The organism is Massilia haematophila (genome assembly GCF_042647645.1).
GTDB lineage: Bacteria > Pseudomonadota > Gammaproteobacteria > Burkholderiales > Burkholderiaceae_D > Telluria > Telluria haematophila.
The window spans coordinates 1,635,316-1,692,986 of record NZ_JBHRVV010000001.1; the positions used below are offsets into that span (position 1 = coordinate 1,635,316).

At 66.9% G+C, this 57,671-nt stretch carries 39 protein-coding genes, 1 tRNA gene, 3 rRNA genes and 2 pseudogenes (1 of these 45 running past the window's edge); 28 read left to right on the forward strand and 17 right to left on the reverse strand.

What is annotated here, in order from left to right; genetic code table 11:
• Window positions 1-3 precede the first annotated feature (3 nt).
• The 7 genes from fdnG to ACFOPH_RS07390 all read left to right on the forward strand — a co-directional run bounded on the left by fdnG (window position 4) and on the right by ACFOPH_RS07390 (window position 9,268).
• The gene (gene fdnG, locus ACFOPH_RS07360; RefSeq protein WP_379734467.1) at window positions 4-3,075 is read left to right on the forward strand and encodes a formate dehydrogenase-N subunit alpha; all 3,072 of its coding nucleotides are present in this window, start codon (window positions 4-6) and stop codon (window positions 3,073-3,075) included.
• Between the two features lie 17 nt (window positions 3,076-3,092).
• Window positions 3,093-4,013: a formate dehydrogenase subunit beta gene (gene fdxH, locus ACFOPH_RS07365; protein ID WP_312553027.1), complete on the forward strand. Its 921-nt coding sequence runs from the start codon at window positions 3,093-3,095 to the stop codon at window positions 4,011-4,013.
• The gene (locus ACFOPH_RS07370) at window positions 4,003-4,674 is read left to right on the forward strand and encodes a formate dehydrogenase subunit gamma (RefSeq protein WP_312553024.1); all 672 of its coding nucleotides are present in this window, start codon (window positions 4,003-4,005) and stop codon (window positions 4,672-4,674) included. The genes fdxH and ACFOPH_RS07370 overlap by 11 nt, the downstream gene beginning before the upstream one ends.
• Window positions 4,675-4,749: 75 nt before the next feature.
• Window positions 4,750-5,781, forward strand: coding sequence for a formate dehydrogenase accessory protein FdhE (fdhE, locus tag ACFOPH_RS07375; protein WP_379734470.1), 1,032 nt, complete (start codon window positions 4,750-4,752; stop codon window positions 5,779-5,781).
• The gene (gene selA, locus ACFOPH_RS07380; RefSeq protein WP_379734472.1) at window positions 5,778-7,196 is read left to right on the forward strand and encodes an L-seryl-tRNA(Sec) selenium transferase; all 1,419 of its coding nucleotides are present in this window, start codon (window positions 5,778-5,780) and stop codon (window positions 7,194-7,196) included. The genes fdhE and selA overlap by 4 nt, the downstream gene beginning before the upstream one ends.
• The gene (selB, locus tag ACFOPH_RS07385; protein WP_379734474.1) at window positions 7,193-9,124 is read left to right on the forward strand and encodes a selenocysteine-specific translation elongation factor; all 1,932 of its coding nucleotides are present in this window, start codon (window positions 7,193-7,195) and stop codon (window positions 9,122-9,124) included. Before selA ends, selB begins: the two co-directional genes overlap by 4 nt.
• Before the next feature lie 48 nt (window positions 9,125-9,172).
• Window positions 9,173-9,268, forward strand: a tRNA-Sec gene (locus ACFOPH_RS07390).
• A 279-nt stretch (window positions 9,269-9,547) separates the two neighbouring features.
• Here the strand turns inward: ACFOPH_RS07390 and ACFOPH_RS07395 are convergent.
• The 4 genes from ACFOPH_RS07395 to ACFOPH_RS07410 form a co-directional block, all read right to left on the reverse strand.
• Entirely contained in the window at window positions 9,548-10,963 is a 1,416-nt protein-coding gene (locus ACFOPH_RS07395; RefSeq protein WP_379734476.1) for an OmpP1/FadL family transporter, read from the reverse strand.
• A gap of 109 nt (window positions 10,964-11,072) precedes the next feature.
• The gene (locus ACFOPH_RS07400) at window positions 11,073-11,678 is read right to left on the reverse strand and encodes a hypothetical protein (protein ID WP_379734478.1); all 606 of its coding nucleotides are present in this window, start codon (window positions 11,676-11,678) and stop codon (window positions 11,073-11,075) included.
• 8 nt (window positions 11,679-11,686) lie between these two features.
• Entirely contained in the window at window positions 11,687-13,528 is a 1,842-nt protein-coding gene (locus ACFOPH_RS07405) for an acyl-CoA dehydrogenase (protein ID WP_379734480.1), read from the reverse strand.
• Window positions 13,529-13,582: 54 nt separating this feature from the next.
• Window positions 13,583-14,473, reverse strand: coding sequence for a LysR family transcriptional regulator (locus tag ACFOPH_RS07410; protein WP_379734482.1), 891 nt, complete (start codon window positions 14,471-14,473; stop codon window positions 13,583-13,585).
• 110 nt (window positions 14,474-14,583) lie between these two features.
• Between ACFOPH_RS07410 and ACFOPH_RS07415 the strand changes: the two genes are divergently transcribed.
• The 5 genes from ACFOPH_RS07415 to maiA all read left to right on the forward strand — a co-directional run bounded on the left by ACFOPH_RS07415 (window position 14,584) and on the right by maiA (window position 19,773).
• On the forward strand, window positions 14,584-15,801 hold the full coding sequence (locus ACFOPH_RS07415; protein WP_379734484.1) for a 3-hydroxybenzoate 6-monooxygenase: 1,218 nt from the start codon (window positions 14,584-14,586) through the stop codon (window positions 15,799-15,801).
• A 14-nt stretch (window positions 15,802-15,815) separates the two neighbouring features.
• Window positions 15,816-16,865 (forward strand): gentisate 1,2-dioxygenase, encoded by a 1,050-nt coding sequence (gene gtdA, locus ACFOPH_RS07420; RefSeq protein ID WP_379734486.1) that lies wholly within the window; start codon window positions 15,816-15,818, stop codon window positions 16,863-16,865.
• A 21-nt stretch (window positions 16,866-16,886) separates the two neighbouring features.
• Window positions 16,887-17,597, forward strand: coding sequence for a fumarylacetoacetate hydrolase family protein (locus ACFOPH_RS07425; RefSeq protein WP_379734488.1), 711 nt, complete (start codon window positions 16,887-16,889; stop codon window positions 17,595-17,597).
• Between the two features lie 132 nt (window positions 17,598-17,729).
• Window positions 17,730-19,121: an MFS transporter gene (locus ACFOPH_RS07430; protein ID WP_379734490.1), complete on the forward strand. Its 1,392-nt coding sequence runs from the start codon at window positions 17,730-17,732 to the stop codon at window positions 19,119-19,121.
• Window positions 19,122-19,128: 7 nt separating this feature from the next.
• The gene (gene maiA, locus ACFOPH_RS07435; RefSeq protein ID WP_379734492.1) at window positions 19,129-19,773 is read left to right on the forward strand and encodes a maleylacetoacetate isomerase; all 645 of its coding nucleotides are present in this window, start codon (window positions 19,129-19,131) and stop codon (window positions 19,771-19,773) included.
• 71 nt (window positions 19,774-19,844) lie between these two features.
• Here maiA and ACFOPH_RS07440 read toward each other — a convergent pair whose 3' ends face one another.
• The 3 genes from ACFOPH_RS07440 to ACFOPH_RS07450 all read right to left on the reverse strand — a co-directional run bounded on the left by ACFOPH_RS07440 (window position 19,845) and on the right by ACFOPH_RS07450 (window position 22,023).
• Window positions 19,845-20,288 carry a hypothetical protein gene (locus ACFOPH_RS07440; RefSeq protein ID WP_312554242.1) on the reverse strand — a complete coding sequence of 148 codons (444 nt, stop codon included), beginning with the start codon at window positions 20,286-20,288 and terminating at the stop codon, window positions 19,845-19,847.
• 12 nt (window positions 20,289-20,300) lie between these two features.
• Window positions 20,301-21,023 (reverse strand): hypothetical protein, encoded by a 723-nt coding sequence (locus ACFOPH_RS07445; protein ID WP_379734494.1) that lies wholly within the window; start codon window positions 21,021-21,023, stop codon window positions 20,301-20,303.
• A gap of 202 nt (window positions 21,024-21,225) precedes the next feature.
• Entirely contained in the window at window positions 21,226-22,023 is a 798-nt protein-coding gene (locus tag ACFOPH_RS07450) for a hypothetical protein (protein ID WP_379734496.1), read from the reverse strand.
• Between the two features lie 161 nt (window positions 22,024-22,184).
• Between ACFOPH_RS07450 and ACFOPH_RS07455 the strand changes: the two genes are divergently transcribed.
• Window positions 22,185-22,523 carry a hypothetical protein gene (locus ACFOPH_RS07455; RefSeq protein ID WP_379734498.1) on the forward strand — a complete coding sequence of 113 codons (339 nt, stop codon included), beginning with the start codon at window positions 22,185-22,187 and terminating at the stop codon, window positions 22,521-22,523.
• Window positions 22,524-22,678: 155 nt separating this feature from the next.
• Window positions 22,679-24,259 (forward strand): TerC family protein, encoded by a 1,581-nt coding sequence (locus ACFOPH_RS07460; protein WP_379734500.1) that lies wholly within the window; start codon window positions 22,679-22,681, stop codon window positions 24,257-24,259.
• A gap of 86 nt (window positions 24,260-24,345) precedes the next feature.
• Here ACFOPH_RS07460 and ACFOPH_RS07465 read toward each other — a convergent pair whose 3' ends face one another.
• Complete coding sequence (locus ACFOPH_RS07465; RefSeq protein ID WP_379734502.1) at window positions 24,346-26,349, reverse strand: PKD domain-containing protein; 2,004 nt, start codon at window positions 26,347-26,349, stop codon at window positions 24,346-24,348.
• Window positions 26,350-26,678: 329 nt separating this feature from the next.
• Between ACFOPH_RS07465 and ACFOPH_RS07470 the strand changes: the two genes are divergently transcribed.
• The 3 genes from ACFOPH_RS07470 (at window position 26,679) to ACFOPH_RS07480 (ending at window position 29,885) form a co-directional block, all read left to right on the forward strand.
• Entirely contained in the window at window positions 26,679-27,731 is a 1,053-nt protein-coding gene (locus ACFOPH_RS07470) for a DUF5694 domain-containing protein (protein ID WP_379734504.1), read from the forward strand.
• Between the two features lie 9 nt (window positions 27,732-27,740).
• Window positions 27,741-28,142 (forward strand): hypothetical protein, encoded by a 402-nt coding sequence (locus ACFOPH_RS07475; protein ID WP_312551863.1) that lies wholly within the window; start codon window positions 27,741-27,743, stop codon window positions 28,140-28,142.
• Between the two features lie 69 nt (window positions 28,143-28,211).
• Window positions 28,212-29,885, forward strand: coding sequence for a mechanosensitive ion channel family protein (locus tag ACFOPH_RS07480; RefSeq protein ID WP_379734506.1), 1,674 nt, complete (start codon window positions 28,212-28,214; stop codon window positions 29,883-29,885).
• A gap of 73 nt (window positions 29,886-29,958) precedes the next feature.
• On the opposite strand, the gene ACFOPH_RS07485 is transcribed toward ACFOPH_RS07480, so the two are convergent.
• Window positions 29,959-31,008 (reverse strand): NAD(P)-dependent alcohol dehydrogenase, encoded by a 1,050-nt coding sequence (locus ACFOPH_RS07485; RefSeq protein ID WP_379734507.1) that lies wholly within the window; start codon window positions 31,006-31,008, stop codon window positions 29,959-29,961.
• Between the two features lie 242 nt (window positions 31,009-31,250).
• On the opposite strand from ACFOPH_RS07485, the gene ACFOPH_RS07490 reads away from it, so the two are divergent.
• Complete coding sequence (locus ACFOPH_RS07490) at window positions 31,251-32,144, forward strand: LysR family transcriptional regulator (RefSeq protein ID WP_379734508.1); 894 nt, start codon at window positions 31,251-31,253, stop codon at window positions 32,142-32,144.
• Window positions 32,145-32,269: 125 nt separating this feature from the next.
• The gene (gene zwf, locus ACFOPH_RS07495) at window positions 32,270-33,736 is read left to right on the forward strand and encodes a glucose-6-phosphate dehydrogenase (RefSeq protein WP_312551856.1); all 1,467 of its coding nucleotides are present in this window, start codon (window positions 32,270-32,272) and stop codon (window positions 33,734-33,736) included.
• Window positions 33,737-33,788: 52 nt separating this feature from the next.
• On the opposite strand, the gene ACFOPH_RS07500 is transcribed toward zwf, so the two are convergent.
• The 3 genes from ACFOPH_RS07500 to ACFOPH_RS07510 all read right to left on the reverse strand — a co-directional run bounded on the left by ACFOPH_RS07500 (window position 33,789) and on the right by ACFOPH_RS07510 (window position 37,965).
• On the reverse strand, window positions 33,789-34,097 hold the full coding sequence (locus ACFOPH_RS07500; RefSeq protein WP_312551854.1) for a DUF3144 domain-containing protein: 309 nt from the start codon (window positions 34,095-34,097) through the stop codon (window positions 33,789-33,791).
• Window positions 34,098-34,199: 102 nt separating this feature from the next.
• Window positions 34,200-36,050, reverse strand: coding sequence for an alpha/beta hydrolase family protein (locus ACFOPH_RS07505; RefSeq protein WP_379734510.1), 1,851 nt, complete (start codon window positions 36,048-36,050; stop codon window positions 34,200-34,202).
• A 208-nt stretch (window positions 36,051-36,258) separates the two neighbouring features.
• Window positions 36,259-37,965, reverse strand: a complete 1,707-nt coding sequence (locus ACFOPH_RS07510; RefSeq protein ID WP_379734512.1) for a hypothetical protein — start codon at window positions 37,963-37,965, stop codon at window positions 36,259-36,261.
• Window positions 37,966-38,190: 225 nt separating this feature from the next.
• Here ACFOPH_RS07510 and ACFOPH_RS07515 point away from each other — a divergent pair, with 225 nt between their 5' ends.
• Together ACFOPH_RS07515 and ACFOPH_RS07520 are read left to right on the forward strand one after the other, a co-directional pair.
• A complete protein-coding gene (locus tag ACFOPH_RS07515; protein WP_379737881.1) occupies window positions 38,191-38,940 on the forward strand; it encodes an alpha/beta fold hydrolase in 750 nt (249 codons plus the stop codon).
• A gap of 4 nt (window positions 38,941-38,944) precedes the next feature.
• Complete coding sequence (locus ACFOPH_RS07520; RefSeq protein ID WP_379734514.1) at window positions 38,945-40,534, forward strand: hybrid sensor histidine kinase/response regulator; 1,590 nt, start codon at window positions 38,945-38,947, stop codon at window positions 40,532-40,534.
• A 3-nt stretch (window positions 40,535-40,537) separates the two neighbouring features.
• Here the strand turns inward: ACFOPH_RS07520 and ACFOPH_RS07525 are convergent, their stop codons facing one another.
• Entirely contained in the window at window positions 40,538-42,319 is a 1,782-nt protein-coding gene (locus ACFOPH_RS07525) for a peptidoglycan D,D-transpeptidase FtsI family protein (RefSeq protein WP_379734516.1), read from the reverse strand.
• A gap of 4 nt (window positions 42,320-42,323) precedes the next feature.
• A complete protein-coding gene (locus ACFOPH_RS07530) occupies window positions 42,324-42,959 on the reverse strand; it encodes a trimeric intracellular cation channel family protein (RefSeq protein WP_312554053.1) in 636 nt (211 codons plus the stop codon).
• A gap of 136 nt (window positions 42,960-43,095) precedes the next feature.
• On the opposite strand from ACFOPH_RS07530, the gene ACFOPH_RS07535 reads away from it, so the two are divergent.
• Complete coding sequence (locus tag ACFOPH_RS07535) at window positions 43,096-43,995, forward strand: LysR family transcriptional regulator (RefSeq protein ID WP_379734518.1); 900 nt, start codon at window positions 43,096-43,098, stop codon at window positions 43,993-43,995.
• Window positions 43,996-44,526: 531 nt separating this feature from the next.
• Here the strand turns inward: ACFOPH_RS07535 and rrf are convergent.
• The 3 genes from rrf to ACFOPH_RS07550 form a co-directional block, all read right to left on the reverse strand.
• Window positions 44,527-44,639, reverse strand: a 5S ribosomal RNA gene (rrf, locus tag ACFOPH_RS07540).
• A gap of 116 nt (window positions 44,640-44,755) precedes the next feature.
• Window positions 44,756-47,631 (reverse strand): 23S ribosomal RNA (locus ACFOPH_RS07545).
• Window positions 47,632-47,906: 275 nt separating this feature from the next.
• Window positions 47,907-49,437, reverse strand: a 16S ribosomal RNA gene (locus ACFOPH_RS07550).
• Together the 16S, 23S and 5S rRNA genes form the textbook arrangement of a ribosomal RNA operon.
• Window positions 49,438-50,131: 694 nt before the next feature.
• Between ACFOPH_RS07550 and ACFOPH_RS07555 the strand changes: the two are divergent.
• From ACFOPH_RS07555 to ACFOPH_RS07580, 6 genes and pseudogenes are all read left to right on the forward strand, one after another.
• Window positions 50,132-51,206 (forward strand): annotated as a pseudogene (locus ACFOPH_RS07555) (HlyD family secretion protein).
• Complete coding sequence (rbbA, locus tag ACFOPH_RS07560; RefSeq protein WP_379734520.1) at window positions 51,203-53,962, forward strand: ribosome-associated ATPase/putative transporter RbbA; 2,760 nt, start codon at window positions 51,203-51,205, stop codon at window positions 53,960-53,962. Before ACFOPH_RS07555 ends, rbbA begins: the two are co-directional and overlap by 4 nt.
• Window position 53,963: 1 nt before the next feature.
• Window positions 53,964-55,091: an ABC transporter permease gene (locus ACFOPH_RS07565; RefSeq protein WP_379734522.1), complete on the forward strand. Its 1,128-nt coding sequence runs from the start codon at window positions 53,964-53,966 to the stop codon at window positions 55,089-55,091.
• Between the two features lie 235 nt (window positions 55,092-55,326).
• A complete protein-coding gene (locus tag ACFOPH_RS07570) occupies window positions 55,327-55,797 on the forward strand; it encodes a hypothetical protein (protein ID WP_379734524.1) in 471 nt (156 codons plus the stop codon).
• A gap of 15 nt (window positions 55,798-55,812) precedes the next feature.
• Window positions 55,813-56,403, forward strand: a pseudogene (locus ACFOPH_RS07575) (glycoside hydrolase family 3 N-terminal domain-containing protein); the annotation flags it as partial.
• 15 nt (window positions 56,404-56,418) lie between these two features.
• Window positions 56,419-57,671 carry the 5' portion of a glycoside hydrolase family 3 C-terminal domain-containing protein gene (locus tag ACFOPH_RS07580; protein ID WP_379737883.1) on the forward strand. The gene runs 385 nt beyond the window's last position, so only the first 1,253 of its 1,638 coding nucleotides appear in the window; the start codon lies at window positions 56,419-56,421; its stop codon lies off the right edge, out of view.

Sequence of the window (57,671 nt, forward strand, 5' to 3'; positions counted from 1 at the left end):
TTAATGAACCAGATGTCAAGGCGCCAGTTCCTGAAGGTTTCAGGCGCCACCATCGCGGGCTCCAGCCTGGCGGTGCTCGGCTTCGCTCCGGCTACGGCTCTCGCCGAAGTCCGGCAGTACAAGCTGGCACGCACGACCGAAACCCGCCAGACCTGCCCCTACTGCTCAGTCGGTTGCGGCATTTTGATGTACGGCCTGGGCGATGGCGCCAAAAACGCCGCCGCCTCGATCATCCACATCGAGGGTGATGCCGACCACCCGGTCAACCGCGGCACCCTGTGCCCGAAAGGCGCTTCGCTGGTGGACTTCATCCACAGCCCGAACCGCCTGCTGGAGCCGGAATACCGCGCTCCAGGCTCCAGCGAATGGACCAAGATTTCCTGGGACCAGGCGCTGGACCGCATCGCCAAGCTGATGAAGGCCGACCGCGACGCCAACTTCGTCGAGAAGACCGCCGACGGCAAGACCGTCAACCGCTGGCTCACCACCGGCATGCTGGCCGCTTCGGCCGGTAGCAATGAAGCAGGATACATTACCCACAAGACCGTCCGGTCTTTGGGCATGCTCACATTCGATAACCAGGCGCGTGTTTGACACGGTCCGACGGTGGCAGGTCTTGCCCCGACGTTTGGCCGTGGAGCGATGACGAATCACTGGGTCGACATCAAGAATGCCGATGTGATCCTCGTCATGGGCGGTAATGCCGCCGAAGCACACCCCTGTGGTTTCAAGTGGGTAACCGAAGCGAAGGCCCATAACAAGGCCAAGCTGGTCGTGGTCGATCCACGCTTTACCCGTACCGCATCCGTTGCAGACTATTACGTCGCGACGCGTACCGGCACGGACATCGTGTTCCTGGGCGCGATCGTCAACTATCTGCTGACGAACGACAAGATTCAACACGAGTACGTCCGCAATTACACGGACATGCCTTTCATCGTCCGCGAAGATTACGCGTTCAATGACGGCATCTATTCCGGCTACGACGAAGCCGCCGGCAAGTACGCCGACAAGTCGAGCTGGAACTACGAGATGGGCGAAGACGGCTATGCCAAGGTCGACCCGACCCTGGCGCACCCGCGTTGCGTCTACCAGCTGATGAAAAAGCACTACTCCCGCTACACGCCGGAAATGGTGCAGAAGATCTGCGGCGTCTCGCCCGAGCAGTTCAAGAAGGTTGCCGAGACCCTGGCCTCGACCGCCGTACCTGGCCGCGCCGCGACCATCCTGTACGCGCTCGGCTGGACCCACCACTCGACCGGCGCCCAGACCATTCGCCTCGGCGCCATGGTCCAGCTGCTGCTGGGTAACATCGGTATCGCCGGCGGCGGCATGAACGCACTGCGCGGCCACTCGAACATCCAGGGCCTGACCGACCTCGGCCTGATGTCGAACCTGCTGCCGGGCTACATGACCCTGCCGAACGAAGCCGAACAGGACTACGACGGCTACATCGCCGCCCGTGCGCCAAAGGCGATGCGTCCGAACCAGCTGAGCTACTGGAGCAACTACAAGAAGTTCCACGTCTCGTTCATGAAGACCTGGTGGGGCGACGCCGCCACCCAGGAAAACAACTTCGCCTACGACTACCTGCCGAAGCTGGACAAGCCGTACGACCTGCTGCAGGCCATCGAGCTGATGAACCAGGGCAAGATGACCGGTTACATCTGCCAGGGCTTCAACGTGATCGCCTCGGCCCCGAACAAGGCCAAGGTCCTGGCCGGCCTGTCGAAGCTGAAGTACCTGGTCGTCATGGATCCGCTGGAAACGGAAACCGCCGAATTCTGGAAGAACCACGGCGAGTTCCACGACGTCGATTCGAGCAAGATCCAGACCGAAGTGTTCCGCCTGCCGACCACCTGCTTCGCGGAGGAAGCCGGTTCGCTGGTCTCGTCTTCGCGCGTGCTGCAGTGGCACTGGCAAGGCGCCGAGCCGCCGGGCAAGGCCCGTTCGGACATCGAGATCATGTCGGAACTGTTCCTGCGCATGAAGAAGGCCTACCAGACCGAAGGCGGCAAGTTCCCGGACCCGATCCTGAACCTGACCTGGCCGTACGCCAAGCCGCACAGCCCGACGCCGGAAGAACTGGCGAAGGAATTCAACGGCAAGGCGCTGGCCGACGTGTTCGATCCGAAGGATCCGACCAAGGTCATCGTCAAGAAGGGCGAACAGCTGGCCAGCTTCGCGCAGCTGCGCGACGACGGCACGACCGCCTCGGGCTGCTGGATCTTCGCGGGCTCCTGGACGCAGGCCGGCAACCAGATGGGCCGCCGCGACAACAGCGACCCGACCGGTATCGGCAACACCCTGAACTGGGCCTGGGCATGGCCGGCGAACCGCCGCGTCCTGTACAACCGTGCTTCGGCCGACACCCAGGGCAAGCCGTTCGATCCGACCCGCGTGCTGGTGCGCTGGAACGGCGCGGCCTGGACCGGCGCCGACGTGCCTGACTTCAAGGTCGACGAGAATCCGGCCGGCGGCATGAACCCCTTCATCATGAACCCGGAAGGCGTCGCGCGCTTCTTTGCACGCGGCATGATGAACGAGGGTCCGTTCCCCGAGCACTACGAGCCGTTCGAGAATCCGGTTGGCAAGAACCTGATGCACCCGAACAACCCGCGTGCAACCAGCAACCCTGGCGCCCGCGTGTTCCCGAACGACCGCAAGGAAATGGGTACGGCTGCCGAGTTCCCGGTGGTGGCAACGACTTACCGCCTCACCGAGCACTTCCACTTCTGGACCAAGCATGCCCGCCTGAACGCGATCATCCAGCCGGAACAGTTCGTGGAAATCGGCGAAGGCCTGGCCAAGCAGATCGGCGTCGCCAGCGGCGACAAGGTGCGCGTGTCCAGCAAGCGTGGCCATATCGTGTCGAAAGTCATCGTGACCAAGCGCATCCGCGCCCTGCAGATCGACGGCAAGGAAACCCACACCGTGGGCATCCCGCTGCACTTCGGCTTCAAGGGCCTGACCAAGCCTGGCTACCTGACCAATACCCTGACCCCGGTCGTGGGTGACGGCAATTCGCAAACGCCGGAATTCAAGTCCTTCCTCGTGAAGGTCGAGAAGGCTTAAGACCGGAGAAATAAGACATGGCACTACAATCATTGGATATCAAACGCGTGTCGGCCACGACGACGCCCCCGCCCAGCGCCCGTTCGCCGGTCGGCGGCAGCGTCGCCAAGCTGATCGACGTCTCGAAATGCATCGGCTGCAAGGCCTGCCAGACGGCATGCATGGAATGGAACGACATCCGCGACGAAGTCGGCGTCAACTCGGGCGTCTATGACAACCCGATCGACCTGACCCCGAAGTCGTGGACCGTGATGCGCTTCTCCGAGCACGAGAAGGAAGACGGCAACCTCGAGTGGCTGATCCGCAAGGACGGCTGCATGCACTGCGAGGACCCGGGCTGCCTGAAGGCCTGCCCGTCGCCGGGCGCGATCGTGCAATACGCGAACGGCATCGTGGACTTCCACCAGGAAAACTGCATCGGCTGCGGCTATTGCGTCGCCGGCTGCCCGTTCGACGTGCCGCGCATCTCGAAGCAGGACAACCGCGCCTACAAGTGCACCCTGTGCTCGGACCGCGTCGCCGTCGGCCAGGAACCGGCCTGCGTCAAGACCTGCCCGACCGGCGCCATCATGTTCGGCACCAAGGAGGACATGAAGGTCCACGCCGCCGAGCGCATCGAGGACCTGAAGGAGCGCGGCTACGAGAACGCCGGCCTGTACGACCCGGCCGGCGTCGGCGGCACCCACGTCATGTACGTGCTGCACCACGCCGACAAGCCGACGCTGTACCACGGCCTGCGCGAAGACCCGAGCATCAGCACCACGGTCGGCCTGTGGAAGGGCTTGACCAAGCCGCTGGCCCTGCTGGGTATCGCCGCCGCGGCGCTGGGTGGCTGGTTCCACTACACCCGCGTCGGTCCGAGCGAGGTGACCAAGGAAGACGAAGCCGAGGCACTGGCCGAGGCACGCAGGCTGAAGGGGGAAACGCATGAAGCATAATCACGGTCATGACAAAACCCGCGACAAGGACGGCAATCCCGTCATCGTCCGCTACACCGCCAATGAACGCAGCAATCATTGGGTGACGGCGATCTGCTTCATCCTTGCCGGCCTGTCGGGCCTGGCCATGTTCCATCCGGTCATGGCCTGGCTGGCGCTGCTGTTCGGCGGCGGCCAGTGGACCCGCTTCCTGCACCCGTTCTTCGGGCTGGTGATGTTCTTCTCGTTCGCCTTGCTGGTGGTCCGCTTCTGGGGCCACAACAAGTTCGAGAAGGGCGACGCCCAGTGGCTCAGGCAGATCAAGGACGTGGTGGCCGGCGACGAGCACAAGCTGCCGAAGGTCGGACGCTACAACGCCGGCCAGAAGCTGCTGTTCTACACGCTGGTGGTCTGCATGCTGGCGCTGTTCTTCACCGGCTTCGTGATCTGGCGCGAGTGGTTCTCGGAATTCTTCCCGATTCCGCTGATCCGCCTGTCGGCACTGATCCACGCCTTTGCGGCCTTCGTGCTGATCCTGATGATCGTCGTGCACATCTACGCCGGCATCTGGATCAAGGGCACCATGGGCGCCATGATCCGCGGCACGGTCAGCTACGGCTGGGTGCGCAAGCACCATCCGCGCTGGTTCGAACAAGTCATGCGCGGCAAGGACCATCACTGATACGATTTAGCGTATTGATTTAAAATAGGCCGGGCACGCCATGCGTCCCGGCCTTTGTCTTTCAGAGAGAATAACTTGGTACAACGTCTACTCCAACCGGGCGAGATCGAGGCACTCGATCACAACGCCATTCCGCGCCTGCTCCTGCCGCATCCCGCTACCCTGTTCGCCGCACGCGCCGCGCGCCTGCGCCAGCTGGCGGCCGGCGCGGTGCCGGGCATTCCGGTCGAAGACTCCCTGCGCGGCTACCTGGGCCTGATGGCGCACGTCGCCGACGCCCAGCAGGCCGTGGTGGCCGCACTCGGCGCCCAAGGGGTGTCGCTGCCCGACCAGGCCGCGCTCAAGCTGGCGCACGACCACAACATGCCGCCGCTGCCGGCGACCGGCAGCCGGCCGCCCGAATGGCGCACGGTCTTCGACCGCCTGCTCGACCAGCTGGACGGCGCCGTCGCCAGCGCCCCACAGCTGGGCGCCGCGCTGGAACACCTGCGCGCCATCGACGACGCCGGACTCGAAGGCCTGGCCGACGCCATCCTCGGCGGCTACCTTGATGGCATCGATCCGCTGCGCGCGCCTTTCGTGGTCGCCGCCCTGCAGGTGAGCTGGTCGCTCATGGCCGCCCAGCTCGATCCGGCCTGGGCCCAGCCCCTGGTCACCGGCACCCTGTGCCCGGTGTGCGGCTCGCAGCCGGTCGCCAGCGCGGTGCGCATCGGCGGCCAGTCGCAGGGCTACCGCTACCTGCACTGCAGCTGCTGCGAAAGCGAGTGGCACATGGTGCGCGTGAAGTGCTCCTGCTGCGAAGCGAACGGCAAGGTCGCCTACCAGGGCCTGGTCGACAAGCACGCCGACCCGCAGGCCGCCAACGTCGCCGCCGCCGCCGCGGGCAAGACCCTCGACAAGGCCAACGACCCGACCAAGGTCGCGCGCGCCGAAACCTGCGACGACTGCTGGACCTACCGCAAGATCTTCAACCAGGAGCACGACTACCACATCGAACCGGTGGCCGACGACCTGGCCAGCATGCTGCTCGACGTGCTGGTGTCCGAGGCGGGCTATGCGCGCGCCAGCGGCAATCCCCTGCTTTGGCTGAAGGAAGAAGAGGCGTGAGCGAGGCCGCCGTTCCATCGCTGCGCCTGCCGGCCGTGCACGCCCTGCTGGGCGAGGCGGCAGGCCAGGCCCTGGTGCTCGAATACGGCCACGAGCAGGCCGTGGCGGCGCTGCGCGTGCTGCTCGACGAATTGCGGACCGCCCTGCGCGGCGGCGGCGCCGAAGACGTCTCCGCCGCCGCCATCCTGGCGCGGCTCGGCGAACGCCTGGCCGCCGCCAACGCCTCGCGCCTGCGTCCGGTCTTCAACCTGACCGGCACCGTCCTGCACACCAATCTCGGCCGCGCCCTGCTGCCGGACGAAGCGGTGCAGGCCGTGGTCGACGCGCTGCGCTGGCCGATGAACCTGGAATGGGACCTCGAGACCGGCAAGCGCGGCGACCGCGACAGCCTGGTCGAGGAGCAGCTGTGCGCCCTCACCGGCGCCGAAGCGGTCACGGTGGTCAACAACAATGCCGCCGCCGTGCTCCTGATGCTGGCCGCCCTGGCGCCGAACCGCGAAGTGATCGTCTCGCGCGGCGAGCTGGTGGAGATCGGCGGCGCCTTCCGCATCCCGGACATCATGGCGCGCGCCGGCGCCACCTTGCGCGAAGTGGGCACCACCAACCGCACCCACCTGAAGGACTACGAGGAGCACGCCGGTGCGGACACCGCGATGCTGCTGAAGGTCCATTGCAGTAACTATGCGATCACCGGCTTCACCAAGGAGGTCACGGTCGCCGAGCTGGCCCCGCTGGCGCGCGAACGCGACATCCCGCTGGCGGTGGACCTCGGCAGCGGCACCCTGGTCGACCTCGAACGCTACGGCCTGCCGCACGAGACGACGGTGAAGGAAACCATCGCCGCCGGCGCCGACCTGGTCACCTTCAGCGGCGACAAGCTGCTCGGCGGACCGCAGTGCGGCATCATCGCCGGCCGTGCCGACCTGGTCGCCGCGATCAAGAAGCATCCCCTGAAGCGCGCCCTGCGCGTCTCGAAGCTGACCCTGGCCGCGCTCGAGCCGGTGCTGAACCTGTACCGCGCGCCCGACCTGCTGCCCCAGCGCCTGACCACGCTGCGCCTCTTGACCCGCCCCGCCGCCGAGATGCGCGCGCTCGCCGACACCCTGGCCGCGCCGCTGCAGGACGCCCTCGGCGATGGCTACTCCGTCGTCACCGCGCCGATGAACAGCCAGATCGGCAGCGGCGCCCTCCCGGTCGAGCTGCTGCCGAGTTACGGCCTCGCGGTGCGCGCCCAGCCCGGCGTGCGCGGCAATCCGCTCGGCCTGCTGGAACGGCGCCTGCGCGCCCTGCCGCACCCGGTCGTCGGCCGCATCGCCGACGACACCCTGTGGCTGGACCTGCGCTGCCTGCAGCAGGACCAGCTGCCCATTTTCGTGGCGCAGCTCCCGCAGCTGGTGGAGAACAAAACAGCATGATCGTCGGTACCGCAGGCCATATCGACCATGGCAAGACCACCCTCACACGCGCGCTCACCGGGGTCGACACCGACCGCCTGAAAGAGGAAAAGGCGCGCGGCATCTCGATCGAACTGGGCTACGCCTATGCGCCGCTGCCGGGCGGGGCGAGGCTCGGCGTGATCGACGTTCCCGGCCACGAAAAATTCATCCGCACCATGGCCTCCGGCGTCACCGGCATCGACCTGGCCCTGCTGGTGGTCGCGGCCGACGACGGCATCATGCCGCAGACCCGCGAGCACCTGGCCATCCTCGAACTGCTCGGCGTGCGCCGCGCCTGCGTGGCGCTGACCAAGATCGACCGCGTCGACGCCGTGCGCCTGGTGCAGGTCGAGGCCGACGTCGAAGCGCTGCTGGCCGGCACGCCCTTCGCCGGCGCGCCGATGTTCCCGACCGCCGCCAGCATGCCGGGCGATCCGGGCGTGGCCGCCCTGCTGGCCTACCTCGACGGGGTCGCCGCCGACCTGGTTTCGCAAGGCGAAGCGCGCCTGTTCCGGCTCGGCGTCGACCGCGTGTTCACGGTCTCCGGCCAGGGCACGGTGGTCACCGGCACCGCGCTGGCGGGCCGGGTGGCCGTCGGCGATCTGCTGCAACTGGCGCCCGGCGGACAGCAGGCGCGCGTGCGCGCGATCCACGCCCAGGGACGGGCTGCCGAGATCGGCCAGGCCGGCGAACGCCTGGCGCTGAACCTGGCCGGCGTGGCCAAGGACGACATCGCACGCGGCAGCTGGGTGGTCGCGCCGGACATCGGCGCCTGCTCGGAGCGCTTCGACGCCGTCCTGTCGCTGCTGCCCGACGCGCCGGCCCTGGGCTCCTGGGCGCCGCTGCACGTGCACATCGGCGCCGCCCACCATACCGCCCACCTGGTGCCGCTCGAAGGCGAGCAGCTGGCCCCGGGCAGCCGCGCACGCGTGCAGCTGGTGTTCGCGGAGCCCCTGCACACCGTGCCGGGCGACCGCTTCGTGGTGCGCAATGCCCAGGCCACCCAGACCATCGGCGGCGGCGTGGTGCTCGATCCCTTCGGGCCGGCACGCAAGCGCCGCAGCCCGGCGCGCCTGGCCTGGCTGGACGCGCTGTCGGGCTGGCTGGCGGACGGCGACGCCGCGCGCCTGATCGGCGCCAGCCCGGCCGGCCTGGCCGTCTCGACGCTGGTACGCTTGAGCGGTATCGCGCCCGCGGCGCTGCGCTTGCCGGATTCCTTCCTGCGCCTGCCGCTGGCCGGCGGCGACAGCCTGCTGGTGGCGCCGGCCATGCTCGCGCCGCTGGAAAGCCGGGTGCAGGGCGGCCTGGCCGCCTGGCACGCGCGCCAACCGGACGAACCAGGGCTGGAGCTGTGGCGCCTGAAGCGCATGGTGGCGCCGGAACTGCCGGACGCGATCTGGAGCGCGCTGGTGGCGCGGATGCTGGACGCCGGCAGCCTGGCGCGCAGTGGCGCCAGCCTGCGCCTGCCTTCGCACAGCGTGGCCTTGAGCCCGGCCGAGGAAGCGCTGGCCGCGCGCCTGCTGCCGGCGCTCCAGGCCGGGCGCTACGACCCGCCCTGGGTGCGCGACCTGGCGTGCAAGTACAATTTGGCCGAGGACACGGTGCGCGCCCTGCTGCGCAAACTCGCGCGCGCCGGGCAGCTGCACCAGGTGGTGCACGACCTGTTCTACCATCCGGTGCCGCTGGCGGACATGGCGCGCATCGTGGCCGAACTGCCCGATGCCCAGGCCGCGAATTTCCGCGACGCGACCGGGCTGGGACGCAAGCGCGCGATCCAGGTCCTGGAGTTTTTCGACCGGGTCGGCTATACTCGCCGGGTCCGTAATACCCACCTGCCGAGGCCGCAGGCCAGCTGGCCGGCACCTCCCGCAGCGCCGGCAACGTCGGGCGCCCTGCCGGGCAGTTAGCGGTACAAGTTCGCGGCGCACACAAGGCGGCCTTTGCGCCGCCGTCATGGAAGGCATTCTCATCCGGTGATGGGGCCGGGCTTCAAACCCGGTGGGGGGCGTCAGCCGCTCTCCTGTAAGTTCGACTCTTTCTGCCTTCCGCCACATCCCCCCCCATTCTGTCGTCCGTAGGGTGGGCGCCCCTGTGCCCACGCGTGACGCGTGCGTCGTGTTGGCCCTGATGCGGCGCCCCTGTGCCCACGCGTGACGCGTGCGTCGTGTTGGCGTTGACGAATTGCCGCGTCTGCTCATCGTTCACGCGTGGGCACAGGGCGCCCACCCTACGGTCCTCGCCGGTCGCAGGTAGGCGACACAGGTCGATGACGCAAAAAAAGCCGGCGCCCCGTCACGGGAACGCCGGCTTGCACACATCAAGAACGAAGATCAGAACCGCTGGTTGTACGCCACGCCCAGCAGCTGCATGTGGGTCTTCCACGTGCCGCGCGTGGTTTCGCCGTTGCCGGTGCAGCCGACCGCCACCGGGTTGCAGTTGTTGGTGTAGCTGCCCGCGGCGTCCTTGAAGTCGAGGTAGCTGTAGGCCAGGTCGATCGACGAAGTCGGGGTCAACTTCCAGTTGGCGCCGAAGGAGAGCTGGTTGCGGTCGGCGTCCGGCAGCGCGGCGTGGCGCAATTCAGTGCTGCGCACCGGCGCATTGTCGTGGGCCAGGCCGCCGCGCAGGGTGAGCTGGTCGTTCAGCTTGTAGCTCGCGCCGAGCGAGACGCGCACGGTGTTCTTCCACTGCTGGCGGATCACCTCGTCGCCCTCGCCGGTGCCGACGAACTCGATATCGATGTCCTCCATGCGCGAATTGCGCGACCAGGTCACATCCAGCATGCCGGCCCAGCGCGGGTCGAACTGGTGGAAGGCCGACAGCGACAGGGTTTCCGGGGTGCGCAGTTCGACCCGCGCGTCGGAGTTCTGGCGGCGCGAGGCGCCCTGCAGCACGCCGTTCACGACCGGGTCAAGAGTGACGGTCGAGAAGTCCCAGGCCGCGCTGCCGGTCAGCGCGTGCTTGATCGAGGAACGGTAGGCGATGCCGAAGCGGGTGTCCTGGTCCAGCGTGAACATGTAGCCGAGGTTGAAGCCGACGCCCCAGTCCTTGCCTTTCACGCGCGCATAGGCGTCGCCGGCGCCGGCCAGCAGCGCCGGGTTGCCGCCGAGCGTGGCGATCTGGCGCGCCAGCACGGCGCCGGTGCCGCCGCGCTGGGCCGCGACGATGGTTCCCGGCACGTCGACCGCCTGCGCCAGGCTGGCCTTCATGTAGTCGATGTCGATGCCGAAGCCGAAGGCGTGGCGTTCGTCGAGCTTGAACGCCATCGACGGGTTCAGGGTCAGCGATTCGAGCTTGATCTCGGTGAGCGAATAACGGCCGGCCCAGTCGCGGTCGTAGGACAGGTCGGTCCCGAAGGGCACGAAGGCGCCGAAGCCGGCGGTCCAGCGGCTGTCGATCCGGTGGCTGTAATAGAGCGAAGGCGCGGCGACGGCGCTCGGCGCGTAGTCGTCCTGGCCCGCTTTGCCGCCGCTCGGGCCGCCGGTGAAGCGGGTCGAGCCGGCGTCCTGGTAAGTCGAGTGCGGGGCCAGGGCGGTCACGCCGCCCGAGAACTGGCGCCCTTCCAGGCGCGACAGGCCGGCCGGATTGGCGAACACGGTCGAGGCGTCGGCGGCTTCCGCGCCGTTGGCCTCGGCGGTGCCCTGGGCCGAGATACTCTGGGAACCGAAGCGGTAGCCGGACGCGCCGGCCGTTGCGCAGGCGCCGGCCAGCGCCAGCGCGATGATGCGATGCAGGTGTTTCTGTTTCACGGTTGTCTTTCTGGTTTGTCTTCTTCAACGCTCCCCCCGAGCCTTGGACCGGGGCGATGCGGCGCGAAGCATACACCAAACCAGGATTGTTTATCACGACCGTGCTTTTTTACGACACCCCTGCCTCGTAGGCGGTTTTCGCGGCCAGGAAGCGGCGCAGCGCCGTCTCCGGATCGAGGCCGGCCATTACCAGGTTGACGACTTCCTTCTTGTCGCTCGAGGTCACCGCCTTGCAGGCCTCGCGGTGGGCGCTGAAGAAGGCATACCAGGACACCTCGGCCGGCCGCTCGCGGCGCGGCTTCAGGCGCGGCGGCACCGCGGCGCGCGCCGTGTTCGCGTAGCCGGGCAAGGCCGCGAGGGCCGGCGCCCAGTCGAAGGCGGCCGCGGCCCGCCGTTCGGTCTCGGCGTCGCCGCCGCAGCCAAACAAGGGGCGCAGGCTGGCCGGGTGCACCGCCAGGCAGGCCAGGTTCGGCGCCGCCTGGCCCGCGCAGAAGGCGGCGACGAAGCGCAGCTTCATGGCGATGCCGAGCGGCTCGGCGCGGTCCATCGCCGCATCCTTCGGATCGAGGAAACGCCCGAGTTCAAGCAGCGCGGGGTAGGCAATCGGCGCCGCGCCGTTCTTCTTTACATGGTGCACCAGGGCCTCGACCAGGCGCGCGCCGACCGCGATGTCGTCGAGCGTGGTCTGGCTCGTTACGTCGAAACTATCCGTCATTAAGATCCTTAGAACCAGGCGTCCTGCATGTCGAGCGTCGTGGTATCGATGCTCGCCAGGAGATCGAGCTGCGCGTCGACCCGGCTGAGCTCCCAATTGAAGAAATAGCGGCAGGCCTGCAGCTTGCCGCGGTAGAAATCGTCATCCGCTCCATCGAGCCGCCCTGCCGCAACCAGGGCCTGCTCCAGCCAGATCCAGGCGACCACCACGTGGCCGACCGCCTCCAGGTAGAGACTGGCGTTGGCCAGGGTCTTGTTCATGTCGCCGGCGCCGTACAGGCGGGCAGTCACCTCGCCGATGCGGGTCCACAGCGCTTCCAGGCGGCCGGCCCAGGCGGCGAAACCGGCGTCGTCGCGCGCACGGGCGCAGGCGATGGTCGTCGCCACCTCCTCGCCCACCGCCTTGAACAGCGCGCCGTCCTGGATCGAGACCTTGCGGCCCAGCAGGTCGAGGCCGTGGATGCCGTGGGTGCCCTCGTGGATCGGGTTCAGGCGGTTATCGCGGTAGAACTGTTCGACGTTGTATTCGCGCGTGTAGCCGTAGCCGCCGTGGACCTGGATCGCCAGGCTGTTGGCCTCGACGCACCATTGCGAAGGCCAGGACTTGGCGATCGGCGTCAGGAATTCGAGCAGCATGCCTGCCTTCAGGCGCGCATCGGCCGTCTCCCCGGTGCGCTGCTCGTCCACCAGCCGCGCGCAGTAGAGGATCAGCGCCAGCGCCCCTTCCGCATACGCCTTCTGCGCCAGCAGCATGCGGCGCACGTCGGTATGCTCGATGATCGGCACCTGCGGTCTTGCCGGGTCCTTCTCGGCCGGATGACGGCCCTGCGGCCGGTTGCGCGCATAGTCCAGCGCGTGCAGGTAGCCGGTCACGCCGAGCACGGTCGCGCCCAGGCCGACGCCGATGCGCGCCTCGTTCATCATGTGGAACATGTTGGCCAGGCCCCGGTGCGGCTCGCCGACCAGGTAGCCGATGGCGCCGGCCCGCCCGCCGGGCTTGAACTTGCCTTCGCCGAAATTCAGCAGGCAGTTGGTGGTGCCGCGGTTGCCCATCTTGTGGTTCAGGCCGGCCAGCGCGATGTCGTTGCGCTCGCCGAGGCTGCCGTTCTCGTTCACCAGGAACTTCGGCACGATGAACAGCGAGATGCCCTTCACGCCCGGGATCAGCTTGCCGTCCGGCCCAGGGATCTTGGCCAGCACCAGGTGCACGATGTTCCCGGCCAGTTCGTGTTCGCCGGCCGAGATCCACATCTTGTTGCCGCGCAGGCGGTACTGGCGCTCGCCCTCCGGTCCCTCGACCGGATCCGGCTCGGCGCGGGTGGTGATGTCGGACAGGCTGGAGCCGGCCTGGGGCTCGGACAAACACATGGTGCCGAAGTAGCGCCCCGCCAGTTGCGGGCGCACGAAGCGCTCGACCTGGCGCGGCGTCGCCGTCTTCAGCAAGGTATTCGCATTGCCCATGGTGAGGAAGGTGTACGCGGAGGTGGCCACGTTGGCCGCCGTGAACCAGGCGGCAATCGCCCGGTCCACGACGTAGGGCAGCTGCATGCCCTCGTACTCGTAGTCCTGGGCCGCCGCCATGAAGCCGGCCGCGCAGAAGGCGTCGAGCGCGGTCTTCACCTCGGGGATGATGGTCACGCGTTCGCCATCGAAGTGCGGCTCCTGGCTGTCGCTCTTCTTGTTATGCGTGGCGAACAGCTCGGTGGCGATGCGCGCGGCGGTGTCGAGCGCCGCGTCGAAGGTCTCGCGGCTGTGGTCCGCGTGGCGTTCGCGCGCGGTCAGGCTTTCGACGGCCAGCCACTCGTAAAGCAGGAAATCGATGTCGCGGCGGTTCAGGATGGTCGACTGCATGGTGTCCCCTTGTGGTTTCTTGTCTTTGCCACAAGCATAACGCATCGACGGCGTTCAGGTGAACAGGTCGGCGATGGCCTGGCGCAGCCAACGGTTCGAGGCGTCGGCATGGTAGCGCTCGTGCCAGTGCTGCTTGACCTGGAAGCTGGGCAGGTCGACCGGCACCGGCAGCATGCGGATGTCCTCGCTGCCGGCCATGGAGGCGCCGTAGCGGTAAGGGACGATGGCCAGCAGCTCGGTCTGGGCGACGATGCGCGCCACGCCGAGAAAACTCGGCAGCTGCAGCACCACGCGCCGCTCGACGCCTTCGCGCGCCAGGGTCTTGTCGACGATGGCGTGGCCGGTGCCCGAGGAGCGCACCTGTACGTGATCCTCGCGCCGCAGCGCTTCCAGGCTCAGCTTGTCCCCGATGCGCGGATGGCGGTTCGCGACCAGGCAGACGAAATGCTGGTCGAACAGCACCTGCTGGTAGAAGCCCGCCTCCAGGTGCGGCATGAAGCCGACCGCGAGATCGACCCGGCCGTCGGCCAGCTCCGCCGGGCTGTCGGGCGAGATCTTCGAGATGTCGACCCGGATGCCGGGCCCGTGCTCGCGCAGGTAGTTCAGCAAACGCGGCACCAGCACGATCTCGCTGATGTCGGTCATGCAGATGCGGAACTCGCGCGTGCTGCCGGCCGGGTCGAACACCGGCTGGTCGGCCAGCGCATGCTGCACCGCCTGGATCGCGCGGCGCACGTCCTCGATGGCGTTCCCGGCGCGCGGGGTCGGCTCCATGCCCTTCGCGGTACGGCTGAACAGGCGGTCGTTGAAGTGCTCGCGCAACTTGCCCAGGCCGAGGCTGACCGTGGACTGCGGCAAGCCGAGGTTGTCGGCCGCGCGCGTCACGTTCTTCGTCTTGTAGATCTCGTCGAAGATCAGGAGCAGTTCGAGGTCGAAGCGCTTCATGGCTGGCACCACTATTTAAAATCCTGATTATAACAATCGGCAACGATCAGTTTCCCGCATAGGCGGATTTCGGCAGACTGCCATCATTCACAAGATGTATGGAGACCATCATGAATTCGACTAACTCCGCGGGCAGCACGCGCAAACCCTCGGTGATCGTCGCCGGCGCCGGCATCGGTGGCATCGCCACCGCGCTCGCGCTCTCGCGCCTCGGCCTGTCGGTGACGGTGCTGGAGCAATCCGCCACGCTCGGCGAGATCGGCGCCGGCCTGCAACTCGCGCCGAACGCCTTTGCCGCCCTCGACGCGCTCGGCGTGGGCGAGGCGGTGCGGGCGCGCGCCGTGTTCACCGAACGCCTGGTGATGATGGACGCGGTCGATTGCAGCGAAGTCGGCGCCTTCGAAGTGGGCGAACCCTTCCGCCAGCGCTTCGGCAACCCCTACGCGGTGATCCATCGCGCCGACATCCACACCGCCATCCTGGAACACGTGCGCGGCAACCCGGCGATCGGGCTGGTCACCTCCTGCCAGATCGACGCCATCGAGCAGATTGCTTCCGGCGTCACGGTGCTGGCGCGCGACGGCCGCCGCTTCCAGGCCGACTACCTGGTCGGCTGCGACGGCATCAAGTCGGTGGCGCGCGAGCTCGTGGTCGGCGACCCGGTGCGGGTGTCGGGCCACGTGGTCTACCGCGCCGTGGTGCCCACCGCCGAGATGCCCGAAGAACTGCGCTGGAACGCGCCGGTCGTCTGGGCCGGCCCCAACTGCCACCTGGTGCACTACCCGCTGCGCAGTGGCGACCAGTACAACCTGGTCGTCACCTTCCACAGCCGCGAGCAGGAAGTCTGGGACGTGCGCGACGGCAGCAAGGAAGAAGTGCTGTCCTACTTCGGCGGCATCGCCGAACTGCCGAGGAAGCTGCTGCACTGCCCCTCGAGCTGGCGGCGCTGGAGCACGGCCGACCGCAACCCGGTCGACAACTGGACGCAAGGCCGCATCACCCTGCTGGGCGACGCCGCCCACCCGACCCTGCAATACCTGGCCCAGGGCGCCTGCATGGCGCTGGAGGACGCGGTGACCCTCGGCGAAGCGGTCCGCCACTGCGACTACGACATGGAAGCGGCGTTCGCCCTGTACCAGAAGTCGCGCATCGCCCGCACCGCGCGCGTGGTGCTGTCGGCGCGCGAGATGGGCCGCCTCTACCACGCCCACGGCGTCGAGCGCCTGGTGCGCAACGACCTGTGGAAAGGCCGCGGCCAGGACGGTTTCTACAATGCCCTGCAATGGCTGTACGGCTGGAGCGCCGACTGCTGCCTGGCGACCGACTAAACAAGGAGAACACGATGCACAACGACCTGCAAGGCGCGCGCCGCGCCCTCTACCAGGACATGCAGGGCCTGCACCTGACCCCGCTGTGGGAGTCGCTGCATGCCCTGGTGCCGAAGCAGCCCTCGCCCGGCTACGACGCCGCCCTGTGGCGCTACCAGGACATCGTGCCGCACCTGCGGCGCGCGGGCGAACTGATCTCGGCCGAGGAAGCGGTGCGCCGCGTCCTGATCCTGGAAAACCCGGCGCTGCCGGGCAGCTCCTCGATCACCCATTCGCTGTACGCCGGCCTGCAGCTGATCCTGCCCGGCGAAGTGGCGCCGGCGCACCGCCACACCCAGTCGGCGCTGCGCTTCATCGTCGAGGGCAAGGGCGCCTACACGGCGGTGGACGGCGAGCGCACCACCATGCACCCGGGCGACTTCATCCTGACGCCGTCCTGGGCCTGGCACGACCACGGCAACCCCGGCATCGACGGCGTGGCCGAACCGGTGGTCTGGCTCGACGGCCTGGACATCCCGACCACCCGCTTCTTCAGCGGCGGCTTCGCCGAGAACGGCGAAGAATCCAGCCAGCAGGTGGCGCGTCCGGAAGGCCGCAGCCTGGCCGCCTACGGCTACAACATGGCGCCGGTGCGCCAGCTGCACACCCGCTCCAGCTCGCCGATCTTCAACTACCCCTACGCCCGCTCGCGCGAAGCGCTCGACACCCTGCGCCGCCAGGAAGAGATCGATCCGTGGACCGGCGTCAAGCTGCGCTACATCAACCCGCTGACCGGCGGCGCCCCGATGCCGACCATCGGCGCCTGCATGCAGCTGCTGCCGGCCGGCTTTAGCGGCAAGCGCCACCGCAGCACCGACGGCACCGTCTACAGCGTGGTCGAAGGCAGCGGCACCGCCGTCATCGACGGCAAGCGCTTCGCGTTCGACTCGCGCGACACCTTCGTGGTGCCGTCCTGGGCCGCGCTGTCCTTCGAGGCGCCGCAGGACGTGGTGCTGTTCAGCTTTTCCGACCGTCCGGTGCTGGAGGCCCTGGGCCTGCTGCGCGAAGAATTCCTGCCCGAATAAACATCATCGAAAGAGAGCATCATGAGCGACCAATACCTGTTCCCGCCCCCGGCCGTCGTCGGCCTGCCCGTCAACGGCAGCGAGGCTGCCTTCCCGGTGCGCCGCGTCTACTGCGTCGGCCGCAACTACGCCGCCCACGCGCGCGAGATGGGCTTCGACCCGGACCGCGAACCGCCTTTCTTCTTCTGCAAGCCGAACGACGCCCAGTCGATCGTGCCGGTGCCCGCCGGCGCCACGGTGGAGCTGCCCTACCCGCCGCGCACCGAGAACTACCATTACGAGATCGAGCTGGTGGTCGCGATCGGCAAGGCCGGCCGCAACGTCGACCCGGATGACGCGCAGGACTACATCTTCGGCTACGCCGTCGGCCTGGACATGACCCGGCGCGACCTGCAGATGCGCATGCGCGAACAGGGCCGCCCCTGGGAGATCGGCAAGGCCTTCGACTATTCGGCGCCGATCGGACCGATCACCCCGCTGGAAAACGGCGCCTCGGTGAACGCCGGCATCATCGAGCTGACGGTCGACGGCAAGACCGTGCAGAAGAGCGACATCACCCACCTGATCTGGAACGTGAACGAGACCATCGCCCAACTGTCGACCCTGTTCGAGCTGCAGCCGGGCGACCTGATCATGACCGGCACGCCGGAAGGCGTGGGCGCCGTCGTGCGCGGCCAGACCATGATTGGCTCGGTCGCCGGCCTGACGCCGATCAGCGTCAAGGTGGCATAAACGCTGACACAAGCGGGTGACATAAGCGGGTGACATAAGCGGGTGACATGAACCGCGCACCCATCGGCCGCCAAAGGGACAAAAGCAGGACATGAAAGCCCGGCGGCCGCAACATACTGGAGGAGTATCATCATGCAGGCCAATAACGCCCTGAGCGTCCAGCAGTTCATCGACCACCAACCCTTTTCGGCGCTCCAGAAGCGCCTCCTTGCGCTGTGCTTCCTGGTGGTGGCGATCGACGGTTTCGACACCGCCTCGATCGGCTTCATCGCGCCGGCGCTGCGCGGCGAGTGGCAGCTGAGTGCCGCCGCCCTGGCGCCGCTGTTCGGCGCCGGCCTGTTCGGCCTGATGGCCGGCGCCCTGCTGCTCGGCCCCCTGGCCGACCGCTACGGCCGCAAACCGATCCTGATCCTGTCGGTCGCCTTTTTCGGCCTGACCTCGCTGCTGTCGTCGTTCGCGACCGACATGACGACCCTGCTGGTGCTGCGCTTCCTCACCGGCCTGGGCCTGGGCGGGGCGATGCCGACTACGATCACGCTCACTTCCGAATACTGTCCGCAGGCGCGCCGCGCCAGCCTGGTGACCCTGATGTTCTGCGGCTTCACCATCGGCTCGGCGCTGGGCGGCCTGGTGGCGGCGCAGCTGCTGGCCACGGTCGGCTGGCGCGGCATCCTGATGATCGGCGGCGTGCTGCCGCTGCTGCTGGTGCCGGTGCTGGTGTTCCTGCTCCCCGAGTCGCTGCGCTGGCTGGTGCTGCGCGGGCGCGACGGGGGCGCCATCGCGGCGAAGATAGCAGGCGGGATCGCAGGCGCCGGCAAGGCTGTGCCGGCGCTGTCCGTCAGCGACGTCAAGCTGCCCGGCTCGCCGGTGAGCCAGCTGTTCCGGCCCGGCCTGATTGGCGGCACCCTGCTGCTGTGGACCACCTTCTTCATGAGCCTGTTGATCATCTACCTGCTCTCGAGCTGGCTGCCGACCATCCTGAACGGCGCCGGCCACAGCCTGTCGCAGGCCTCCTTCATCAGCTCGGCCTTCCAGATCGGCGGCACCGCCGGCGCAATCCTGCTCGGACGCTGGATGGACCGCTTCCGCCCGCACCGCGTGCTGGCCCTGGCCTACGGCGCCGCGGCGCTGTGCATCGCGGCGGTCGGCGTCGCCACCGACAACGTGCCGCTGCTGGTGCTGGCCGTGTTCGGCGTCGGCTTCGGCGTCAGCGGCTCCCAGGTCGGCGCCAACGCCCTGGCCGCGGCCTTCTACCCGACCACCAGCCGCGCCACCGGCGTCAGCTGGGCCTCGGCCATCGGGCGCAGCGGCTCGGTGCTCGGCTCGATGGTCGGCGGCGCCCTGCTGGCGGCCGAACTGTCGACCCAGACCATCTTCCTGCTGCTCGCCGTCCCGGCCCTGCTGGCCGCCGTCGCCCTGCTGGCCATGGGCCGGCTGCAGGCGCGCGCCGAGCCGGCGGCCGTGCAGCCGGCCGCACCGGAAAGCGCGGCCTTGACGCCGCTGTCCGCCACCACCAACCACTGACATACCCATGAAACTACACACCTATTACCGCAGCTCGGCCTCCTACCGGGTCCGCATCGCCCTGAACCTGAAGGGCCTGGCGGCCGACCCATCCTACGTCCACCTGTCGAAGAACGGCGGCGAGCAGTTCGGCGCCGCCTTCGACAGCGTCAATCCCCAGCACCTGCTGCCGGTACTCGAAGACGACGGCCTGGTGCTGCCGCAGTCGCTGGCGATCATCGAGTACCTGGACGAGACCCGCCCCGAGGCGCCGCTGCTGCCGGCGGACCCGAAGGGCCGCGCCCGCGTGCGCGCCCTGAGCCAGGCGATCGCGGCCGACATCCACCCGATCAACAACCTGCGCGTCCTGAAGTACCTGAGCGAGCAGCTGGGGGTGAGTGCCGACCAGAAGAACGCCTGGTACCGCCACTGGGTGGCGCTCGGCCTGGAAGCGCTCGAGCGCCAGCTGGCCGGCCATCCCGCCACCGGCCGCTTCTGCCACGGCGACACGCCGACCATGGCCGACTGCTGCCTGGTGCCCCAGCTCTACAACGCGCGCCGCTTCGAATGCGACCTGTCGGGCTATCCGACGCTGCTGGCGATCGACGCGCGCTGCGCGGCCTTGCCGGCGTTCGCGGGCGCCCTGCCGGACGTGCAGCCGGACGCGGACTAGCGCCTGCCGGGCCGGGCGAGCGCGGCCGCTCCTGGCCCCGGCCATCGCGCGGGGCCGAACGGCCGTCCCGGCTATTGCAGCTTCAGGTCGACCCGGTCGTCGTTGAGGAGGATGATCGAGCCGTCCAGCAGTTGCTGGCCGCTGATGTCCTTGTCCTGGTATTTCGCGACCAGTTGCTTGGGGAAGTAGAAGCGGTACTTCACCGCCTTCAGGTCGCCATGGCGTTCTGCGAAATTCTGCTTCATGCTCATGACGGTGATGTCGTAGCCGTCCGCTTTCACCTCGGGCGCGCCGGCTGCGATGGACAGCAGCATGTGGCGCACCACCTCGTCGAACACGTTCGCGCCGATCTGGTAGCTGGTCAGCTTGTTTTCGTTGAACACGGTACCGTTGCGCAGCCTGAACGCCAGGTAGTTCGCCTTCTTGAACGTCGAGGTGCAGATGCCGCCCTCTTCCAGGGTGGCGCCGCCCAGGTTCGCGCCCAGGGCCATGATTTCCACCTGGCGCCCGAGCATGGCCGCCGGCGCCTATGCGCCCGCGGTTTTCAGCTCCTCGCACATCATGTCCCGGTAGGCGCGCATGGTCACGGTGTGCGCCGGCGCTTTCGCCGGGATCTCCGCGTTCGCTGCGAACATGCCGGCCTTAGACGCCTTGATGGCGAGCGCCTCGTCGGTCCGGAGCCCCAGCGACAACGTGCAGACGCCGCGCTCGTCGGTCGTGCAGGAGGCGCCGCGCCGCTGACCGGCGGATTCCACCGAGACGCCGGCCAGCGGCTGTCCCTGGGCCGATACGACGCTGACCAGCCTTTCCTGCGGTTTGTCGGCATTGCGCAGGACCTCCATCCGCGAAAGCAGGGTCTCCGGCATGCCGATCCCGCGACAGGAGTCGAGCGCGGCGGAGCACCTGTCGCCATTCCGGTTCGCCGCCAGCGCCAGCTGGTAATAGACGAGCGCCGCGTCGGCATGCCCGAGCTCCTCTGCCGCGGCGCCCAGGTAGAAGTAGTAGAGGTCGGACACGAACTGCTTGCCGAGAACGCCCTCGACCAGCTCCGGCCAGCGCTTGTCGGCATACAGGCGGTTCAGTTCGGCGCCACCAGAGACGCCCTTGCCGAACATGCTGTACTTCAGCCGCAGCGTGCCTTGCCTGAGCTGTTCTTCGACGCCTTTGTCGCTGAACTCTGCTGCGTTGACGTAGGGGGTGGCAAGCTGGCTGCCGAGAGCCAGGACAGCGGCGGCAAGGATCGATTTCATGGGTCTTGGGTGCGGGAAGGGCCGCGCGCCGATGGGTCGGGATTCGGACATGCGCAGCAAGTTCAGTTAACAGATGTTCAATAACTGTAACCGATTATATTTCCCAATGGAAGCATCATCAAGAAGCATCATGAGGAGCCTAGTCATGCGTTCGCGCTGCCGTCGACGCGCCTTGCGCGACCTGGCCGTGCCCCTGCCGCACTCAGACGTCGGTATGGCAGGCGTGCGTGGTCTCGACCTCGGTGCGGCCCTCGACGCTCCTGACCCGGCCGGCGGCATCGTAGAAGACGTACATCAGGGGACCGCCGGGCAGGCTGAAGGAATACGCCAGCTGGCTTTCCTCGGCGGTGAACATCAGGGTCTCCCTGTCGGCGCGGCGCAGGTCGAAGGTCTCGGCGCCCAGCGTCAGGATGCCGTCTACCACCTTGAACTCGGTGTTGGTCCACGCCATCCTGGTCTTCATGCTGCCGCACTTGAGGGTGCGCGCCGCGCCCTCGATGACCCCGGCCGCGGCCTTGTACAAGGGCTGGCCGCGCAGCTTGTCCAGCGGGCTGCCCCTGGCGCAGCTGATCTGGCTGGCGTTGCGCATGAGCGTCGCCGCGGCGCCGTCCGGCGTGCCCTCGTCGACCAGGCTCAGGACCGGCCCGTCGGCGGCGTCGATCGAGAGCATCGCACTGACCTGGACCGCGCCGTCGCGCACTTCGCGCCCGAGCTGGATCATCTGGGCGCGGCGCATGTCGACGTCGATGCCGGGCGCGGTCAGCCTGCCGTCCCGGCCCAGGGTGATGGCCGCACCCGGCAGCGGCTCGGACACGGGCAGGCGCGCGCAATCGCCGCCGTGGCTGCCGGCGACCAGCGGCGCCAGCATCGCCCAGTAGTCGATCTGCCCCGTCGACGCCGATGCGCCGCCGGCGGTCCGGTCCGCCGGCCCTTCGGACCTGCCGCAAGCGGCGAGGATCGCGACCGCAAAGGCAGCGGGTATCACACAAGAGCGGCGCACTGTTATCTCCGTGACAATAGAGCTGCCACATTAGCATAAATGTATCGACATTTCACACTTCTCGGCTATTTCATGCCAAGCGCATAAACCAGTCCGGGCGCACCGCCCTTGCGCCGCGCGGCCCCATGCTATACTGGCACCGTCCCGTCATTCGATACCGTATGAGACGAGTTTTCGTCATCTTCCTGATCCTGCTGTTCCCCCTGAACGTCTTCGCGCTGTCGCATTCCATGGCGACTGCCGGACCCGGCGCCGCGCCCTTTTTGGCCGCGTCGGAAGGACAGGCGTATTCCGCCACCTCTGCCGCCGACATCGGCATCGACACCGCTTCCGAACTCGACCCGGACGAGCCGCCGGCCGGCATGGACCTGCACGACATCGTCGACCTCGACCCCGGCCTGCGCCTGGCCGTCCTGCGCGAGGCCGGCGCCGCGCCGCGCACGGCGCGCCGGCCCTGGCACGCGCTCTGTCCGCCCCTGCGCCCGCCCCGGGCCGCCTGAATCCGCACACGCGGCAAGCATCGCTTCCCCCGCCCGCGCGGGACCATTAGCGTCACCCAGTCCGAAGCAGTTCCGCCATCGCGGCGCCACGCCGCGCCCTGGCCCAGCCCTGGACAACGGCGGCGCACAAGTCTGCAACTACAAAGGTGTTTTACATGGAATGGCTATTCGACCCCACCATCTGGGTGGGCCTGTTCACGCTGGTGCTGCTGGAGATCGTCCTCGGCATCGACAACCTGATTTTCATCGCGATCCTGGCGGACAAGCTGCCGCCCCACCAGCGCGACAAGGCGCGCCTGCTCGGCCTGTCGCTGGCGATGGCGATGCGCCTGGGCCTGCTGACGATCGTGTCCTGGCTGGTCACGCTGACCACGCCGCTGTTCTCGCTGGGCGCCTTCAGCTTCTCGGGGCGCGATTTGATCCTGCTGCTGGGCGGCCTGTTCCTGCTGTTCAAGGCCACGGTCGAGCTGCACGAGCGCCTCGAGGGCGTGACACATACCCAGGACGGCTCGAAGGCCTATGCCGGCTTTGCCGCGGTGGTGGCCCAGATCGTGGTGCTGGACGCCGTGTTCTCGCTCGACGCCGTGATCACCGCGGTCGGCATGGTCGATGAACTGGGCGTCATGATGGCGGCGGTGGTGATCTCGATCGGCGTCATGATCCTCGCCTCGAAGCCCCTGACGCGCTTCGTCAACGCCCACCCGACCGTGGTCGTGCTGTGCCTGAGCTTCCTCCTGATGATCGGCCTGGCGCTGGTCGCCGAAGGCCTGGGCTTCCACATCCCGAAGGGCTACCTGTACGCGGCCATCGGTTTCTCGATCCTGATCGAAACCCTGAACCAGTTCGCGCGCCGCAACCTGCTCAGGAACCAGGCGCGCATTCCCCTGCGCGAGCGCACCGCGCAGCGCGTGCTGAACCTGCTGGGCAACCGCAAGCGCAGCGAGCCGGCGCCCGACACCGAAGAAGCGCAGGGCGTCGAGGAAGCCTTCGCGGTGGAAGAGCGCAACATGGTCAGCGGCGTGCTGACCCTGGCCGACCGTTCGATCCGCTCGGTGATGACGCCGCGTTCGGAAATGTCGTGGGTGAACCTCGAGCACGAGACCGACGACATCCTGCGCCAGCTGCACGCCACCCCGCACGGCCTGCTGCCGGTCTGCCGCGGCGAACTCGACAACATCGTCGGCATCGCCCGCACCAAGGACCTGCTGTCGGCGCTGCTGCAGCGCCAGCCGATCGACGAGACGGCCGGCGCCCTGCTGCGCGCGCCCATCGTGCTGCCGGAAACCGCCGGCGTGCTGACCGCGATGGACACCCTGAAGCGCGCCCGCGGCCAGCTGGTGCTGGTGGCCGACGAGTACGGCACCGTCCAGGGCCTGCTCAGCCCGGTCGACATCCTGGAAGCGATCGCCGGCGAATTCCCCGACGAGGACGAGCAGCCGGCCGTGCGCGCCCAGGGGCCGGGCCAGTGGGAAGCCGACGGCAGCGCCGACCTGCACCTGCTGCAGCAGGTGCTGGAGACCGACGCCCTGGTCGACGAGGCCGACGACTACACCTCGCTGGCCGGCTTCCTGCTGGCGCGCTTCGAGACCCTGCCCGAACTTGGCCAGGCCGTGGAGCTGGACGGCCTGCGCTTCGAGGTGCTGGCGGTCGAGGACAGGCGCATCGTGCGGGTGGCGATCCGCCGCGCCGAGGCGCACGGGCAAGCGCAGGCCGAGGCGCTGGCGCAGGACCGCTAAGGCCCGGCGGGGCGGCCGCTTCGGGCCGCCCCGCCCTGCACTGCTTACCCTGCACTGCTTACCCTGCACTGCTCACGCTGCACTGCTCACTCCCCCGCGATCCTGCCTTCCACCAGCGCGCCGCCGGCCTGGGCGCTGCCCAGGTTGTCGTAGACCACGGTCTCGGTCCCGGTCGCGGGATCGGTACGCCAGACCGTCAGGCCGAAGCGGTCCTGGCGGGCGCCGGGCGCGCCGGTCGTCGCCGCCAGCCGCACGCGGTAGCGGGCCGCTGCGACTGATGCGCCTGATGCTCCCGATGCGCCCGCCGTGCCATTGGTGGCGCTGCCTTCGAACACGTGCCGGCCGCCCTGGCGCCTGACCGGACGCAGGTCGTCGCTGCGCAGGTTCAGGCCCGGCAAGTCGAAGCGCAGCCGGCCCTGGCCGCGCGCCGCAGGCAGGTCGCCGGCGCCAGCGGCCGGCACCAGCAGGCTGAAGCGAGCCTTGCCGACGTGGCGTGGCGCGTGCGCCTGGGCGCCCGGCGGCGACAGCAGCGCGCCCTGGCCGGCGATGTCGCCGGGCGCCGTCACCACCACAGTCCTGCCGACCACCGTGCTGCGGCCACTCCTGTCGACCACCGTTGCCGTCACCGGGTAAATCCCCGGCGCCGCGTAGCTGTGGCTGGCGCTGGCGCTGCCGGCGCCGTTCGCCTCGCGCATCCTGCTCGCGCCGCCGCTGCCGTCGCCCCAGGACCAGGCGATGCTGCGCGTGCCGGTGCGGTCCGGGTCGACCCACGCCACCGATGCCTCTACCAGCGTCCCGACCCCGACCAGCTCGGGCGCCTCGATCGGACCGACGGCGTGTCCGTCGCTGTTGCCGCGTCCGGGCTTGAGCAGCACCAGCCCGGCGTTGGAACTGGCCACGATCGCGCCGCTGTCGTTGATCGCGAGGGCGGCATCCAGCACCAGCCCCGGCGGCGCATGGCGCAGGCGCCGGTTCAGGTCGAGCATGCCGGTCCGGGCCGACCACAGGAAGGCACGGGACGTTTGGGTCGCGTCGTCGGCCAGGCCGACCAGCTGCCCTTTGTTGTTGAGTTCGAGCACGCGCGAGGACGGGCCGCTCAGGGTGCCAAGCTGGCGCAATCCGCCCGCACGCGTCCAGTAGGCCGCGCGCTGGGTGCCGTCGGCGCGGTTGACGAGGGCAGCGACCTGGGCGTTCGGGCTCATCGCCATGACGAAGGATTCGATGCCGCCGGCCGTGCCCAGGTCGCGCATGCCGCCGGCGCGGGTCCAGAAGAACGCCCTGTAGAGCCCGCTGACGGGGTCGAGGCGGCTGCCCGCCACTTCGCCCCTGGCCCCGACGGCGATGCCTTCGGAATAGTCGCTGCCCAGCGTGTCGATATCGAGCAGGCCGCCGCCGCGGGTCCAGACGAAGGCCTGGCGCCGGTTGTCGGGCGTATCCGAGGTGCCCGTGATGAGGCCGGCATCGTTGAGCGTGTTGCCGAAACTCGACAGGTAGGAGGTGAAGGCTCCCAGGTTTTCCATCCCGTTCGCCCGGCTCCAGCGGAACGCGCGGGGAAAGAACGAGGGCACGCCTTCGGAGGTGCCGGTAACCACGCCCAGGTTGTTGATCGCCGTTGCCCGCGAATTGGCTGCGCCCGGCAGCACGCCCAGGTCGAGCATGCCGCCGCCCGCGCTCCAGAAGAAGGCGTGTTCGCTGCCGTTGGCCAGGAAGGAGCCGCCGGTGACCTGCCCCGCATTGTTCAGGTCGAGGGCGAGCGTCTCGGCCCCGCCCAGGGTGCCGATGTCGCGCACCGCGGCGCCGTCGTAGAAAAAGCCGCGCGACACCGGGCCGGGAAAGGTCGAGAAGACCACCTGTCCCCTGGCATTGATCTTCGGCAGCGCGCTGAGCTGGCCGCTGCCCAGGTTGACCACACGATAGGTCGTGGCGCTCGCGTGCGCAGGCCCGCGCAGATCGCCGGCGGCGGGCGCGACCTGCTGCGCCACTGCTGGAGCGGCTGCGGCTGCGGCTGCTGCGGCAAGCGCGAACAACAGCGGCGACAGGCGCCACGCCGCTTTGGTGACGGATCGGGTGCTGCCTTGAACGCGACGCATTATTTCCCTCCAGGATAGACAATCGATGAACGCTGCCGCGGCCACCGGGCGCTGCGGCGAAGACGCCCGATCATGCGCCGGCCGCTGCCGGCACGCTTGCGCAAAACCCGCTGTCGCGCCTGCATCTGCGAAGAATCAGACGGACGCTTGCGCCGGCGCGTGGAAAGTGCTCGGCTTTACGTGTAGCAATTTCGCTCCGGCACGGTTAGCCGGACAGCGCCCGTTTTCGACGGCCTGGACCGGCAAATCGGCATCCTGTCCTTTCCCGGTTGTTCGACCGGCAAGTCTTCTCTAGATTCTCCTGCAACTCGACAACAGGGAGGGACGGCATGGCAAACTGGCGTACGTGGACCTGCATCCTCGCCGCGGCGCTGCCGCCGGCGGCGCAGGCGCAGATCGACCTGACGACGTTTGATCGCGGCATGGCGGGACCGCGCGCCCAGGTGCTGGTGCTCGGCACCATCCACCTGAACACCCTGCCGGCCAGCTTCGACCCGGCGGCGCTGGACGGCGTGCTCGACCGGCTGGCGGCCTTCAGGCCCCAGATCATCACCATCGAGGACGAGCCGGGCGACGAGTGCGACCTGGCCGCGCGCCAACCGGCGAAATACGGTCCCGACTACTGTCCCTCGACCGCGGCGGCGCAGGCCGCGACCGGACTCGACATACCCGGCGCCCTGCATGAGGTCGGCAAGACCCTGAAGGCCTGGCCGGCCCAGCCGACGCCGGCCCAGCGGCGCCGGCTCGCCGCGCTGTTCCTGGCGTCAAACGACCCGGCCTCCGCCTATGTCCAGTGGCTGCAACTGCCGCTTGCGGAGCGCCGCGCCGGCGACAGCCTGGACGCCGCGCTGGTGCAGCAACTGACCCGGATCGGCACCCGCAACGACGAGAGCTACCAGATCGCGGCGCGGCTGGCGGCGCGCCTGGGCCTGCCGCGCGTGCACCCGGTCGACAACCACACGGGCGACCTGATCGACGTGCCCGACATCAAGGCTTTCGTAAGCGAGATCGAGGCCGCCTGGGCCCAGGCCGACGGGGTATTCAAGGTGCGCAAGCAGCGCGAAGACGCGCTGGCCAAGGCGCCCGACCTGCTGCCGCTGTACCGCAGCGTGAACGATCCGGAAGGCCTGCGCCTGCTGGCCGAGGCGAACGTGGTGCCGGCGATGCGCGCGAAGTCCGCCCAGGGCTACCCGCAGATCTGGGTCGGCGGCTGGGAGACGCGCAACCTGCGCATGGTCGCCAACATCCGCGAGACCTTCCGCGAGCGGCCCGGCGCGCGCGTGCTGAGCATCGTCGGCGCCTCGCACAAGCCCTGGTTCGACGCCTGGCTCGGGCAGTTGCAGGGAGTCGACATCGTGGATGCGGTGGCGGTGCTGAAGTAGAATGCGTCCATGAGCTATGACCTGATGGTATTCGCGCCCGAAGCGGCGCCGCACAAGCGCCCCGCCTTCCTCGACTGGTACGACGAACAGACCGAGTGGGAGGAAGACCACGGCTACGACGACCCGGCCCTCGCCACGCCGGCACTACAGGCGTTCTGCGCCGAGCTGGCGGCCACCTTCCCGCCGCTGGCCGCGGACGCCCCCGACGAGGCGGCGGGCACCGACTACACGATCGGCCGCACCCTGGTCTACCTGTCGTTTTCCGACTGGGAGCGGATCGACCAGGCCCACGAGTCGGTGTTCGCCCTCGCCGCGAAACATGGGCTGGGTTTTTTCGACGTGAGTTCCGACCTGGCCGAGGTGTGGCTGCCCGATAACAAGGGCGGCCTGCGCATCGCCCATTCGGATTGACACACCTGCGCCACAGACAGCCGGGAAAATGCATGGCATGATGCTGGGTTTTTCCAACCAGCAATTCTCATGCTTGCCCCGGTTCGTTTCCTTGTCTTCCTGACCATCCTCCTGTCCGGCGTGCTGTCCGGCGCCCTCGCCCAAGGCGCGCCCGCCCAGCCGGCACCGACGACTACCGCGCCGAGCGCCCAGCTGAACGTCGGCGCCCGCACCATCTTCGTGTTCCGTTCCAGCCTGGCCGGCTTCCCGCCCCAGGACCGGGCCGAGGGCGCGCGCAAGCGCCTGGACAAGGCGCTGGCGCTGGGCGGCGCGCAGCGCACCGGCACCCGCGCGATCGAACAGGGCACCCAGGTCCTGCTCGACGGCCGCCTGCTGTTCCTGGTGACGCCCGACGACGTCAACACCCTGGCCGGCGACAGCACCGAGGAAGCCGCGCACGAGGCCGCGGCGCTGCTCGACAAGGCCCTGCAGGAGCGGCGCGAACAGGCCACGCCGCGCTACTTCCTGATCGCCGGCGCCTGGTGCCTGGCGGCCACGCTCGCCTACTGGCTGGTGCTGCGCGCCCTCGGCCTGCTTCACCGCCGCGTGCGCGCCTACAGCAAGCGCGCGGTCGGCCGCCGCCTGGAGCAGGTGCGCTTCCGTAACGTCGCCCTGTTCGATGCCGAGCACGTGGTGCGCTTCATCCGCCAGGCCGCCAGCGCGCTGGTATGGTCGGCGCGGCTGTTCGCGACCTTCCTCTGGGCCACCTTCCTGCTCGGGCACATCCCCTACTTCCACGACTGGGGCGAACAGCTGCGCGGCTACCTGGCGGCAACCGCCTTCGATGTCGCCGGCGGCATCGGCCGCGCGCTGCCGGGCCTGGTCGTGGTGGTGGTGATCGCGGCGCTGGCGCGCCTGGCGATCCGCACCGCCGGCTCGGTGCTCAAGCGCGTCGAGAGCGGCGAACTCGAACTGGGCTGGCTCGACCGCGACACGGCGCCGCCGACCCGGCGCCTGGTGAACGTCGCCATCGTCCTGTTCGCGCTGGCGATGGCCTACCCCTACCTGCCCGGCTCGCACACCGCGGCCTTCCAGGGCCTGACCGTGCTGGCCGGCCTGATGGTCTCGATCGGCGGCTCGAGCCTGGTGGCGCAAGGCGCCTCGGGCCTGATCCTGATGTACACCCGCACCCTGCGCAAGGGCGAATACGTGCGCATCGGCGAGGCCGAGGGCACGGTGGTGGAACTGGGGATGTTCGAGACGCGCCTGCGCACCGGGCTGGGCGCCGAGATCGCGCTGCCGAACGCGCTGGTGCTGTCGAATACGACGAAGAACTATTCGCGCGCCGGCGGCGACGCCGAGTTCACGGTGGAGGCGGCGGTGGCGATCGGCTACGACACGCCGTGGCGCCAGGTGCACGCGATGCTGCAGCAGGCGGCGCGCGAGACCGAAGGCGTGCTGCAGGAGCCGGCGCCCTTCGTCGCCCAGACCGCGCTGTCGGACTTCTACATCGAATACCGGCTGGTGGCCCAGGCCCGCGCCGCGTCGCCGCGCGAGCACGTCGACGTGCGCAGCCGCCTGCATGGGCGCATCGTCGATGTCTTCAACCTGAACGGCGTGCAGCTGACTTCGCCGCACTTCGTGCAGGAGCCGGCGAAGTCGCACGTGCTTGCGCCGGAGTGCTGGGAACCTGAACCGGCGCCGGCGCCGGCGCCGGCAAGCGCATTGTCCGCCACGGCCGCGGGCGCTACTGCGCCTCGCTGAGCTGCGCCATCCGCCGCAGCCGCGTCATTTACGGCAAGGCGACGCGCCAGGAAACCGCGCCGCCCTACGCGGATCAGCCGGCCAGGGTCGCGCTGTCGATCACGAAGCGGTACTTGACGTCGCCCTTGAGCATGCGCTCGTAGGCGGCGTTGATTTCGTCGGCGCGGATCATCTCGATGTCGGCGACGATGCCGTGCTCGGCGCAGAAGTCGAGCATCTCCTGGGTTTCCGGGATGCCGCCGATCATCGAGCCGGCCAGGGCGCGGCGCTTCATGATCAGGTTGAACACCTGCGGCGACGGGTGCGGCGTGGACGGCGCGCCGACCAGCACCATGGTGCCGTCGCGCTTGAGCAGGTTCAGGAAGGCGTCCAGGTCGTGCGGCGCGGCCACGGTGTTGACGATCAGGTCGAGCGATTTCGCCTGCTCGGCCATGGCGCCCGGGTCGCGCGAGACCACGACTTCATGGGCGCCGAGGGCCAGCGCATCCTGGCGCTTCGATTCCGAGGTGGTGAAGGCGACCACGTGGGCACCCAGCGCACGCGCCAGCTTGATGCCCATGTGGCCCAGGCCGCCGATGCCGACGATGCCGACGCGCTTGCCGGGACCGGCGTTCCAGTGGCGCAGCGGCGACCAGGTGGTGATGCCGGCGCACAGCAGCGGCGCGACGGCGGCCAGCTGGTCTTCGGCGTGGCGCACGCGCAGCACGAAGCGCTCGTGCACGACGATCTGCTGCGCATAGCCGCCCAGGGTGTGGCCGGGCGCGTCGGCGGTCGGGCCGTTGTAGGTGCCGACCATGCCGTCGCAATACTGTTCCAGGCCGTCCTCGCAGTCGGCGCAACCCTGGCAGCTGTCGACCATGCAGCCGACGCCGACCAGGTCGCCGACCTTGTGGCGGCTGACGTGGGCGCCGACGGCGACGACGCGGCCGACGATCTCGTGGCCCGGCACGCAGGGATACAGGGTGCCGGCCCATTCGCCGCGCACCTGGTGCAGGTCGGAGTGGCAGACGCCGCAATAGGCGATGTCGATCTGCACGTCGTGGGCGCCGACATCTCGGCGGGTGATGTCGAGGGAAACGAGGGGTTGGTCGCCGGCATGGGCGCCGTAGGCTTTGACGGTCATGGATGAGTCCTTTGGATGATTGCTGGTGCGGACCTGGCGTGTGACATGCGCGAGGTCGAAACAGGGGGAGATGGTAAGGGCAAACAGCCAGGCAAAACGGGCACGAACTTGCTTGCCCTTATGAGCTAGATTCATGAATCGACGCGGTGATTCGGTACGCTGCGTCATAAGCTGTATGATAAACCTTCCCGGGGAACGGCGTCGGACGCTTCCCATTTCGAGACCCGTTTCCAGATCCATCTATGGCCCGCGACAACATCAACGACATCCTCGTCTTCCTCGCGGTCGCACGCGAGCGCAGCTTCACGCGCGCCGCCAGCAAGCTGGGCATGACGCAATCGGCGCTGAGCCACATCATCCGCGGCCTCGAGGAACGGCTGGGCGTGCGCCTCCTGACCCGCACCACGCGCAGCGTCTCGCCGACCGAGGCCGGCGAGCGCCTGCTGCAGAACGTCGGCCCGCGCCTGGACGAGATCGACGCCGAAATCGCCGCGGTGAGCGACCTCGGCGCCAAGCCGGCCGGCACCATCCGCATCACCGCCATCGACCACGTGATCGACACCCTGCTGTGGCCGCGCCTGGCGCCCCTGCTGCCGCTCTACCCCGACCTGCACGTCGAGCTCAGCTCCGATTACCGCCTGGTCGACATCGCCGCCGAGCGCTTCGACATCGGCGTGCGCTACGGCGACCAGGTCGAAAAGGACATGATCGCGGTACGCCTGACGCGCGAGATGCCGATGTCGATCGTCGCCGCGCCCGGCTACTTCGCCCAGCGGCCGCTGCCGACCTCGCCGCAAGACCTCATGAAGCACAACTGCATCGCGCTGCGCCTGGCCAGCAGCGGTGGCCTGTATGCCTGGGAGCTCGAGCACGACGGGCAGCCGCTGGAGCTGCGCGTGCGCGGCCAGGTCGTCTGCAATACGGCGCCGCACATCCTGCAGGTGGCCCTGAGCGGCTGCGGCATCGGCTTCCTGCCCGAGGAGATGACCGCGCCCCACGTCGCGCAGGGACGGCTGGTGAGGGTGATGCACGACTGGTGCCCGCGCTTTCCGGGGCTGTTCGCGTATTACCCGAGCCGCAGGCAGTCGTCGCGCGCCCTGGGGCTGGTGATCGAGGCGTTACGGTACAAGGAATGAGAAACGCCGGGAGCGGCGCCGGCGGCATGGTTTCGATCCGGCCGGCGATCAAGTGATATGCTAAGCGAATTGCCAAACAAGCCGGGCCTGCCCGACAGCCCGGCCCTTCACATCTACGAAAGCACATGACGCCTACTCCAGCTCCCGACACCGAACTCCCTCTCGACATGGTCATCTTTGGCGGCATGGGCGACCTTGCGATGCGCAAGCTGCTGCCCGCGCTGTACATGGCCTACCTGCACGGCAACCTGCCGGGCGCGACGCGCATCCTCTCGACCGGGCGCCAGGAGTTCGACCGCGCGGCCTACCTGGCCCACGTCAGCGCCCATTCGCGCCCCTTCATCACCGGCGAGAACTTCAACGAGAATACCTGGAACGGTTTCCTGAACCTGCTCGAGTACGTGCGCCTGGACGTCCAGTCCGCGCCAGACTTCGGCGCCCTGGCCGAAGCCTCGCGCGCCGGCGCCCAGCGTGTGTTCTATCTCGCCACCGCGCCCTCGCTGTTCACCACCATCTGCGACAAGCTGTCCGCCGCCGGGCTGGTCGACAAGCATGCGCGCGTGGTGCTGGAAAAGCCGCTCGGCCGCGACCTGGCGTCGGCGGTGGAGATCAACGAGGCCGTCGGCCGCCATTTCGCCGAATCGCAGATCTACCGCATCGACCACTACCTGGGCAAGGAAACGGTGCAGAACCTGATCGTGCTGCGCTTCGGGAACTCGATCCTGGAGCCGATCTGGCGCGCGCCGAACATCTCGAGCGTGCAGATCACGGTGGCCGAGGAAGTGGGCGTCGGCAGCCGCGCCGGCTTCTACGACGGCACCGGCGCGATGCGCGACATGGTCCAGAACCACCTGCTGCAACTGCTGTGCATCGTGGCGATGGAGCCGCCGACCTCGCTGTCGCCGGACGCGGTGCGCGACGAGAAGCTGAAGGTGCTGCGCTCGCTGCGCCGCTTCAGCCTGGCCGACATCGCGCGCGACACCGTGCGCGGCCAGTACAGCCACGGCGTCTCCGGCGGCGAAGAGGTGCAGGGCTACCTGGAAGAAGCGAACGTGCCGCTTGACTCGCGCACCGAGACCTTCGTCGCGCTGCGCGCCCACATCGACACCTGGCGCTGGTCGAAGGTGCCGTTCTACCTGCGCACCGGCAAGCGCATGGCGCGCCGCTCCTCGCGCATCGTGATCGAATTCGCGAATCCGCCCTTCCCGCTGTTCCCGGAAAACCCGGTCGGGGTGACCAACCGCCTGGTGATCGAGCTGCAGCCCGAGGAAGCGATCAAGCTGCAGATCATGGCCAAGCAGCCCGGCAGCGGCGTGCAGATGCAGCAGGTGGCGCTGAACCTGGACCTGCAGTCGGCCTTCCAGCAGCGCCGCGCCGAGGCCTACGAGCGCCTCCTGATCGACGTGGTGCGCGGGCGCCTGACCCACTTCATGCGCCGGGACGAACTGGAAGCGGCCTGGGCATGGGCCGACCCGATCATCGAGGGCTGGAAGACGCTGGGCGAGAAGCCGCAGCAGTACGCCGCCGGCTCCTGGGGTCCGGCGGCCTCGTTCGCGCTGCTGGCGCGCGACGGCTTCTCCTGGTTCGAATAAGAACGAGGCCGGCCCGTAAGAACGATGCCGGCCCCACGGGCCGGCATCGTTCTTACTGCGGGTTCGGTTGCATGAACTTCGCGTAGTTCTCGATGAAGTTGTCCATGTTCGCGACCATCATCTCGCGGAACTGGCCCGTGAAGTACTCCAGTGCGCGCTCTTTTTCGAGCGCCATGTTCTCGGCGCTGCCGGTGCTTTGCGCGACCAGGAAGGCGTTGAAGCGGGCCGAGGCAAACAGGGCGGAGGCGCCGGCTTCGCTCGGCGAACTCGCTTCGGACTGGTCGTTCACCAGGTTGATGACGGCGTCGACGCGTTGCCAGAATTCGGGGCTGGTGGCGGGGCTGGCGGTATTGTTACTCATAAGTTCTCTTACCTTGCAGTTGAGCGTCAAGGGGGCCGCCCTTGCAGGCGCCGTCCCCTCGCCGCGGGAGTGGGTTACGCTTGATGCAACCCGGCAAGCTTCTCACTCTAGCACAGTCGTCGCAGCCGGCGCCGCTGCGGGGGCGGCAACCGGAAGATGCTTGCCCAGGAAGTCGAGCATGGCCTCGAAATACGCGACCTGGCTATGCTGGTAGTACAGGCCGTGACCTTCTTCGTTGAAGACCACCCACGTCACCTTTTTGCCGCTGGCCTCGAGGGCATCGCGCATCCGGGGGCCGTGGGCAATCGGCACCCGCTCGTCTTCCCTGCCGTGCATCAGCAGCACCGGCGCCTCGATCCTGGCCGCATGCCTGAGCGGCGATACCGGATCGAAGAGCGTCGCGCTCATGCTGCTGTCGCCGATGTGGCGCTTCATCAGCTGGCGGCTGGCCTTGTCGAAGCGTAGATCGTTCCAGTCGGAGAACAGGTGACCGATGTCGGTCACGCCCGCGAAACTGATCCCGCAACGGTACAGTTCCGGCGTTTTCACCAGTCCCCACAGGGCGGCGTAGCCGCCGTAGCTGGCGCCGACGATGCAGATGCGTTGCGGATCGGCGATCCCCTGGGCGACCAGGTGGCGCACCCCGTCCGTGATGTCGTCCTGCATGGCCTTGCCCCATTCGCCGAAACCCGCTTCCTCGAAGCGGCGCCCGAAGCCGCTCAATCCCCTGAACTGGGGCTGGAACACGAGATAGCCGCGGTTGGCCAGCAACTGCACCTCGGCGTCCCATCCCCAGTGGTCGCGCGCCAGCGGGCCGCCGTGGATCAGCACGATCATGGGCGCCGATGTTGCCGACGTTGCCGACGTTGCCGATGTTGCCGATGCGGTTAGTGCCGTGGGCCGGGTCAGGTAAGCCGGGATCGTCAGGCCATCGGCCGCCTTGTACGACATCACCTCCATCGGGCGCATCCTTGCCGGGTCGATCGAAGTCCGTGCCTTGCCGACCGTGACCAGCGACTTCTTCGCGATATCGAAGTAATACCAGGTGCCCGGGTCCACGTCCCCGTAGGAACGCACCAGCACGGCGCGGCGCGGATCGCCCGACAGGATGTTCACCCGGTCCGGCAGCAGCACGTCGATCTGCCTCTGCATCGCGGCCCGGTCGCGCTGGAACCAGACCTGCTCGCGCCGCATGCCGCTGGTCGCGACGTAGTCGAACGTGGCCTGCTCGATCCCGTCGTAGGACAGGATGTCCTGGGTCGGATGACCGGCCAGCATCTCGACCTGACGGCGCTCGACGGTGTCGTAATCGAAGAGCGCCCGGGTGTCGCGCCCCTGGCGCGAAGCGATCACCAGCCTGTCCGGCTCGTCCGGCACGTAGGCGGGTACCCAGAAATCCTCGTCGATCCGGAATTCCGCGAGCTTGGTCCAGGTCGGCTTGTCCGCCGGCTTGTACCAGTTGGAGACCGTCGTGGCGTCCTTGAACAGGGCTGAGTCCATCAGCGTGATGGCACGCAGGTTGCCCTGCTTGTCGAAGGCGTAGCGCAGGGGCTCGCCGGGCGGGTGCCAGAACGTCGTACACGCGCCCGTGCGGGCGTTGCACCTGGCGACCTTGTGCTTGTGGGCGTTTTTCGTGACGATGACCTCGCCGCTGGCGGCGCCGAAGCCGACGCGTCCGACGACCGACTCCCCGAGCGTTCGCAGCTTCTTGCCTTCCAGGTCCATCGACTCGGCGTCGTAGCCAAGGTTGACCGCGAGGACATCGTTGTCGGCCCAGATCACGTCGCGCGGCGCTTTCAGATAGCTCCAGAAGCCTTTCGAGAACCTGGCGCCCTTACGCAGCTTCCTGACCGCGAGCGTCTCGGTATCGACCAGGATCAGGCCGTAATTGAGCCCGTCGAAGAGGATCGCGGCGATGTGGCGCCCGTCCGGCGACAAGGTAGCCGACCTCATGCCGGAGGCTTCGGTCAATTCTCCAGGGTCAGGGGTTGCGCGGAGGCGGAGGACGCGAGCAGCGCCGCACAGAAAGTGAAAATGAGTGTCAGAGATTTCATGTTTTCGTCCAGATAGTTACTGAACTATAACAATATTATCCTCCGATTAACATCCCACCGTGGCTGCGCGGGGGCGCGCCGCTGCTGCTTGGCATCCGTCCGCCTGTTTAGTACCCGACCAGCTTCAGCAGCGCATCGGTGATGCCTTCCAGCCCGCGGCTGACGCGGCCTGGCTTGCCGCCGGCCTGCGGGGTTTCGTCGTAGAGGTAGATGCCGTCGCTGCCGTCGAAACAATCGTTCAGCAGCGCGTTCTGGCCGCGCAGGTAAGGAAGAAAAGGCGCGCTGCGCACGGTCGAGTAGGCGACGTCGGTCGAGAAGCCCAGGGTGGCGGCCTGGCGGCTGGCGTGCCTGCCCCGCGCCGGCTGGACCCGCACGCCGCGTTTGCCCTGCAGGGCAAGCGTGAGCGGTCCACGCAGCACGAAAAAGCGCAGCTGCAGCGTCAGCCAGGCGTGCAGGCTGTCCAGCCGCCAGTGCCAGCCGATGTCGGGCGGCGTCCTGGTGTCGGCCAGCAGTCCGACCAGGGCCCGGGGATGCAGCGCCAGCGCCCGCCCCGCCGGGATGCGGACCACGGCGATTTCGCTCAGGCCGTCGTCGCTGCTGGACAGCACGATCGGGTCGTCGGCGCTGCGGGTGCGCACGCTGGTGAGCAGGGCCATGCCCGAGACCAGGCTGGCCCACCAGCGGCCCCGGATCAGCCAGCGCGTCGTCTTGCTGGCCGCGACCGGGACGCTTTGCAGGTAGTGCGGCAGCACGAGCAGTTCCTCGTGCGGCGCGAGCGTGAGGGTCTGCGAGACGGCCGAGGGAGACAGCAATTCCACCGGCTCCCCGCCCTGCCCTGGCTGCGGTCCGGCAGCATCGAGCCGGACCGGGGCCGCGCGCGTGGCCAGCGGGGCCAGCACGAAATACAAGAAGGCGCGGATGGCGGCGCGGCCGGCCAGGCACAGGAACAGGATGGCGCAGGCCAGCGGAAGCGCCTGCAGCAGGGGCCTGGCCAGGCGCGCGAGCGGATCGCGGGACACGGCGAGACGGGCCTCGGCGAGCCGCTCCTCGAGCGGCAGCAGCACGCGGTCGAGCTGTTGCCGGTCGAGCGCGAAAGCGCCTGGCCCGGGCGCGGCAGGCAGGCGCCGCAAGGCCGCATCCTGGGCCCGGTAGGCCGCGGCCGCCCGCGCATTCTCGGCCGTCAGCGCGGCAATGTCGTGCGCCAGCCGCTCGAGGGCCGGGCTGCGCGCCCAGGGGTACTGCATGCGCCGCGCATCGACCCAGCCGAGCCGGGACTGTTCCTCGCGCTTTGCCATCAGCCGGGCATACACGGCGCGGTGCCGCTCGAGCAGGCGCCGGCGTTCGCGCACGGCCAGCTCGCGGTTGTCGAGTGCGACCAGGTGGGCGCGCAGCTGTTGCAGGTAGGCGAGCTCCTGGACCAGGAGTTCGCGGTCGAGGCGCCCCTTGTAGCGCTCCGCCAGTCGGCCGGCGTATTGCCGGGGACCGTCTTTCAGCAGGGCGCCCAGCGCGTTCTCGTCGTCCGGCACCTTGGTCCGCAGTGCGTCGTTCACCCTGCGGATGCGCGCATCGAGTGCGGCCAGCGGCAGCTGCCGTGCCGCGGCCAGTCCGTCCACGACGGCGCCCGCGCGCGCTTCGCGGTAGCGCAGCAGCTCGTCGCGAACGGCGCTCACCGCCGCCAGCTTGTCGCGCGCCGACAGTGCGCCGCGGATGCCGTCGACCACGTAGTTCCCGACCACCAGCACGACCGCAATCGCCAGCACCGAGAGCAGGTAGAAAATCGCTGCGCGCAGCAAGGGCTTGAAGGCAGATTGCAAGAGCACTCCGTGGACTCGACCGTTACCCCCGCATTGTAACGGACGCTTCCGCTCCGTCCTGTCGCAGCGCCGGCGCTGGCGCCGGCAGGGAGACATATGCACGGAGATGCATGTCAAACAGTTAATCGTGTACAATTCAATTGTTAAATTCTCAATTGAGCATCCTTGATGTCGCGCACACAAGCACGTAACAACGTCCGTGTCGCCGGCGATGGTTCCGCAACCATGGTGTTCGCCCACGGATTTGGCTGCGATCAAACCATGTGGCGCTTCCTCGCTCCGGCTTACACAAACCGTTTTCGCACGATCGCCTTCGACCTGGTCGGCAGCGGCAACTCCGACCTGTCGGCCTACGACCGCGACAAATATGCCACCTTGCACGGCTATGCCGACGACCTGCTCGAGATCCTCGACGAGTTCGCCACCGGCCCGGTAATCTTCGTCGGCCACTCGGTCAGCACCATGATCGGCCTGCTGGCCACGATCGCGGCGCCGGAACGTTTCGCCGCCCAGGTCATGGTCGGCCCCTCGCCCTGCTACATCAACGACGGCGATTATGTCGGCGGCTTCAGCCGGGAAGACATCGACGAGCTGCTCGAGACCATGGACGCGAACTACCTCGGCTGGTCGAGCAGCCTGGCGCCGGCCATCATGGGCGTGCCCGACCGCCCGGAGCTGCGCGACGAGCTGACCAGGAGTTTCTGCAGCAACGATCCCGCGATCGCCAAGCATTTCGCGCGCGTGACCTTCCTGTCCGACCATCGCGCCGATGTGCCGCGTTCGCCCGTGCCCGCCCTGATCCTGCAATGCAGCGACGACCTCGTCGCGCCGCGCGCGGTGGGCGATTACCTGCACCGCCACCTGCCGGTGAGCACCCTGCACGTCATCGAGAACGTCGGCCACTGCCCGCACATGAGCGCGCCGACGGAGAGTTCGCACGCGATCGACGCCTTCCTGGCGCAGACCCTGCGTTGACGCCGTGAGCGATCCTTCGCCCGGCGGCGAGGCGCTGTTCGACGACGCCGCCTGCGCCCTGATCCTGACCGCGACCGACGGCCTGATCCTGCGCATGAACGGCCCGGCCTGCGCCTGGCTCGGCTACGAGCAGGCCGAACTCGTCGGCCAGAAGCGCATGCAGGACCTGCTGCCGGTCGGCGCGCGCCTGTTCTATCACACGCATTGCCAGCCCCTGCTGCAGGCGCAGGGCTCGGTGGCCGAGATCCAGGTCGACCTGCGCAACCGGCGCCAGGAGCGCCTGCCGATGCTGATCAACATCGTGCGCCGCGAGCACGCGGGCCGCACCGTCTACCACTGGGCCCTGTTCAAGGCATCCGAACGCCGCGCCTACGAGCGCGAACTGCTGTTGGCGCGCCAGGCGGCGGAAAGCGCCCTGGAAGCGCGGCGCAGCGCCGAAGCCGAGCTGACCAGGCTGAACGCCCAGCTGTCGGCAGCGGACCGGCGCAAGGACGAGTTCCTGGCGACGCTCTCGCACGAGCTGCGCAATCCCCTGGCGCCGATGCGCAGCGCGCTCGATGTGTTCACGCTGCGCTTCGGCAGGTCGACGGACCCGCGCCTGCTGGAGGTGTTCGACCGCCAGCTGCGCCACCTGACGCGCCTGGTCGACGACCTGATGGAAATGTCGCGCATCACCCAGGGGCGCATGCAACTGCGGCGCGGGCCGGTCGAACTGTCGGCATTGTTGCGCGGCGCGGCCCAGGACCTGGCGGGGACCATGCAGGCCGCCGGCCACACCCTGCGCCTGTTCCTGGCCGAGGGGCCGGTGCACGTCGACGGCGATGCCACCCGGCTGGCCCAGATCGTCGTCAACCTGCTCACCAACGCCGCCAAATACACGCCCGAGGGCGGCCTGATCGAGCTGCACCTGGACTGCGCGCCCGGCATGGCCGAGATCCGGGTGCGCGACAACGGCATCGGCATTCCGGCTGCGGCGCTCGCCACGGTGTTCGACATGTTTTCGCAGCTCGAACCGGCGCTGGAACGCTCCAGGGGAGGGCTCGGTATCGGCCTGGCCCTGGTGCGCGGCATCGTCGCGCTGCATGGCGGGACGATCGCCGCCGAGAGCCCCGGCCCCGGCCTGGGCAGCACCTTCACCGTGCGCCTGCCGCTAGCCGCGAACCTGGCGGCGGAAGCGGACGCGGACCGTTGCGCCGCTCCTGCCCCGCATCCAGGCGCGGCGGCGCAGGCCAGGATCGCGGTGGTCGACGATAACCACGACGCGGCGGCGACCCTGGCGATGGCGCTCGAGGCTGCCGGTTGCGAAGTCGCGGTCGCGCACTCGGCGACGGAGGCGCTCGCGCTGGCGGCGGCCATCCGTCCCACGGTGGCCCTGCTCGATATCGGCCTGCCCGACATCAACGGCTACGAACTGGCGCGGCGCCTGCGCCAGCTGCCGGGCGGGTCGTCCATGCTGCTCATCGCCACCACCGGCTGGGGCCAGCAGAAGGACCGCGAACGCGCCTTCGAAGCGGGCTTCGATCACCACCTGACCAAGCCGATCGACCTGGCGCTGCTCCGGCGCCTGTTGGCGGCGGCCGCAGGCAAGGCCTAGCGTTCACGGCGCCCCCGCGCCCGCCGTTCCCTCCTTCTCCTCGTCCTCCGCCGGCGCCGCGATGATGTCGGCCACCGGCCCGTCCGGCGCCACGCCCAGGATGCGCAGGGCATCGCGGGCGACTGCCGCGAACACCGGCGCGGCGACGCGGCCGCCGTAGTAACCGCCCCCGGTCGGTTCGTCGACCATCACCGCGACGATGATGCGCGGGGCCGAGACCGGCGCGAAGCCGACGAAGCCGGCGATGTAGCGGTCGGTATAGCGTCCGTTCACCGGCTTGTGCGCGGTGCTGGTCTTGCCCGCCACCCGGTAGCCGGCGACCTGGGCGCGCGGCGCGGTGCCGCCCGGCCAGGTGGCGCGCTCCATCATGGCGCGCACCGCCGCGGCAGTCTCGGGCGCGATCACGCGCCGGGTGGCGGGCGCCTCGTCGGTCTTCAACAGGCTGACCGGGATCATCTCGCCGTCGCGCGCGAAGATCAGGTAGGACTGGGCCATCTGCATCAGCGAGGTCGACATGCCGTGGCCGTAGCTGATGGTGGCCTGCTCGATCGGCTTCCAGTTGCGGTGCGGGCGCAGGCTGCCGGCGGCCGTGCCGGGAAAGCCGAGCTGGGGCGCCTGGCCGAAACCGGCCTCGGTCAAGAGCGTCCACATGCGCTCGGCCGGCATCGCCAGCGCCAGTTTCGCGGTGCCGACGTTCGAGGATTTCTGCAGCACTTCCGCCACCGTCAGGGTGCCGTGGCGGCTGGCGTCGCAAATGGTGGCGCGGCCGATACGCAGGTGTCCCGGCGCGGTCTCCATCGCCGTCTCCGGCGTCATCAGCCCGCTCTCGAGCGCCGCAGCGATGGTGAAGGGCTTGACCACCGAGCCCGGCTCGTAGGTGTCGGTCAGCGCGCGGTTGCGCAGCTGGGCGCCGCTCAAGCGCCGGCGGTCGTTCGGGTCGTAGTCCGGCAGGTTGGCCAGCGCCAGCACCTCGCCGCTGCGCACGTCGAGCACGACGATGGCGGCGGCGCTGGCCTGGTGGCGCTCGAGCGCCGCCTTCAGGTGGGTGTAGGCCGCGTGCTGGACGTCGCGGTCGATCGACAGCGCCAGCGCGCCGCCTTCGCGCGCCGGCAGCGTCATGCCGGCGTCCTCGACCACCCGGCCCAGGCGGTCCCTGATCACGCGCCGGCTACCGGCGCGTCCCGCCAGGTGGGACTGGTGCGCCAGTTCCATGCCGTCCTGGCCGACGTCCTCGACGTTGGTGAAGCCGACCAGGTGCGCGGTGCGCTCGCCCTGCGGATAATAGCGTTTGGTTTCCCTGCGCGTGTGGACGCCGGGGATGTCCAGCGCCAGCACCTGGTCGACCAGGTCCTGCTCGACCTGGCGCCGCAGATAGACGAACCCGCGCCGGCCGTCCAGCCTGGCGTCGAGCTCGCCGCGGGTGAGGCCGGGCAGGCGCGCCAGTTCATCCAGGCGTGCGGTGGGCGCGGCGCGCACCTCCTCCGGGATCGCCCACAGCGCCTTGACCGGGAGCGACATCGCCAGCAGGTGGCCGTTGCGGTCGACGATCGGCCCGCGCATGGCCGGCAGCTCGACGGTGCGCGCATAGCGGTAGGCGCCCTGGCGGCGCAGGAAGTCGTCGGACAGCAGCTGCAGCCAGACCGCGCGCAGCCCCAGCGCGGCGAAGGCGGCAAACAGCACGAACAGGACCAGGCGCGAACGCCAGGCCGGCAGGGTCTCGCCCAGCACCGGGCTTTCGGAAAAGGCCGCGCCCTTGCCGCGGGCGATACGCGGGATCGAACCCATCGCTTCAGCGGCCTTCGTGCGGCGCGTCGTCGAACGAGCTGGTGTCTGCCTCCAGCACCGGCAACGCCAGCGCATGGCGCAGGGCCAGCAGGCGCAGCGCAAAGCCGGCGCCGATGGCGGTCGCGGTGGCCGCTTCGGCGCCGACGCCGGCGCGCAGCAGACCCATGTAGAGAACGCCGGTCGCCAGCGAGACCGTGGCATACAGGTCGCGGCGCAGCACCAGCGGCACCTGGTTGCACAGGATGTCGCGCAGCAGGCCACCGAACACGCCGGTGCTCATGCCCATCAGGATCACGACCGGCAGGCTGGCGCCGGTGGCGGCGGCGATGTCGCAGCCGATGACGGTAAAGGCGACCAGGCCGAGCGCGTCGAGCCACAGGAAGACGGTCTTGAGGCGCTGCAGGCGGCGCGCCAGGAAGGCGGCGCCGATCGCGGCCCCGGTCGTAAACAGCAGGTATTCCGGATGCGCCACCCAACCGAGCGGATAGTGGCCAAGGATCAGGTCGCGGATGGTGCCGCCGCCGGGCGCGGTCACGGTGCCGACCACGCACAGCCCGAACAGGTCCATGCGCCGCCGCATGCCCATCAACGCCCCGGAAGCGGCTTCGGCCGCGATGGCGACGAGGTAGATGACATGCAGCATGGCGCTTCGGACTCCCAGTGACGGTCGTGGATCGGATGGGCCAGCCATGGTACGATCGCGCACATCGATGCGTCCAATGCATTATTTGCTCAATATCCATGCGCTTTATGAATGAATTACGAGCGGATCAAGAATGAACATCAAGCAGCTCGAACACTTCCTTGCCGTCGCCGAGACGCGCTCCTTCAGCCGCGCCGCCGAGCGCCTGTTCATCACCCAGTCGGCGCTCAGCCGCAGCATCCAGGCGCTAGAGGAAGACCTCGGCGCGCTGCTGTTCGACCGCATCGGCAAGCGCATCGAGCCGACGCCGCTCGGCCTGCAGGTGGCCGAGCGCGCGGCGGCGCTGGTGCGCGACGCCGGCGAGCTGCGGCGCAGCGTCGAGATCTTCCAGGGCGGCGCCGGCGGCGCGATGCGCATCGGCCTGGGGCCCGGGCCGGCGGCGATGCTGACCACCGAGCTGCTGTGCCACATGGCCGAGCACCATCCGCGGGTGCGGGTCGCCATCACGCGTGGCCCGACCGACCTGCAGTTGCTGCAGCTGCGCGCGCACCAGCTCGACGCGCTGGTGGCCGACGCGCGCAACATCGTTCCGGCGCCCGACCTGGTGGCCGAGCCGATCGGCGAATCGCGCACCTGTTTCGCCTGCGCCGCCGGGCATCCGCTGGCGCGGCTGGAAACGGTGAGCCTGGACCAGATCCTGGCCTACCCGGTCGCCTCGGCGCCGCTGTCGGACGAGATCGCGCGCCTGCTGGTGGCGCTCTACGGGCCGGCGGCGATCCCCGAGCGGATGGTCACCCTCGGCTGCGAGGACGTGGCCAGCCTGGTGGCGGCGGTGGCGCGCTCGCAGGCGGTGTTCCTGGGGCTGAGCGCGGCGGCGCGCGAGGGTATCGCGGCCGGCCGCCTGGTCGAGCTGCCGGTGCGGCCGGTGCTGGCGGCCAGTGCACGCTTCGCCTACGTCACCCTGGCCGGACGCACCGAGGCGCCGGTGATGGCAGTGTTCCGGCGCTTCGCGGCCGAACGCCTGCGCGATTGACGCCGCCCGCGCACGAACGTCGAGTTCAGCCGATCGGGCCGATCGGGCCGATTCAGCGCTCGCGGCGACAGTGCCACCGCCGCCCGGGATTCGGTGGCACATCACGCACGACGACGTGCTGACAGTCACCTCATCCTGCAGGCTGTGTGCGTTGCACGGATATTTTCGTAGTCAGCGGCGCTGGATGTATTCTTGTCGTAGCTCGTTCCATGTTGGTTAGTTACAGTTTTAATGGATTAGGCCATCCATTCGATGCCCTGCGATCAGTCGGCTTATGCAACACCCTCCCCTGCCCCTACTGCCGTTCGTTGAAGCATCGGATGGGCGTAGCCGGCGCAGGCCCGCGATCCCACACGGCCTGAGCAGACGATGAACGTTGTGTTCTTGTAGGGTGGGGACTCGTCCCCACGCGGTCCCACCGGTGGCGTGTCCACGACGTGAAGAGAAAGAGAAGCATGAAAACCAGGCGCAGAACGCAAAAAACCCCGTCCAGATCACTGGACGGGGTTTTTACTTACTACTTATTAACTAGCCTGACGATAACCTACTTTCACACTGGTTGCAGCACTATCATCGGCGCAAAGTCGTTTCACGGTCCTGTTCGGGATGGGAAGGGGTGGGACCGACTTGCTATGGTCATCAGGCATGACTTGTACGAGTTTCGCTCACTCATGTGAGCGCCACTCTGAATCTGGAAGAAGTATGGGTAGCCTGTATCAACAAACAGCGCTGTATTCCTGACTATACCTGCTAAGGTTATAGGGACAAGCCGTACGGGCAATTAGTACTGGTTAGCTTAATGCATTACTGCACTTCCACACCCAGCCTATCAACGTCCTGGTCTCGAACGACCCTTCAAGGAGCTCAAGGCTCCGGGAAATCTCATCTTAAGGCAAGTTTCCCGCTTAGATGCTTTCAGCGGTTATCTCTTCCGAACTTAGCTACCCGGCAATGCCACTGGCGTGACAACCGGTACACCAGAGGTTCGTCCACTCCGGTCCTCTCGTACTAGGAGCAGCCCCCTTCAAATTTCCAACGCCCACGGCAGATAGGGACCAAACTGTCTCACGACGTTTTAAACCCAGCTCACGTACCACTTTAAATGGCGAACAGCCATACCCTTGGGACCGGCTACAGCCCCAGGATGTGATGAGCCGACATCGAGGTGCCAAACTCCCCCGTCGATATGAACTCTTGGGAGGAATCAGCCTGTTATCCCCAGAGTACCTTTTATCCGTTGAGCGATGGCCCTTCCATACAGAACCACCGGATCACTATGTCCTACTTTCGTACCTGCTCGACTTGTCGGTCTCGCAGTTAAGCACGCTTATGCCATTGCACTATTAGCACGATGTCCGACCGTACCTAGCGTACCTTCGAACTCCTCCGTTACACTTTAGGAGGAGACCGCCCCAGTCAAACTGCCTACCATGCACTGTCCCCGATCCGGATCACGGACCAAGGTTAGAACCTCAAACAAACCAGGGTGGTATTTCAAGGATGGCTCCACGGGAACTGGCGTCCCCGCTTCAAAGCCTCCCACCTATCCTACACAGATTGGTTCAAAGTCCAATGCAAAGCTACAGTAAAGGTTCATGGGGTCTTTCCGTCTAGCCGCGGGTAGATTGCATCATCACAAACATTTCAACTTCGCTGAGTCTCGGGAGGAGACAGTGTGGCCATCGTTACGCCATTCGTGCAGGTCGGAACTTACCCGACAAGGAATTTCGCTACCTTAGGACCGTTATAGTTACGGCCGCCGTTTACTGGGACTTCAATCAAGAGCTTGCACCCCATCATTTAATCTTCCAGCACCGGGCAGGCGTCACACCCTATACGTCCACTTTCGTGTTTGCAGAGTGCTGTGTTTTTATTAAACAGTCGCAGCCACCAGTTTATTGCAACCCTTTCGCCCTCACACAGTAAAGTGATCAAGCTACCGGGGCGTACCTTTTCCCGAAGTTACGGTACCAATTTGCCGAGTTCCTTCTCCCGAGTTCTCTCAAGCGCCTTAGAATACTCATCTCGCCCACCTGTGTCGGTTTGCGGTACGGTCTCGTATGACTGAAGCTTAGAGGCTTTTCTTGGAACCACTTCCGATTGCTTCGTGTCACAAGGGCACACGTCTCGACCCCTTGAATTGCGCGCCCGGATTTGCCTAAGCGCCTTCTATGAGTCAAGAACCAGCTATTCCAACAGCTGGACAACCTTCCGCGATCCGTCCCCCCATCGCATCATACGACGGTGCAGGAATATTAACCTGCTTCCCATCAGCTACGCATCTCTGCCTCGCCTTAGGGGCCGACTCACCCTGCTCCGATGAACGTTGAACAGGAAACCTTGGGCTTACGGCGTGCGGGCTTTTCACCCGCATTATCGCTACTCATGTCAGCATTCGCACTTCTGATACCTCCAGCATCCTTTACAAGACACCTTCGCAGGCTTACAGAACGCTCTCCTACCATATCCAATAAAGGATATCCGCAGCTTCGGTGACTGGCTTAGCCCCGTTACATCTTCCGCGCAGGACGACTCGATCAGTGAGCTATTACGCTTTCTTTAAATGGTGGCTGCTTCTAAGCCAACATCCTGACTGTTTTAGCCTTCCCACTTCGTTTTCCACTTAGCCAATCTTTGGGACCTTAGCTGGCGGTCTGGGTTGTTTCCCTCTTGACGCCGGACGTTAGCACCCGACGTCTGTCTCCCAAGCTCGCACTCATCGGTATTCGGAGTTTGCAATGGTTTGGTAAGTCGCAATGACCCCCTAGCCATAACAGTGCTCTACCCCCGATGGTGATACTTGAGGCACTACCTAAATAGTTTTCGGAGAGAACCAGCTATTTCCAAGTTTGTTTAGCCTTTCACCCCTACCCACAGCTCATCCCCTAATTTTTCAACATTAGTGGGTTCGGACCTCCAGGGCGTGTTACCGCACCTTCATCCTGGCCATGGGTAGATCACTTGGTTTCGGGTCTACACCCAGCGACTGTCGCCCTGTTCGGACTCGATTTCTCTACGGCTCCCCTATTCGGTTAACCTCGCCACTGAATGTAAGTCGCTGACCCATTATACAAAAGGTACGCCGTCACGGATCAAGTCCGCTCCGACTGTTTGTATGCACACGGTTTCAGGATCTATTTCACTCCCCTCCCGGGGTTCTTTTCGCCTTTCCCTCACGGTACTGGTTCACTATCGGTCGATTACGAGTATTTAGCCTTGGAGGATGGTCCCCCCATGTTCAGACAGGATTTCTCGTGTCCCGCCCTACTTGTCGTACGCTTAGTACCACCGGTCTGATTTCGTGTACGGGGCTATCACCCGCTATGGCGCCTGTTTCCAAAGGCTTCCACTATCAGTCCGACTATCACGTACAGGCTCTTCCCATTTCGCTCGCCACTACTTTGGGAATCTCGGTTGATTTCTTTTCCTGCAGCTACTTAGATGTTTCAGTTCGCCGCGTTCGCTTTGCATGCCTATGTATTCAGCATGCAATGACCTAAAAGGCCGGGTTTCCCCATTCGGAAATCTGCGGATCAATGTGTGTTTGCTCACTCCCCGCAGCTTATCGCAAGCTACTACGTCCTTCATCGCCTGTAATCGCCAAGGCATCCACCATGTGCACTTATTCGCTTGTCCCTATAACGTTAGCCCCTGCTGACAACAGGGATCGTTATAGTTCAAAGAGTACAGCTCATTGCATATTTGTTGATACTTTGATTACTACCCTAAGTGTGTGATCAAATCATTGCTGACTTAACCGCACGCTTAAAAAAACTTTACTTCTTCCAGATTGTTAAAGAACACAAACTACACTTAGCTCAAGCTTTCGCTTCAGCTAAGTCCAGTTGCAGTCAACAGTCGATAAGCGTAGGCGCTTGATGTCGAGACTTTCGTCTCCGGTGCTACTCTAGAAAGGAGGTGATCCAGCCGCACCTTCCGATACGGCTACCTTGTTACGACTTCACCCCAGTCACGAATCCTACCGTGGTAAGCGCCCTCCTTGCGGTTAAGCTACCTACTTCTGGTAAAACCCGCTCCCATGGTGTGACGGGCGGTGTGTACAAGACCCGGGAACGTATTCACCGCGGCATGCTGATCCGCGATTACTAGCGATTCCAACTTCACGTAGTCGAGTTGCAGACTACGATCCGGACTACGATACACTTTCTGGGATTAGCTCCCCCTCGCGGGTTGGCGGCCCTCTGTATGTACCATTGTATGACGTGTGAAGCCCTACCCATAAGGGCCATGAGGACTTGACGTCATCCCCACCTTCCTCCGGTTTGTCACCGGCAGTCTCATTAGAGTGCTCTTGCGTAGCAACTAATGACAAGGGTTGCGCTCGTTGCGGGACTTAACCCAACATCTCACGACACGAGCTGACGACAGCCATGCAGCACCTGTGTTCAGGCTCCCTTTCGGGCACTCCTCAATCTCTCGAGGATTCCTGACATGTCAAGGGTAGGTAAGGTTTTTCGCGTTGCATCGAATTAATCCACATCATCCACCGCTTGTGCGGGTCCCCGTCAATTCCTTTGAGTTTTAATCTTGCGACCGTACTCCCCAGGCGGTCTACTTCACGCGTTAGCTGCGTTACCAAGTTAATTAAAACCCGACAACTAGTAGACATCGTTTAGGGCGTGGACTACCAGGGTATCTAATCCTGTTTGCTCCCCACGCTTTCGTGCATGAGCGTCAATCTTGACCCAGGGGGCTGCCTTCGCCATCGGTGTTCCTCCACATCTCTACGCATTTCACTGCTACACGTGGAATTCTACCCCCCTCTGCCAGATTCAAGCCTTGCAGTCTCCAACGCAATTCCCAGGTTGAGCCCGGGGCTTTCACGTCAGACTTACAAAACCGCCTGCGCACGCTTTACGCCCAGTAATTCCGATTAACGCTTGCACCCTACGTATTACCGCGGCTGCTGGCACGTAGTTAGCCGGTGCTTATTCTTCAGGTACCGTCATTAGCAAAGGATATTAGCCTCTACCGCTTCTTCCCTGACAAAAGAGCTTTACAACCCGAAGGCCTTCTTCACTCACGCGGCATTGCTGGATCAGGCTTGCGCCCATTGTCCAAAATTCCCCACTGCTGCCTCCCGTAGGAGTCTGGACCGTGTCTCAGTTCCAGTGTGGCTGGTCGTCCTCTCAGACCAGCTACTGATCGTCGCCTTGGTGAGCCTTTACCTCACCAACTAGCTAATCAGACATCGGCCGCTCCAAAAGCATGAGGTCTTGCGATCCCCCACTTTCTTCCGTAGAACGTATGCGGTATTAGCGTAACTTTCGCTACGTTATCCCCCACTTCTGGGTACGTTCCGATGTATTACTCACCCGTTCGCCACTCGCCACCAGACCGAAGTCCGTGCTGCCGTTCGACTTGCATGTGTAAAGCATGCCGCCAGCGTTCAATCTGAGCCAGGATCAAACTCTTCAGTTTAATCTCTGTTTGTCGAAACCCGCATTGCTACGGATTTCGAAATCGATCCACTGGATCGATTTCGCTCACTCAAAATACTGACCGTCATCTCATTGCTGAGACAACGTTTAATACTTTGTGCGAACATTTGATATTTTAAGTAATCAGCTGAACTAGTCAGCTGGCACCTGCATCAAACGCCCACACTTATCGACTGTTAATTGTTAAAGAACCGTTGTTCTGCACTGCCTTGCTGCGTTGTGCGAATCGTTTTGTTCGTCAGCAGCAGAGAAGTGAGATTATGCAGTGTTTCGCGATCTTCGTCAACCCCTCGTTTGCTTCGTTGCAGTTTCCTGCGTCCGCTGTTGCTACATCAACTACTTGATTTCGTTGACGTTTTGCTTCAGCGCCGAAGCGGAGGCGAACTATAGCAAACCCTTGGGTGATCGCGCAAGACCCTGTCGTGAACTATCTACAGTAGCCAGTCGATCGACAAGAACGACAAGATCCCGGTCTGCATTTGGATATCAGGAACACCCGATGCCGACCTTAACAGCGCTTTCCCAGGCCGGATGAGGAACCAAAGGCCAGTCCCATGGCTCTCACTGCAGACTGCAGTGTCCCACCGAGATGCCCCAATGACGAAAGCCTGTCTGGGCCGACTACCCTCGCCCGTGTCCGCACCTACCGGCCTGCCCGCGGTCGACGCCCGAACATGAATAGAAAACGCACGCTATGGCTGGCCGCAGCCGCCGTCCTTGCCGCGCTCGCGGCCTGGGCCTTCTTCCATTGGGGGCCGCTGGCCGCGCAGGACAAGAACCAGGGCTTCGTCAACGGCAATGGCCGCATCGAAGCCACCGAGATCGACATCGCCACCAAGGTCGCCGGCCGGGTGAGCAACATCGCCGTTCAGGAAGGCGACTTCGTGCAGGCCGGCCAGCTGCTGGCGACGATGGACACGCGCAGTATGCAGGCCCAGCGCGAGGAGGCCGAGGCGCGCCGGCAGCAGACACAGGCAGCGCTGGACGGGGAGCGCGCCGAGGTGGCGCTGCGCGACAGCGACCGCGTGGCGGCCGAGGCCCTGGTCGAACAGCGCAAGAGCGACCTGGACGCGGCGCGGCGGCGCCTCGCGCGCTCCGAGACGCTTGCGCGCGAAGGCGCCGCCGCGCTCCAGGACCTGGACGACGACCGTGCGCGGGTCAGCAGCAGCCAGTCGGCGCTGGCGGCGGCCCAGGCCCAGGCCAACGCGGCCGTGTCGCCCGTGAACGCCGCCCGCACCGAGGTGAACAGCGCGCGGGCCGCCGAAAAGGCCGCGGCGGTGGCCGTCACGCGTATCGAGTCCGAACTCGCCGATACGACGCTGGTCGCGCCGCGCGCCGGCCGGGTCCAGTACCGGGTCGCCCAGCCCGGCGAAGTGCTGGGCGCCGGCGGCAAGGTGCTGAACCTGATCGACCTGTCCGACGTCTACATGAGCTTCTTCCTCCCCGAGACGGTGGCCGGACGCGTCGCGCTGGGCACCGAGGTGCGGATCGTGCTCGATGCCCTGCCACGGTATGCGATCCCGGCTACCGTGTCCTACGTGGCCAGCACCGCCCAGTTCACGCCCAAGACCGTGGAAACCGCCAACGAGCGCCAGAAGCTGATGTTCCGCGTCAAGGCCCGCTATTGCCCCCGCCCTGCTGCAAGCGCACCTGGAGCAGGTCAAGACCGGGCTGCCGGGCGTGGCCTGGGTCAGGCTGGATCCGAAAGCGCCATGGCCGCCCGAGCTCGCGGACAAGGCGCTGCCATGAAGGATGCCGATGCCGATGCCAGCCCACAAGCCAGCGTCGCCCGGCTGACGGACGTCGCCATGGAATACGGAAACACCCGTGCGCTGGACCGGCTCACACTCGAGGTTCCGGCCGGTGGCGTGGCCGGATTGATCGGACCGGACGGCGTCGGCAAATCGACCCTGCTCGCCCTGCTGTCCGGCGCGCGCCGCCTGCAGCAGGGCCGCATCGAGGTACTCGGCGGCGACATCGCGCAGAAGCGCCACCGCGATCGCATCTGTCCGCGCATTGCCTACATGCCGCAGGGCCTCGGCAAGAACCTGTACCCAACCCTGTCGGTCGAGGAGAACCTGCAGTTCTTCGGGCGCCTGTTCGGGCACGACACCGTCGAACGCCGCCGCCGCATCGACCAGCTGACGCGCGGCACCGGCCTGCATCCGTTCCTGGCGCGGCCAGCCGGCAAGCTGTCGGGCGGGATGAAGCAGAAACTCGGCCTGTGCTGCGCCCTGATCCACGATCCCGACCTGCTGATCCTGGACGAACCGACCACCGGCGTGGACCCGCTGGCGCGTGCCCAGTTCTGGGAGCTGATCGACGGCATCCGCGCCGAGCGTCCCGGCATGAGCGTGGTGGTCGCCACCGCCTACATGGACGAGGCCAGGCGTTTCGACTGGCTGGCGGCGATGGACGGCGGCCGCGTGCTGGCCACCGGCACGCCCGCCGAACTGCTCGAACGCAGCGCCAGCACGACGCTCGAGCAGGCCTTCATCGCCCTGCTGCCCGCAGAGCGGCGTGCCGGCTACGCGCCCCTGGCGGTCCCGCCGATGGAGGCCGGCGCCGGGGGCGAGATCGCCATCGAAGCCAGGGACCTGACCATGCGCTTCGGCGACTTCACTGCCGTGGACCGGGTCAGTTTCCAGATCAGGCGCGGCGAAATCTTCGGCTTCCTCGGCTCCAATGGCTGCGGCAAGTCCACCACGATGAAGATGCTGACCGGCCTGCTGCCGGCGAGCGCCGGGGAAGCCTGGCTGTTCGGCCGGCCGGTGGACGGACGCGACCTGGCGACGCGCCGGCGGGTTGGCTACATGTCGCAGGCGTTCTCGCTCTACGGCGAACTGACGGTGCGCCAGAACCTGGTGCTCCACGCGCGTCTGTTCGACGTGCCCGCCTCCAGTATCGACGACCGGGTCGCCGAGATGGCGACGCGCTTCGAGCTCGGAACGGTGCTGGACGCCCTGCCCGACAAGCTGCCGCTCGGAATCCGCCAGCGTTTGTCGCTGGCGGTGGCCATGGTGCACGGCCCCGAGCTCCTGATCCTGGACGAGCCGACCTCGGGGGTCGATCCGCTGGCGCGCGACGCTTTCTGGCGCATGATGGTGGACCTGGCGCGCAAGGACCGGGTCACGATCTTCATTTCCACCCATTTCATGAACGAGGCCGAGCGCTGCGACCGGATCTCGCTGATGCATGCCGGCCGCGTGCTGGCCTGCGATGCGCCGGCCGCGCTGACCGAAGCGCGCGGCGCGGCGACGCTCGAGCAGGCCTTCATCGCCTACCTGAGCGATGCCGGCGGAGCCGCGGAGGAACCCGCCACCGCGCCGGCGCCGGCCGCCGCGCCGGTCGCGCCGGCCGCGCAGCGGGCCTCTCCAGTGTGGCAAGGGCTGGCGCGCATGATCAGCTACCTGTGGCGCGAAGCACTCGAATTGCGGCGCGATCCGATCCGCGGCACCCTGGCCCTGGCCGGCTCGCTGCTGCTGATGTTCGTCATCGGCTATGGCATCAACATGGATGTCGAGCACCTGCGCTTCGGGGTGCTCGACCGCTTCGATACGGCGCTCAGCCGCGACTACGCGCTGAACATCGCCGGATCGCGTTACTTCACGGAACAGGCGCCGATCCTTGACTACGCCGACCTCGACCACCGGATGCGCAACGGCGAACTGTCGCTCGCCATCGAGATTCCGCCCGGCTTCGCACGCGACCTCGCGCACGGACGCGCGGTCAGTATCGGCGCCTGGATCGACGGCGCCATGCCGCAGCGCGCCAACACGGCGGCAGCCTATGTCCAGGGGCTGCACCAGCACTGGCTGGCCCAGGAAGCGCTGCGGCGCGGCCTCGGCGCCGCGGCCGTGGCCGCATCGATGGAAACACGTTTTCGCTACAACCCGGACGTGCGCAGCCTGACGGCGATCGTTCCGGCAGTGATTCCCCTGCTGCTGTTGCTCTTGCCCGCGATGCTCAGCGCGCTGGCGGTGGTGCGCGAAAAGGAGCTCGGCTCGATCGTCAACCTGTACGTCACGCCCACCACGCGCACCGAGTTTTTGGTCGGCAAGCAAATGCCCTACGTCGCACTGGCCATGCTGAACTTCTTGCTGATGTGCCTGGCGGCGGTCACGCTCTTCGAGGTGCCGATCACTGGCAGCTTCGCCACGCTGGCACTGGCGACGCTGCTGTACGTGCTGGGCACGACCGCCATCGGCCTGCTGGCTTCCGCCCTCACCCGCAGCCAGATCGCGGCCATGTTCTTCACCCTGATCGGCACCATGCTGCCCGCGGTCCAGTTCGCCGGCCTGATCAACCCGGTGTCCTCGCTCGAGTGCGCCGGACGGGTCATCGGCGAGTTGTACCCGGCCAGCCACATGTTCGGCATCAGCCGCGGGGTATTCAACAAGGGACTCGGCATGGCCGACCTGCACCAGGCCCTGTGGCCGATCGCGGCGGCGTATCCGGTGCTGCTGGGGGCAGCCATCGCCTTGCTCAGGAAACAGGAGAAATGACATGGAGGTGCGCCTGTCGAACGTCTACCGGCTCGGCGTCAAGGAATTGTGGAGCCTGTGGCGCGATCCCGCGCTGATGCTGTTGATCGTCTACACCTTCACTGTGGCCCTGTACACCGCCGCCACCGCCGCCCCCGAGGGATTGCACCGCGCCGCGATCGGGATCGTCGACGAGGACCGTTCGGCGCTGTCGGGCCGGATCACGGCGGCCTTCTACCCGCCCCGGTTCACGCCACCGGCGCACATCACGGGCCCCGAGGCCGACGCCGGCATGGACGCCGGAGACTATACCTTCGTGCTCGACATCCCGCCGAATTTCCAGCGCGACGTTTTGGCCGGGAAAGGGCCGCAGATACAGCTGGCGGTCGATGCGACCCGGATGAGCCAGGCCTTCACGGGCAGTGGGTGGGTCCAGCAAGTCGTCATGGAAGAGATCACGGAATTCCTGCAGCGCTACCGCGCCGGCACGACGCCGACCGTCGACGTGGTGGTGCGCCAGCGCTTCAACCAGTCGCTCGACCCGTCGTGGTTCGGCGCGGTGACGGAGCTGGCGAACAACATCACGATGCTGTCGATCATCCTGACCGGCGCGGCGCTGATCCGCGAGCGTGAGCACGGGACGATCGAACACCTGCTGGTGATGCCGGTCACGCCCACCGAGATCATGTTGTCCAAGGTGTGGGCGATGGGACTGATCGTCCTTGCCGCCGCGCTGCTGTCGCTGTCGCTGGTGATCCGCGCCGCGCTCGGGGTCCAGCTGCAGGGATCGGCCGCACTGTTCCTGCTGTGCGTCGCGCTGCACCTGTTCGCCACCACCTCGATGGGGATCTTCATGGCGACGCTGGCACGCAGCATGCCCCAGTTCGGCCTGCTCCTGATACTGACCCTGATCCCGCTGCAGTTGCTGTCCGGCGGCATGACCCCGCGCGAAAGCATGCCCGATGCCGTTCGCTGGCTGATGTCGCTGGCGCCGACCACCCATTTCGTCAGCCTCAGCCAGGCAATCCTGTTCCGCGGCGCCGGGCTGGAGATCGTCTGGCCGTCGATGGCGGCGCTGGCGGCGATCGGAGCGGTGCTGTTCGCCTTTTCGCTGGCACGGTTTCGCAAGGCGATCGTGCAGATGGCCTGATCCTCGATCGCTGTCGTGCGTGACTGCCGGTTCCGTGCCGGCCCCGGATCTGGAATCTCTACAATAGTCTGGTGCGGCTCGGTTTGATCCAGCACTTCATCACGTTCCAAAAGTCTTGCGTATCTTTGAGAAGCGTCAAGTGCGTTCGACTTGCTCGAATCCCGAGACAGTTCGCCCTCGTGTTTGGCCTATGCTGGCCGTGGCGCTTTGCCCAATCCTGCCGAGAGGAGCTGTCATGAATCCTTCCCTGCGTTACCCAGCTATCCAGCGGTCGCTTGCCGCGCTCGCCTGCACCGTCGCGTGCGCGCTGGTCGCGGGTTGCGGCGATTCGGGCGGGCGCGATGCCGTCGCCACGGCGTCCCAGTCGCAGGCATCGGTCACGGCGGTTGCAAAAGCCCCGGGCGCGTCCGCCGCCGACGTGGCTCAGGCGGACATGCGTGCCCGCAGCTTGTTGGCAAGGATGACGCTGCAAGAAAAGATCGACATGCTGCACGGCGAGTTGAACAACTACTACGGCTTCTACAATGCCCCGATTCCACGCCTGGGCATTCCCGCGCTGACGATGGCGGACGGGCCGGTCGGCATCCGCATCGCCGATCCCGCCGTCAACGGTCAGCGGGCGACGGCGCTTCCCTCGGGAAAAGCGCTGGCAGCGACCTGGGATCCCCAGCTCGCCAGGCAATATGGCGAGGTCATGGGCAAGTAGGCGCACGCGACAGGGCACAATGTCGTGCTCGGCCCCGTCCTCGACATCGCGCGCGCGCCCCGGTTCGGCCGTACATCCGAGAATTTCGGCGAGGACCCCTTGTTGGTCGGCACCATGGGAGCGGCCCAGGTGCAGGGCATCCAGGACAGTCCCGTCATCAGCGCCGTCAAGCATTACAATCTCTACGCCCAGGAAACCAATCGGCTCTTTGGCCTGAACGTCACGGCCGACGAGCGCGCGATCCAGGAAATCTATACCAGGCCGTACGGCATTGCGGTGCCCACCGCGCGTCCCGGTTCAGTCATGTGTTCCTTTAATAAGGTCAATGGCGTTTACGCTTGCGAGAACGATCTGCTGCTGAACCAGATCCTGAAGCGGCAGATCGGCTTCCAGGGCTGGGTCATGACCGACTACAACGCAAGCTTCAGTACGGTGCCGGCGATCATGAGCGGCCTCGACCAGGAGTTGCCGGGAGCATACCCGCAGCCCGACAACCCGGGCAGCCCATCCGGCCCGGGGCAGGCTGCGTGCCGCTTCTGCGAACCGTTGCTGGCCGCCGTGGGCGCCGGCCAGGTGCCGATATCGCGCATCGACGACGCCGTACTGCGCATCCTGCGCGAGATGTTCCTGCGCGGCCTGTTCGACAATCGGGCGACGGTCCAGCCGCTGCCCGAGGCCGAGCACGGCGCGATCGCCCGCGCCATCGAGCAACAGGCGATCGTGTTGCTGAAGAACGAAAACCAGGTGCTTCCCCTCAAGAGCGGCATCAGATCGATCGCCGTGATCGGCGCCGATGCCAATAACGTCGCCGCCGGCGGCGGCAGCGGCCTGGTGAAGCCGACCTACACGGTCAGCGCGCTGGAAGCGATCCGGTCGCGTGCGAAAGGGGTGGAGGTGGCGTACAGTCCCGGCTCCGACCCCGTCACCCCCGCATCGTTCCTACCCGGGCCGGACCCGATCCCGCAAGGTTTCCTGAAGCCGGCGAACGGACAGGGCAGCGGCATACGCGCCGAGTACTTCCTGAATCCCGACTTTTCCGGCACGCCTGAAATCGATCGCACCGAGCCCTACGCCGCCATCAACGGGGGCTTCTTCCTGTTCCCGGGCTTTTCCGCTTCCTCACCCGAGTTTCCGACTGTTCCGGTCAGCATCAATGGCAGCAGCTCGATCCGGTGGACCGGCACGCTGCCCGCGCCCGTCACCGGCTCCTACGAGCTCGCGCTGACCAGCACGGGCGTCAGCCGCCTGTTCGTGGACGGCGAACTGGTGGCGTCGACCGCCGGTATCACCACGGTGACCCAGCCGCCGGAAACGAAGACGGTCACGCTCGATTTCGAAGCCGGTTCGGTCCATTCCATACGCGCCGAGTTTTCCAACACCGCCCCGGCCACGACCGACACCGGCCCGCAGTTCAAGCTGGGCTGGGTTCCTCCCGCCAGCGTGATCGCGCCGGCGGCGCAGGCGGCCGCCGAGCTGGCGCGCACCGCCGACGTCGCGATCGTCGTGGTGCGCGATTACGGATCGGAGAGTGGAGACCGTTCCACCTTGCGCCTGCCCAACGGGCAAGGCAAGCTAATTCAACAGGTAGCTGCCGCCAATCCCAACACCATCGTGGTGCTCACGACTGGGGGCGCAATCCAGACCTCAGATTGGGACACGGCGGTTCCCGCCGTGCTCCAGGCCTGGTATGGCGGACAGGAGCAAGGCAACGCGATCGCGGATATCCTCTTTGGCGATATCAATCCGTCGGGCAAGCTACCCCTGACGATGCCGGTGGACGACGCCAGTACCCCGGTCTCCGCAACGGAACGCTACCCTGGCATCGGCACCGAGGTACAGGCCTCGGAGGGAATCTTCGTCGGCTATCGCGGCTA

Bases quoted from the DNA above. Each gene is read 5' to 3' on its own strand.
- fdxH (WP_312553027.1), top strand. From the start codon at position 3,093: ATGGCACTACAATCATTGGATATCAAACGCGTGTCGGCCACGACGACG.
- ACFOPH_RS07370 (WP_312553024.1), top strand. From the start codon at position 4,003: ATGAAGCATAATCACGGTCATGACAAAACCCGCGACAAGGACGGCAAT.
- selB (WP_379734474.1), top strand. From the start codon at position 7,193: ATGATCGTCGGTACCGCAGGCCATATCGACCATGGCAAGACCACCCTC.
- ACFOPH_RS07400 (WP_379734478.1), bottom strand. From the start codon at position 11,678: ATGACGGATAGTTTCGACGTAACGAGCCAGACCACGCTCGACGACATC.
- ACFOPH_RS07405 (WP_379734480.1), bottom strand. From the start codon at position 13,528: ATGCAGTCGACCATCCTGAACCGCCGCGACATCGATTTCCTGCTTTAC.
- ACFOPH_RS07410 (WP_379734482.1), bottom strand. From the start codon at position 14,473: ATGAAGCGCTTCGACCTCGAACTGCTCCTGATCTTCGACGAGATCTAC.
- ACFOPH_RS07415 (WP_379734484.1), top strand. From the start codon at position 14,584: ATGAATTCGACTAACTCCGCGGGCAGCACGCGCAAACCCTCGGTGATC.
- gtdA (WP_379734486.1), top strand. From the start codon at position 15,816: ATGCACAACGACCTGCAAGGCGCGCGCCGCGCCCTCTACCAGGACATG.
- ACFOPH_RS07425 (WP_379734488.1), top strand. From the start codon at position 16,887: ATGAGCGACCAATACCTGTTCCCGCCCCCGGCCGTCGTCGGCCTGCCC.
- ACFOPH_RS07430 (WP_379734490.1), top strand. From the start codon at position 17,730: ATGCAGGCCAATAACGCCCTGAGCGTCCAGCAGTTCATCGACCACCAA.
- maiA (WP_379734492.1), top strand. From the start codon at position 19,129: ATGAAACTACACACCTATTACCGCAGCTCGGCCTCCTACCGGGTCCGC.
- ACFOPH_RS07440 (WP_312554242.1), bottom strand. From the start codon at position 20,288: ATGCTCGGGCGCCAGGTGGAAATCATGGCCCTGGGCGCGAACCTGGGC.
- ACFOPH_RS07445 (WP_379734494.1), bottom strand. From the start codon at position 21,023: ATGAAATCGATCCTTGCCGCCGCTGTCCTGGCTCTCGGCAGCCAGCTT.
- ACFOPH_RS07455 (WP_379734498.1), top strand. From the start codon at position 22,185: ATGAGACGAGTTTTCGTCATCTTCCTGATCCTGCTGTTCCCCCTGAAC.
- ACFOPH_RS07460 (WP_379734500.1), top strand. From the start codon at position 22,679: ATGGAATGGCTATTCGACCCCACCATCTGGGTGGGCCTGTTCACGCTG.
- ACFOPH_RS07465 (WP_379734502.1), bottom strand. From the start codon at position 26,349: ATGCGTCGCGTTCAAGGCAGCACCCGATCCGTCACCAAAGCGGCGTGG.
- ACFOPH_RS07470 (WP_379734504.1), top strand. From the start codon at position 26,679: ATGGCAAACTGGCGTACGTGGACCTGCATCCTCGCCGCGGCGCTGCCG.
- ACFOPH_RS07475 (WP_312551863.1), top strand. From the start codon at position 27,741: ATGAGCTATGACCTGATGGTATTCGCGCCCGAAGCGGCGCCGCACAAG.
- ACFOPH_RS07480 (WP_379734506.1), top strand. From the start codon at position 28,212: ATGCTTGCCCCGGTTCGTTTCCTTGTCTTCCTGACCATCCTCCTGTCC.
- ACFOPH_RS07485 (WP_379734507.1), bottom strand. From the start codon at position 31,008: ATGACCGTCAAAGCCTACGGCGCCCATGCCGGCGACCAACCCCTCGTT.
- ACFOPH_RS07490 (WP_379734508.1), top strand. From the start codon at position 31,251: ATGGCCCGCGACAACATCAACGACATCCTCGTCTTCCTCGCGGTCGCA.
- zwf (WP_312551856.1), top strand. From the start codon at position 32,270: ATGACGCCTACTCCAGCTCCCGACACCGAACTCCCTCTCGACATGGTC.
- ACFOPH_RS07500 (WP_312551854.1), bottom strand. From the start codon at position 34,097: ATGAGTAACAATACCGCCAGCCCCGCCACCAGCCCCGAATTCTGGCAA.
- ACFOPH_RS07505 (WP_379734510.1), bottom strand. From the start codon at position 36,050: ATGAGGTCGGCTACCTTGTCGCCGGACGGGCGCCACATCGCCGCGATC.
- ACFOPH_RS07515 (WP_379737881.1), top strand. From the start codon at position 38,191: ATGGTGTTCGCCCACGGATTTGGCTGCGATCAAACCATGTGGCGCTTC.
- ACFOPH_RS07525 (WP_379734516.1), bottom strand. From the start codon at position 42,319: ATGGGTTCGATCCCGCGTATCGCCCGCGGCAAGGGCGCGGCCTTTTCC.
- ACFOPH_RS07535 (WP_379734518.1), top strand. From the start codon at position 43,096: ATGAACATCAAGCAGCTCGAACACTTCCTTGCCGTCGCCGAGACGCGC.
- rbbA (WP_379734520.1), top strand. From the start codon at position 51,203: ATGAAGGATGCCGATGCCGATGCCAGCCCACAAGCCAGCGTCGCCCGG.
- ACFOPH_RS07565 (WP_379734522.1), top strand. From the start codon at position 53,964: ATGGAGGTGCGCCTGTCGAACGTCTACCGGCTCGGCGTCAAGGAATTG.
- ACFOPH_RS07570 (WP_379734524.1), top strand. From the start codon at position 55,327: ATGAATCCTTCCCTGCGTTACCCAGCTATCCAGCGGTCGCTTGCCGCG.